Here is a 57,671-nt window from a genome sequence, read left to right on the forward strand (position 1 = left end):
TCCCTGAAAGAGATAGATCGAGTAGTTTCAGTTGAAGTGGAAAGTAGATAATTGTGATAAAAAAGAGTGAAGTGAATTCACTCTTTTTTATTTGGATTCTTAAGGAATGAAATTGATATAATGATGAGTAACAAGGAGGGAGAAATGATGGGAATACATATTAGAAGAGCAATAAAGGATGATATACAAGGTATAGCAAAGGTGCATGTTGATAGTTGGAAAACAACGTATAAAGGGATATTTGCTGACGAAATTCTAGATAATATAGCATATGAGAAACGAGAAAAACAATGGGAAGATATTTTTCAAAAAGAGGGTAATCATCAATTTAGATTTGTAGCAGAGAATTTAAATGGAGAAATAGTTGGATTCATCGATGGGGGAGTAGAAAGAACTGGTACATATAATTGTGATGGAGAATTATATGCAATCTACCTTTTACAAGAGTATCAAGGAATGAAAATAGGACAAAAGTTATTTCAAGCTTTATTATCGGATTGTATAAATAATGATATGCAATCACTTTTAGTTTGGGTTGTTACGAATAATCCTTCTAAAAAGTTTTATGAAAAATTCAACCCTGAAAAAATTGATACGAAATTTTTAGAGAGAGTAAGGGTAGAAGAAACAGCGTATTGTTGGAGAGATTTGAATTTGTTACAAAAACAAACAGCTATATAGATTGATGCATATAATAATATTATGTAAACATATCGTATAGAAAGGTATACCTCATTTGGTGTACCTTTTTATTAATCCATCAAAAGGTGGATTAATAAAAAATAGTAGGTAATTAGTTTGAAAGCAAGAATTTTTCTAGTGGACTTTTAACTAGATTAAAGAAAAGAAAGAAAAAAAGAAAAATTTAATTTGATAAAAAAATTCTGAAATATACTATTGAATTGAATATCATTATCAATTAGAATCATAGTTGATAACGATATTCAATTATCAATTGTAATATGAAATTCTCATAGCGTTAATATAAAGAGGAGGACCAACATGCAGCATGCGAAACAAATCGCAGAACATGCAACATTACAAAGCTTTTTAAACTGTTATTTAAGAGAAACAGGGAGTGGAGAATGGATTACAGAGGATGAAAGAATGAAGAGTATCTTCAGTAATACGTTGAATAGAGATACAGTCCCCACATATTTATGTTGTCGGCTATCGGCACAGAACGTTACTTTGTATGGAGAAGTTATATATAAATCATCAACAGATCGCCATTTGTTTGGAGAACAATTTTATTATCAAATTGGAGATAGTCATTCTGTTATTACAGCAGATTATGTTACAGTTATTACATTTTTAATAAAAGAGATGTCTATCAACTACGGAGAAGGAACGAATCCTGCGGAACTTATGCTTCGAGTCATCCGTAGTTGTCAAAATATTGAGGAATTTACAAAAGAGAGAATAGAAGATACATCCGCATTATACGGTTTTCATACAACTTTTATAGAAGCGGAGCAGTCTTTATTATTTGGGCATTTAACTCATCCTACACCAAAGAGTAGACAGGGGATATTGGATTGGAAAAGTGCAATGTATTCTCCAGAATTAAAAGGAGAATGTCAGCTTCATTATTTTCGGGCACATAAAAGTATAGTAAATGAAAAATCATTATTATCAGATTCTACAACAATGATTATAAAAGAAGAATTAAGTAATGATGAGATGGTTAGTAAGGAATTTATAGCGAAGTACTGTAAGGAAGATCAATATGCATTAATTCCAATTCATCCGCTTCAGGCAGAATGGCTCTTGCATCAAGCTTACGTACAAGATTGGATAGTTCAAGAATTGCTTGAGTATATTGGTCCTGTAGGTAAGTATTATATGGCAACATCATCACTAAGGACGCTATATCATCCCAATTCGAAGTATATGCTTAAGTTTTCATTTCCGGTGAAAGTAACGAATTCAATGCGTATTAATAAACTGAAAGAACTTGAGAGTGGTCTTGAAGGGAAGGAAATGTTAAATACGGCTATTGGTGAAGTACGAGAAAGATTTCCAGGATTTGATTTTATTTGTGATCCAGCCTTTATTACATTAAATTATGGAACACAAGAATCTGGATTTGAAGTGATTATTCGTGAGAATCCTTTTTATAGTGAACATGCAAACGACGCAACATTAATTGCTGGGCTAGTTCAAGACGCTATACCTGGGGAGCGTACGCGGTTATCGAATATTATTCATCGCCTAGCAGATTTAGAAAGTAAAAGCTGTGAAGAAGTAAGCTTAGAGTGGTTTAGACGATATATGAATATTTCTTTAAAGCCAATGGTATGGATGTATTTACAGTATGGTGTTGCATTAGAAGCTCATCAGCAAAATAGCGTTGTTCAGCTAAAAGATGGTTATCCGATCAAATATTATTTCCGTGATAATCAAGGATTTTATTTCTGTAACTCAATGAAAGAGATGCTTAATAATGAATTAGCTGGTATTGGAGAACGTACTGGAAATTTATATGACGACTATATTGTGGATGAGAGATTTCGTTACTACTTAATTTTCAATCATATGTTTGGCATCATTAATGGTTTTGGCACAGCAGGATTAATTAAGGAGGAAATTCTTCTCTCGGAATTAAGGTCTGTACTTGAATCATTTCTTCCATATAACCGGGAACCTTCTACATTTTTAAGAGAATTATTGGACGAAGATAAGTTAGCGTGTAAAGCAAATTTACTAACGAGATTTTTCGATGTCGATGAGTTAAGTAATCCATTGGAGCAAGCTATTTATGTGCAAGTACATAATCCACTCGTTAGAGAAGTGGCTGTTCGTTCATAAATAACGTTAAAATTTCACGTAATACAAATAATGGTATTTTGTCATAAGGTGGAGGGTTTTATGAGAGTGGACATGTATCATACGAAAGTATTGAAGGCGCTCGAATCAGAAGATTACATTTCAGTACGAAGAAGAGTGCTACGTCAATTAGTAGAATCGTTAATTTATGAGGGGATTATTACACCGGTTCGCATAGAAAAAGAAGAACAACTTCTTTTTCTAATACAAGGACTTGATGAAGAAGACAAAAGTGTCACGTACAAATGCTATGGCAGGGAACGGATGACATTTGGACGTATTTCGTTAGACTCATTAATAGTAAGAGTTCAAGATGAACAGCAAGAAATACAGTCTGTCTCGCAATTTCTAGAAGAAGTTTTTCGGGTTACTAGTGTAGAACAAGCTAAATTAGATTCTTTTATGCAAGAATTAGAACAAACAATATTTAAAGACACGATTGCACAATATGAAAGAAATAATAAGAGAGAATATACTCAAAAATCTTACGATGAGTTTGAAAGCCAATTAATAGATGGCCATCCATACCATCCTAGTTATAAAGCACGTGTTGGATTTCAATATCGTGACAATTTTCAATATGGTTATGAATTTATGCAGCCAATAAAACTCATATGGATTGCAGCACATAAGAATTATGCGACTGTAGGTTATGAGAATGAAGTGATGTATAACAACCTTTTAAAAGAGGAGATTGGCGATCGTAAATTAGAAGAGTTTATGGAACGAATTCGTAATAAGGGATGTAATCCAAAACAGTACGTGTTTATACCTGTTCACCCATGGCAGTGGGAGAATTTCATCATTTCAAATTATGCGGATCATATACAGGGTAAATTTATTATTTATTTAGGAACATCAGAGGACGATTATTGCGCGCAACAGTCAATGAGAACGTTAAGAAATATTACGAGTCCAAAGAAACCGTACGTTAAATTATCGATGAATTTACTCAACACTTCAACACTTCGTACGCTGAAACCATACTCTGTTGTGAGTGCACCAGTAATATCAAATTGGTTAAATGATGTTGTAAATAATGACGCCTATTTAATGGATGAAGCACGTTTAATCTTGTTAAGTGAGTTTTCAAGTGTAACGTATGACACGAATAAGAAAGCTATATATGGTTCATTAGGATGTATTTGGCGCGAAAGCGTTCATAAGTATTTAGATGCACAAGAGGATGCAATTCCTTTTAATGGTTTATACGCTAAAGAGAAAGATGGTACACCAATTATTGATGTGTGGTTGAATAAATATGGAATGAAGGATTGGCTACAATTACTTATTCAAAAAGCGATAATACCAGTTATACATCTTGTTGTAGAGCATGGCATCGCACTGGAATCACATGGACAAAATATGATTCTAGTCCATAAAGAAGGGGTGCCTGTTCGTATTGCGTTAAAGGATTTTCATGAAGGGCTTGAGTTTTATCGTCCATATTTGAAAGAAGTTGACAAATGTCCCGACTTTACTAAAATGCATAAAACATATGCGAATGGAAAAATGAATGATTTCTTTGAAATGGATGGCATTGAATGTTTGCAAGAGATGGTGTTAGATGCACTATTCCTGTTTAATTTAGGAGAATTAGCATTCGTACTTGCGGATGAATATGGATTGAAAGAAGAACATTTTTGGATGATGGTTGTTGAAGAAATTGAAGATCATTTAAGAATATATCCACATTTGAAAGGTAGATTTGAAAATATTCAATTATATGCACCTACATTCTATGCTGAACAATTAACGAAACGTCGATTATATATGGATGTGGAATCGCTTGTTCATGAAGTTCCAAATCCATTGTATAGAGTAAGAAAACTTATGAAACAAAAATCAATTGTTACAGGGGGAAATTATGCTAATCGTTAATAAACAAGAGTATAGCAAAAGTAATTTTAATTTGAGATTACAAGTTTATGAGGAAATGGAACAATTTCAAGAAGCAGAAGGAAATAGATTTGCACTTTGTCTGAAAGATCCATTCGATATTATTACGCTTGTGTTTTTCTTAAAAGAAAAGAAATCATCAGTATTACTTATACATGAAGATACGCCAAAAGAAACGGCTATTGAAATGGCAAAGCGTGCAAATTGTGTAGGAGTTTTATATGGAGAATATGGCGATTTTACAAAATTAGAAGTAGGGAACTTTTTACTAGAAGAGCCTTCTTTATTGCAATATAGTTCGGGAACTACGGGAGAACCGAAACTGATTCGTAGAGCATGGACGGAAGTTGATACAGAAATTACTGCCTATAATGAAGCTTTAAACTGTGAAGTAGATGAAGTGCCAATCGTTATGGCTCCTGTTTCACATTCATACGGACTAATATGTGGTACGTTATCAGCAATTACGAGGGGGAGCAAACCTGTAATCATTACGAACAAAAATCCTAAATTCGCATTAAATATAGTTCGCAATACAGAAAAACATATCATATATGCAGTACCACTTATGTTACACATTATGGGGAGTTTTCCATTAGGAACGTTCCAGTTTCATAAAATTATGACATCAGGATCGCCTTTGCCAGAAGCACTATTTTATAAACTAAAAGAAATGACAACATATATGATGCAGCAATACGGTTGTTCTGAAGCAGGTTGTATTAGTATATGTCATGATATGAAGAGCCATTTAGATTTAGGAAACCCTCTACCTCATGCGAGTATAAGCATAGGTTCAGATGAAAATGCACCGGAAGAAATCGTCGTGAAAATGAATGATAAGGAAATTTTCACGAAAGATTTAGGTTATAAATCTGAGCGTGGCATTCATTTTATGGGGCGTATGGACGATGTAATTAATGTTTCAGGATTAAAAGTCTTTCCTATAGAGGTAGAAGAAACGATGCTTCGATTGGAAGGTGTGCAAGAGGCAATTGTATATCGAGGGAAACATCCTGTGATGGGCGAAATAGTTAAAGCGAAAGTGATCTCTCATGTTGATCCAGTGAAAATAAGAGAATGGTGTATTCAGCACTTACCTTCTTATAAAGTTCCGTATGAAATTGAAAGTGTAAATGAAATTCCTAAAAATAAAACCGGAAAAGTAAGTAGAAAGTTACTAGAGATGGGAGAGGTTACAACATGAGACGGGAAGCGTTAAAGAATGCCGTGTTAAAAATTATGATAGAAAAAATGGAACTGAAAAATGTAACGCATTTAGAAGAAACGATGCGCTTAAATCAAGATTTATATATAGATTCGGTAATGATGTTACAGCTTATTGTATACATAGAAATGGATGTAAAGCTATGCGTTCCAGAGGATGAGGTAGATCCAAAGGCATTTCTTACTGTAGGATCTTTGCTTGATTTTATGGAGGAGTTAGAGCCGTTACAGGAAGTAAATGTGAATAACTAACCTTTAGGAAAGTGGATGAGAGTATGACTTCAATTAAAGTGCACTGTTTAGTGAGTTGTTTTTGTGAAATTATAAAAAGGCGTAGCGACATTGATTTTCGTCCATTTTATTTTGGACTATGGGATGGAGATTTTGATATAACAGAAGGCGGAATTATTTCATATCACTCTGAAAACATTAACCATGATCATTATTTACTTTGGTTTGAAAAATTGTACGGTATTAAAGTAAACGAATGGTATGATCATGCAAAAGATAAAGATAGCAATGTAGAAACGTTTTTAGAATTAGTAGAAAACAAGCCGGAAAATCGTTATGTCATTGTAATGGTTGATATGTCTCTATTACCAGAGAGGGAAAATAAATTTCATCAAAAACCGTTTCCACATTATTTAATGATATCAAAAACAGAGAAAGAAGAAGAGTGGTTCATGCTAGATCCTGATTTTCGTTGGGAAGGAAATATGGAAAGAGAAAAAGTACTTCACTCTATTCAAGATAACCCATTTGGTGGAGGTTATTTCATTGATATAGAAGGAATTGGGGAGCCAACGCAAGAAACAGTAGCTAGTTATTTCACAGAAACATTCAAAAAGAACGACAATGAACTGACTATGGAACTGAAAAATTTAATTGTAAAAATGGCAAATGAGGAAGAAGGATATGCGCTTTCTGGACTTGTAGCAGCAGTAAAACAAATACCAGTACTTGCAATTCGTAAATATAGTTATGAGCATGCCTTTGCATACTTCCGTGAAACGTTGCAATATTCGGAGCAAGAATTTGATTATTGGTGTGATCGGGTAGAGGATATTGTACAAGGATTTACAAATGTACAGTATCGTGCAATTAAAATGGCAATGACGAATAATAAAGGTATGCTAGTATCGATTATTGAAAAACTGGATGAAATGAATGCAATTGAACTGCAAATTAAGAAGGAATTAGAGAGACAGTTTCTATCATGGAAAGGTATGAAAACAAATCAATCTGTCGCAACTCTTTAATAAGCTAACTGAATTTAAGATAGGGGAGTTTAATGCTATGAAATATTCGCTATGTACCATTTCATTTCGTCATCAATTAATTTCATTTACTGATATTGTTCAATTTGCATATGAAAACGGTTTTGAAGGAATTGAATTATGGGGGACGCATGCACAAAATTTGTACATGCAAGAACGTGAAACGACAGAACGAGAATTGAATTTTCTAAAGGATAAAAACTTAGAAATTACGATGATAAGTGATTACTTAGATATATCATTATCAGCAGATTTTGAAAAAACGATAGAGAAAAGTGAACAACTTGTAGTACTAGCTAATTGGTTTAATACGAATAAAATTCGCACGTTTGCTGGGCAAAAAGGGAGCAAGGACTTCTCGGAACAAGAGAGAAAAGAGTATGTAAAGCGAATACGTAAGATTTGTGATGTATTTGCTCAGCACAATATGTATGTGCTGTTAGAAACACATCCCAATACACTAACGGACACATTGCCTTCTACTATAGAACTATTAGAAGAAGTAAACCATCCGAATTTAAAAATAAATCTTGATTTTCTTCATATATGGGAGTCTGGCGCAGATCCAATAGACAGTTTCCATCGATTAAAGCCGTGGACACTACATTACCATTTTAAGAATATATCTTCAGCGGATTATTTGCATGTGTTTGAACCTAATAATGTATATGCTGCAGCAGGAAGTCGTATTGGTATGGTTCCGTTATTTGAAGGTATTGTAAATTATGATGAGATTATTCAGGAAGTGAGAGGTACGGATCTTTTTGCTTCCTTAGAATGGTTTGGACATAATTCAAAAGAGATATTAAAAGAAGAAATGAAAGTATTAATAAATAGAAAATTAGAAGTAGTAAGTTCGTAATGTGAAATGATGTGAGAGTCTCGTTTTAGAGGCTCTTTTTTTATGGTAAAAAATAACCAAAAATTTCCATGTATTTTAATTTGAATTTAACACAATTTATATATAAATAAGGAGGTGATTGGTAATGGCTAGAAATCGTAATTCTAATCAATTAGCATCACATGGAGCACAAGCAGCTTTAGATCAAATGAAGTATGAAATTGCACAAGAGTTCGGTGTACAACTTGGAGCTGATACTTCTTCACGTGCAAACGGTTCTGTAGGCGGTGAAATCACAAAACGCCTAGTAGCGATGGCAGAACAACAGCTTGGTGGCGGATATACTCGCTAAATGTAGAAGGTTATAGGAGAAAGGAAGGATTCTTCCTTTCTTTTTTTTTTTTCAATTAATTGGTATGAATATATTGCGAACAGAATTCAAAGAATAAAAGTAATACTATATTTTACCCAATTTCTTTTGTTGTGAATGGGAAGTATTAAAGATGTAATAGCCCTGGTGGAATGAAAATTATGTTCCAGCAGGGCTATTATATGGTAAGAAATATATGATGAAAGGTTCCGAAATCAACATGTTAAAAAAAGAAAACTGTTGTTTAATTGCGCTTGCATCAGTTCCACTTGTCATGACATTAGGGAATTCAATGCTCATTCCAATCTTGCCGACAATTGAAAAGAAATTACATATTTCATCGTTTCAAGTATCCATGATTATTACAATTTACTCTATCGTAGCCATTTTACTTATACCGATTGTTGGTTATTTATCAGATAGATGGGGACGAAAGATGGTAATGGTTCCGAGTTTGCTGATTGCGGCTATAGGAGGAGCTATAACTGGTTGGGTATCTTGGAAAGTTGATAATCCCTACACTTGGATATTAATCGGTAGAGCGATTCAAGGTATTGGTGCTGCTGGGGCAATGCCGGTTGTTATACCGTGTGTTGGTGATTTATACAAAGACGAAAAACAAGTTAGTACAGGCCTGGGAATTATTGAGACATCCAATACATTTGGAAAAGTGCTGAGCCCTATTTTAGGATCTGCTCTTGCTGCCATTGTATGGTTCTTACCATTTTGGGCGATTCCAGTTTTATGTGTCATATCAATTGTTTTGTTGCTTGTTCTAGTAAAGGCAAAGAAACAAGAAGGAGAAGTACCACCACTTAAAGAGTTTATAAAATCTATTCTGTCTACGTTTCGAGAAAAAGGAAGATGGTTAATTGCCATTTTTGCATTAGGTGCAATTATTATGCTTATTTTATTCGGAATTCTCTTTTATTTGTCGACTATACTGGAATCAAAGTATGACATTCATGGTATATGGAAAGGGTGTGTGCTTGCTATCCCGTTACTTGTACTGTCACTTAGTTCATATATGGCCGGTAAAAAAATTGGAGATAATCAAAATGTTATGAAGAAGTGTATTTATATTGGTTTTTTAATGGCAGCTGCATCAGTCATCATTCCTTTATTTATAAAAGGGATTTATTTACTACTTCTTTGTCTCGTTATTATGGGGATAGGGATTGGTATGGCACTCCCATGTTTAGATGCCCTCATTACACAAGGAATTGAAAAGGAGCAAAGGGGAACGGTTACGTCATTTTATAGTTCAATGCGATTTATCGGTGTAGCAGCTGGACCACCTTTATATTCTTTTTTCATGAAAGGGGCGGACCATGAAGTGTTTTATTTGACAAGTATTTTCGCTGCCATTGGTGCTATCATAGCAATCATTTGGATTAAACCAGCAAAGGATGCAAAGACGGTAAAACAGAAACCAGAGCCTACTTCATAATTTGTAAGAGAATTGCATGATGTTTTGAGTAACATGCAATTCTCTTTCGTTCATTAAGAATAAATAACTTGTTTTAACATATAAAGCGCGACACCCCATATGATGAGACCAGAAAATTTATTTAATAATAAAATTGTCTTTCCGGTTGAGTCTAGTCTTTTTAGAAATTTCCCCGCTAACGCTAAGCTTATAAACCAAATCCAAGAAACGATAATAGTTGCAAGTGTGAAAGCCCATTTTTCACTTCCTATGTATTGAATAGAATTTGTTCCAATTACACCGATTGTGTCTAAAATAGCATGTGGATTTAATAACGAAACGGATGCTGCGAAAAGGATTTGCTTTTTTAAGGGCATACTTTTTTCTTGTTTTACATCGTTGGAAGGGTTACTTCTCCAAATAACAAAGCCCATGTATAGGAGAAAGAAAAATCCAATTATATATAACGAGTTAGTTAGCCAAGAAAAAGTAAGGAGTACAAGGGAGACACCTTGCACTGCAATCAATATGAGTAACGTATCACATATAGAGGCAGTTAATACTACAGGGGCTGCCCTCCAAATGTTTGGTTGGCTCGCACCTTGGTTAAAGACAAAAACATTTTGTACACCTAATGGAATGATAAGTCCAAATGCAAGAATGATACCATGAATAATTGCTTCACTCATCATATTACCTCCTATTTTAATTCATTATGATAGTGTATATTGTATAGAAGAAATGAAAATTTGTATCCATCCATATGGTTGGGGAGGTTACCAACCAAAAAGAATATAAGGTGATATAATGGAAAGATTCGTTTGGAAACCGAATATGTCTCTAGCGACTCCTCTGTATAAACAAATAGAAACGTATATAAAAGAAAGGATCGTTAATGGAGAATGGACCGTTGGAACGAAATTACCTTCACAAAGAGATTTGGCACATACATTTGGTGTGAATCGAAGCACAATTGTAATGGCTTTCGGTGAACTAGTTGCAAAGGGATACATAGAAGGGAATGGCAGGAAAGGAACAATTGTTGTAAATAATAATGAGAATGCTTCAACTTACGCACCCCCGCCTAATTGGCAGTCTTATGTAGAAACAGGACTTCATTATCCGAATCTCCCAGCTATTCAGGAGATTAATCAAGCTGAATTTTATCCACATGTAATTCGATTAGGAACAGGTGAGCTCGCGCCGAGTCTCTTACCTGAGAAAAAGATGAAAGAAATTATGAATAAGCTTTTAAAGTCAAATGTGACGCTTGGGTATGAAGAGCCGAAAGGAAATTTTTATTTAAGGGAAAAGATTTCCGAATACTTAAAGGGGCATGGTATATGTGTATCTCCTGACTCTATATTAATTGTTTCAGGAGCAATTCAAGCGCTGCAACTTATCTCTATGGGGCTTCTTCCAAAAGGGGCATCCATCTTATTAGAGAAACCATCCTATTTATACTCGCTTAATGTTTTTCAATCCGCAGGAATGCGTTTCATTGGAATACCAATGGATGAGAACGGTTTAAATACATCATATATTACAAAATATAAGAAGCAATTTAATGCATCTATTTTATATACAATCCCGTCTTTTCATAATCCAACGAACTTTAGTATGAATGCGAAGAAACGAATAGAAGTGATGGAAATATGTAATGAAATTGGATTACCTATTATAGAGGACGCAGTGTATCAAGACTTATGGTTTGATGCACCTTGTTCGAAACCTTTAAAAGCCTATGATAAAAATGGAATCGTACTACATATTGGAAGCATGTCCAAAGTAATTAGTCCAGGGTTAAGAATTGGATGGATTGTTGGACCTGAGCCAGTAATTCAAAGATTGTCAGACATAAAAATGCAAACAGATTATGGTTCAAGCACTATATCCCAGCAAATTGCAGCAGAGTGGTTTACAAATGGTCTATATGATGAGCATTTGCGCTTTGTAAGAAGTGAATTGAAAAAACGAAGAGATTTTATGTTACTAATGTTAGATAAATATCTTCGTGAAATAGCAACTTGGCATGAACCAACAGGGGGATTTTATATATGGGTACATATAAAAGTACCCATTTCATATCGCAGTTTATTTGATAAAACTCTGCAAGAAAAGGTTTTATTAAACCCAGGTACTTTATATGATAGAAGTGCAAATCAATTTTTGCGCCTATCGTATTCATACGCAACGTTAGAAGAAATTGAAATAGGTATAAAAAAACTTGCACAACTAATGAAAAAGTAAGAGGAGAAAGTAATGAAACAATATGTAATTTGCCAAATGATCAATGGAGAAAAATATTTAGCTGCTTATGCAGAGACGAAGCAAGAAGCGATTGAAAAAGCAGAACTGTTAGGATTAAGAACGGGAAATCGTTACATAGTTATTACTGCAGAGGAAGCCGAAGGGTTAACGTATCCTTAAACAATGTACGAGATTATATAATAATAAATAAGTCTAGTAATATAAGAAATTACTAGGCTTATTTATTATTAAGTTGTTAAACGTTCTCGTATTTATAAGCAAAGTAATAATATTATGAGTCAAGTTGACGAAAAAATCGATTTGTCTTTCGGTCTTGATTTCCTTTTCTATATTCATCGATATATTGCCTAAAGTTCCAAGCTTGTAAAAATTTATTAGCAGAGTTATAACCAGAATTGTAAAGCCATTCTTTTTCTTCCTTTGTCAGTTCAAAATTAGTACTTGTAATCGTTCCTGTTGGAATTGTAATCGTTCTTGCTTTTGATTCCTTATCTAAATGACGTAAATCATGAGCTTGCATCATTGTTTTAAATAGTCCTTTTAACATGGAAATAGGCTCGTTATAGTGAGCAGGATCAGCTTGAATCTCATCTTTTACAAAATGAAATCCGAAAGTCGGCCAGCGAGGAGCGGTAGGTGAATCGAAGATCCAAATTGGATAATTACTTAGAATTCCTCCATCAACCATATAACAAGGCTGTTTCCATTTTGGAGTTCTCCATTTTACCGGTTCAAAGAAGAAGGGGATTGTACTACTCATTCTTACCGCTTTAGCGATAGAGAAGCGATAATTTAAAAATCCGTAGTTTGGTAAGTCGTCAGGAAAGACAACCATTTTACCATTACTAATATCAGAGGCGATGATTTTGAGTTTGTTTAGATCCGGTAAATCAGTAAATAAATGAACACCTTTTTTTCGAAGTAATTCTTCAATCCATTCTTCTATAAATACATTAGAATATATACCTAGAGTAGTCCATGCACTGAGTCCCTTGCCGATAAAAGGAATTCTATCAATAAAAGTTCTTTTCGTAAATTTATTATAATCAATATCAGTTATAATCGTTTTTAACTCTGAACAAGAATATCCTGCCGCTAGGAGCGCTGCAATAATCGAACCAGCCGATGTACCAGCTACACGTTCCCATTCATAACCTTTTTCGGCTAACGCGCAAATTGCCCCGACATGCGCAATACCGCGCACACCGCCTCCTTCAAAAACACCATCAATCTTCATTAAACATACTTCCTTTCGAATGAAAGATTTAGAAATGGCAAAAAAGCACGTATTGTACGTGCTTTTTTACAATAGTTTTTTAGTTTACTAGCAGCCTACAAAGCCGCCCCAACAGCTAGCTCCGATGATGATTAGAAGGATAAATAAAACGATTAATAAAGCGAAACCTCCGTAACCACAACCGCCGCCACCGTATCCGTAACCACAGCAACTATATCCGTAACCCATGTGGAATTCCTCCTTATATTTAAAAATGAACGAGGGGAAAATGTACTGGAAGAACTAAAGAATTATCATGTTTGTAGGAACAATGTATAGTATGCTTTTTTAAACTTGTTCGCGTACGAAGGATAAGCCCGTTTTTGGGAGGCTTGTTGATTTTGTAAAGAATGAAGTATAATCTTTGTACTATGATATAAATAAGTATGTAAATGTAAGGAGAATTTATGAATAAAAAAATTGAAGTATTAATTGATAAATATGAACTAACACACTTGAAAGAAGAACTTATTAATACTGTATTTCCTTGTATAAAAGTTGTGCCAAAGCAGCAGGGAACTGTTGCGATAGGTAGTTCGAAAATGGGAGGAGTTCCTGATCTACCAGCTTTATTTGAATATCCAAAGCATAAAGGAAATCCACTACAATTTATCGCGCAATTTAACTTAAGTGATTTACAAAACGTTGGTATGGATCACAATCTTCCTAAGACGGGGATGCTGTATTTCTTTTGCATTGAAAATTATTTTGAAGAAAATGTGAATCTAACAGAAGCTGGGCGTGTACTTTATTATGATGTTCCTGTAGAGCAATTACGAAGAGAAAATGAAATACAAGCGAAATATAACCAGTGTGCAATTACTTTTGAACTGACATACAAATTACCAGAACTTTTCATTGAAGATGAGGCTGATTCAGATCGTTTCTTGCAATTACTTGAAGAGCTAATTCCAGATAACTACGATAACCATCAAATGTTTGGTGAGCCATTCTCTGTACAAGAAGAAGTGTTATATGAGACAGGAGAATATATGGGAGTAGACCCGCAGCAAATGACTCTTTTATTCCAAATTGATTCAGATCATAAAAATTGTAATATGGTTTGGGGAGAACTAGGGATGCTATATTTCTGTATTAATAATGAAGATTTGAAAAATCAACGTTTTGAAAATACATGCTGTGTATTACAAACATGCTAATGAAAAAAGGTTGTTCTTTTAAAAAGAACAACCTTTTTATGTGAATTAGTTAATATGCATAATCTCATATGACCTATACGAAAAAGTATTGTATACTCTGAAACTATACGATACTTTTTCGTATAGTTATAGAATATAAGGAGTGACAAGATGGGAAAGACAAGTAAGTATGTGACAGCTGCCGCACTTTGTTCAACTATAGTAATGGGAGGCTTACAAGCATCATCTGTATCTTATGCAGCTACAAATCCGACTACAGTGACAGCACAATCAGATGTAAAGTTATTAGATGATTTCAGAAAAGAATTAAAAAAACAGATTGATAATCGAGAAGAAAATATTACAATCACATATAAAACAAAAGATAGAAATGCTAGAAATATTATGGATCAATTGTATGGTGAGTTTAATAAAATTGTAGATGCTGATGAGTATGTAAAATATAATGTAGCGTCTACTAGATATTCTATTAAAGGAATGCCAGGGGACTATACGTTTACACTGCAAGTAAAATACCGTGAATCAAAAGAACAAACTCAATATGTAAAAGCTCAGGCGAAATCAATTGTTGGATCAATTGTAAAACCAGGGATGGATGAGCATGAGAAAGTAAAAGCTATTCACGATTACGTTGTTAAGCATGTGTCTTATGATACGTCTTATCAAGCGTATACAGCATATGAAGCATTAGCGAATCGTTCTGCCGTTTGCCAAGGATATACATTATTAACGTATGAGTTGTTAAAAGAGGCAGGTATTCAAAATCATATTGTAACAGGCACAGGAAATGGACAAGCTCACGCGTGGAATTTAGTGAACATTGAAAACAAATGGTATCACCTAGATACTACATTTGATGATCCAGTACCAGATAAAGCAGGGCGTGTAACTTACTCATATTTTAATATGTCTGACGAACAGTTAAGTAAAGATCATGAATGGGATCGTAGCAAATATCCAGCGGCAACTACAAGTTATTTTGGTGAATTAACAAATAAAATAAAAGCTGGTAGCTCAAAGACTGTCGTATATGAGCAGATGTTAAAAGAAACAAATTTACAATACTTATCTGCAGAATACGGAGCAGAAAATTATAATGAATTTAAGCAAAAATTGCAGCAACAGTTTGCAGCCAAACCAGAAAAAGTAGAAGTACGATATAAGCAGTCCATGGATGGGACGATGCAAGATATAAAGAAAGTATTAAATGAAATAAATTGGCCAAAAGGTGCAAAGCGTGTGTCTTATCAAGTAGCGCCTTATAGTGCATTGGCTGGTTATTCATTGGCGACAATTACATTTACGTATTAAGCAATGAGAAAGAGCATCTGTAAAAGATGCTCTTTTTATATTTGTTGATCACTTTAAAATATTGGGAATTATGTGATAAAATAAAAAGGAGAGGATGTGAATGCTGAATGAACTTGTTCGAAAGTAATATTTTCACATTGATATATACTTGTTTAGTAATCGGACTTATCGTTTTGTTTTTCATATCATTTACTTTGTTTATTAGAAGAGTATTACAAAGCAGCGTTGCAAAGAAACACCACGTGATTAATATGAACCAGAAGCTAGATCGAATCATTGAATTGCTTGAAAAAGATAAAAAATAGCGATAGAAGAAGTATGAAAAGGGGAAAGAGAATGGCGAATTATATAAAAGAATTACGTGAAAAAGTAGGACATGATTATGTTTTCTTAAACTTTGCCGGTGGTTGTGTATTTAATAAAGATGGAGAAGTATTACTGCAAAAAAGAGGAGACTTTAACGCTTGGGGATTTCCAGGTGGTGCAATGGAGATAGGAGAATCAGCTGCGGAAACTGCAATCCGGGAAATAAAAGAAGAAACCGGGTATGATGTAGAAATAAATGAGCTTATTGGAGTGTATACAAAATATTTTCAATCATATCCAAATGGAGACAAGGCCCAGTCAATTGTGATGTTCTTTTCATTCTCAATAGTTGGAGGTGACAAAAAAGTAGATGGTGATGAAACGTTGGATTTGAAGTTTTTCCCGTTAGACGACATGCCACCGTTATTTTGTAAACAACATGAAGATTGCTTGCAAGATTTATTGGAGAAAAGAGTAGGGGTATATCGTTAACATATAAAAAAGAAGCTAAATGAAGATTAGCTTCTTTTTTATGTTTTATTTATTTCCACCAATCATCAAACATTGACGCTGGTACTTGTCTTTTATGCTCACTCACTGTGTAACGTTTTTCAATTTTCTCTGCAACGTCAGCTGGAACTGCTTTACCTTCTAAATAATCATCTAATTGATCATAAGTAATACCTAACTCTGTTTCGTCAGCTTGACCTGGTTTTTCATCTAATAAATCAGCTGTTGGCATTTTTAAGTAAAGTCGCTCGTCTGCACCTAACTCTTGTAATAATGCACGTCCTTGGCGCTTCGTTAATCCCGTTAATGGTAATAAATCTGCACCACCATCTCCGAATTTTGTAAAGAACCCTGTTACAGCTTCTGCAGCGTGATCTGTTCCGATAACAAGTAACCCTTTTTGTCCACCAATTGCATATTGAGTAACCATACGGATACGTGCTTTCACGTTACCTTTATTGAAATCTGTTAATGACTCACCCAATAAGTTTTCATATTGATTTGAAAAAGCATCAACAGTTGAAGCAATATCAAATGCAACAGATTGATCTGCTTGAATGAATTGTAATGCTAATTGTGCATCATCTTCATCTTTTTGTACTTTATAAGGAAGACGCACGGCAATAAACGTTACATTACCACCTTCGTTACGAATTTCTTCAACTGCAAGTTGTGCTAAGCGTCCTGCTAATGTAGAGTCTTGGCCGCCGCTAATACCAAGTACAAATCCTTTTGCGCCTGTTTTTTTTACATAATCCTTTAAGAAATCAACTCGTTTACGAATTTCAACTTTTGGATCAATTACAGGCTGAACATGTAATGCTTTCATAATCTGTTCTTGTAATGTCATTATGTTTTCCTCCTATTCATATTAAAGCGGTAAATAAGTTTATATGTATAATGGTACATACTTCTATCCTTTATTATTTCGCAAAACTAACGAATATACAATAGGATGTGTGTATGAATATGAATGTAGTCATTATAAATAAAGTACTACGTATAAGCAATTTTTTTAAACCTTTCAAAAATGTAAGGTTTTTGTCATTTGAATCGATGGAAGGTATTTCCGCACTTTACTAATATAAAAACATAGATAGTAGAAGGGCGGAGAAGTAATATGAACATTAGAGAACTAGCATATCGGAATGTAACCCGAAATAGACGGACATACTCAGCCTATTTTTTGAGTAGTGCATTTGCAATTATGGCCTTTTTTGTGTATTCATTTTTTGCGTTTCATCCGGCATTAAGTGCAGGAGAATTAGGTCAGTACGTATTCGTAAGTATGTCTTTTGCACAGTCTATTATTTACTTATTTACATTATTCTTTATTTTATATTCGATGGGAATGTTTTTAAAAACGAGAAAGCGTGAACTAGGAATTTTAATGATGCTAGGTATGACGAAATATCAATTAAAGCGTCTTATCTTTTTTGAAAATATTATGATTGGAATAGGGGCAATTATTTTTGGTATTCTTTCAGGTATGTTATTTTCAGGGGTATTACTATTTGTCGCCCCGATGATATTAAAACTAGATATCTCCTTATCCTATTACATACCGATGAAAGCAATTGTTGTAACAAGTATTATGTTTTTCATATTATTTATGATCATATCATTGTTTAGTGCAGGAATGATTCGTAAAAATAAAATTATGAAGTTGTTTAGAGGATCAGCAGAGGCAAAACCGGAACCGAAAGCATCAATCATTTCTTCAATATTAGCAGTAGTATTGCTTAGTGCTGGCTATGTAGGAGCTCTTCTATCGCATGGCGCAATGGTATTTATTATGATGATTCCTGTTACAACGGTAGTTATTATTGGGACGTATTTGTTGTACAAGCAGCTGAGTGTCTTTATTATTCGATTATGTAAAAAAAGTAAACGTTTCTATTGGACACAGACTAATATTATTACGTTATCAGATTTAGCGTATCGCATGAGAGATAACGCAAGAATGTTCTTTATTGTAACCATTATTTCTACTGTAGCATTTTCCGCAATAGGGACATTAGTCGGCTTCGCATCCATGACGAAAGGGATAATGGAGAGACCAATTGCGTTTCATTACCATTCTAAGCAAGGGAATAGTAACGAATCACAACATATACAAATGATTGACAAAGGATTAAAGAAACATAATATAGCAGCTTCAAAAACTAATATTTCGACAAAGAAAACGGAGGAACAGTCGTTAAGAAGCGCCACTTTTATAAAAGAATCAGATTATAAGGAATATGCAAAGTTAACAGGAGAACCATTTAATACTGTAGCAAATAAAGAGGTTGTATTTTTGTCAGCTGATATACCAGGGCCAGCGATGAAAGAAAGAAAAGAAATTACTTTACCCAATATGAATGAAAGTTTAAAGGTGAAAAAAGTTACTTCATCTTCATTGGGGAAAATATTAAGAGGAAATGTTTATGTAATCTCTAATAATCAATATGATTCATTACAAGATGGATTTATAGAGACAAAAGATTATATGTATAAAACTGAAAGAACGAAAGATGAGATTGAAATTGGTAAAGAGCTTACTCATCAAATTAAACCGTATCAAGAACAGTCAACGTTTAGTGCGGAAGAGTACGAACAAAACCAAAGTTTACAAATTGCAGGACCGATTTTATTTGTAGGTTTCTTTATTGGTATAGTATTTTTCGTTTGCGCAGGAAGTTTCCTTTACTTCCGTTTATTCTCCGATTTGGAGGATGATGTTCGCTTGTTCGAAATGATTCGAAAAGTTGGATTGACGAGTAGGGAATTATCGAAGGTAGTTACAATTCGATTGGCGCTTTTATTCTTCGTTCCAATTGGTGTTGCAACATTACATGGGGCAGTAGCCTTAACGGCGTTAGGGCAAATGTTTGAGTACTCATTGTTTAAAGAAAATACAGTTGTATTAAGTATTTTCATAGGTATTCAAGTTGTATACTTCTTACTTATAAGATCCCGTTATGTAAAACAATTGAAAGAGAGATTACGTATGCATTAAATGTGTTTTTTTAACTCGAGTACAAAATTTTCTAAAAAGAGGCAAGTATTGCCAAAAAGTGATAAAATGGAAAAAGCGAGGTGAAAAAAATTAATAGAGAGAAAGGGGGGAGAAATATGAAAGCAACAGGAGTTATTCGAAAAGTAGACGAATTAGGACGAATTGTTATCCCTAAAGAATTACGCGATGTATTGGGAATACAAATCAAATCACCGCTTGAAATTTTTGTAGAAGCAGATAAAATCATTTTACAAAAATATCAACCTTACAATGCTTGCCAAATCACAGGTGATGTTTCAGAGCAGAACATATCATTAGCAAATGGAAATATTACTGTTGGGATAGAGGGAGCGGAATATTTAGTAAAAGAAATAGAAAAGTTTTTAAACAAGAGTGAGGTTTAGTCTTAATTTATATTATTTTTCAAATTACATATCATTCTTTTAAAAGACTGTAAGAGGACCATTAATTGGTCCTTTTATTTTGGTTATTAGTTGAATGACCCAGGCTGTTATTTCCTATAAATCATAGGGGAAATACAAAAGTAGTATAGAGTTAGTAAATGATGTTGAGAAATATTTGAAAAGAAGGAAAACAAAAAGAATAAAACGAATGTTACATTTACACGTATTCAAAAGTGGTCTGAAATGAAAATAATACATTTTCAGGAGGGATTACGATGAGTAGTACAGTGAATAAACAAAAAGGTATACAATTGATTCCATTTACCGTAAATAAGGTTGTAGAACAAGTAAATGAAATTCCACCAGGTGTACAACTGATTCACGCTCCGCAAGTATGGGGAAAGAGTGTGAAGGGGCAAGATGTAGTCGTTGCCGTATTAGATACAGGGTGTGATACTAATCATATAGATTTAAAAGATCGTATTATCGGGGGAAGAAATTTCACAAAAGATTATGAAGCTGATCCAAATGTGTATCTTGATAATAACGGACATGGTACTCATGTCGCGGGGACGATTGCAGCAACTGAAAATGGTGTCGGTGTATTAGGAGTTGCACCACTTGCTAAAATGTTAGTATTAAAAGTTTTAGCGGGAGATGGTTCTGGAAGTTACGAGCAAATTATTGAGGCAATTCATTATGCTGTAAATTGGAGAGGGCCGAATCAAGAGAAAGTGAGAATTATTTCAATGTCACTTGGTGGTCCGCAAGATGTTCCAGAATTACATGAAGCAATTCAAAATGCGGTAAAGCAGGATGTTCTCGTCGTATGTGCTGCTGGGAATAATGGAGATTGTAATGATAATACAGAGGAACTAGATTACCCAGGTGCTTACTCGGAAGTAATTGAAGTCGGCGCTGTCAATTTAGAACGGAAAATCACATGTTTTAGTAATTCAAATCAAGAAATTGATCTAGTAGCGCCAGGTGATGAAATATTATCTACGTATCCAGATGGGAAATATGCAGTGTTAAGTGGAACTTCCATGGCGACGCCGCATGTTGCTGGAGCGCTTGCCTTGCTCATTAAACAGTGTGAGCAAGAATACGGTCGAAAGTTATCAGAGCCGGAAATATATGCACAACTTATTAAAAGAACTGTACCTTTAGGGTATGAACGTACATCCGAAGGTAATGGATTATTAGATTTATTAAAAGAATAGAGAATACTAAAAAAACATTTCATATTCATATGAAATGTTTTTTTAGTATGGTTCTGTCGTATATAATACTTCCCTATTTAAAGAGTCTTATTTTTGTTGAATACTTTTTCTTTGTTTTATTTTTTGTGACAGGAATTTTGTTTGTATTAATGATGAGGCACTTACAAAACATATCTAGTGTAGCAAGAGGAACAGGAGCCGCGCTTGCAAATGCTTCTATGTATATTGGTCAAATGATTGGTGCGGCAATAGCAGGAATGTTATTTGCAGTATCTCACAATTTTATACATATAGGTAGTTTTACTACTTTACTATATATAGGAGCTTTATTTTTGTTTAGAAAAAGTGAAAAACTTACTGAAAGTAGTGAAACAGGAATTGCATCATAAAGCTTGTATAAATATTTCGCAAATCAGAATTAATAAGAGTGTGAATACATGAATGTGCTTTTAATTAAAGTAGTTACTAAAAGTATAGAAATAGTAGAAGAAATGTATTGTAACAAAGTTATGAGGAATCAAAAAATAAAAATCCCTATAAAGATAGGGATTTATATATCGGCATATAGTTCCTTGGAAAAGGATATACTTAGTTTAGCATATCGGACTACTTATATTTGTGAAATAGATGTGAAAGTAATGTGAAAAATGCCGAAGGAAAAAACTATTTAAATAGGGGGCAATTTAGATGGGGATATGGATTTTACATAAATGTTGTGTTATATTTCTACTTATCTGTTAATAATTACATATTTTAATTTTATTGGGGATAAAAGGGAGAGGTTTAAATGCAATGGTATTTGAAAGCTCTAAAGAATTATGGGAATTTTAGTGGTAGAGCTACGCGAAAAGAGTACTGGATTTTTAGTTTATCCAATATCGTAATTTTTTGGCTACTGTTATTTTTATCATCATTTTCAGAGGTGTTAGTTGCTATTATTGCGTTGCTATTTATGTTAGTAATGATTAAACCAAGTTTTTCGGTTGGTGCACGACGATTACATGATATTGGGAAAACGGGATGGTGGCAACTATTAAATTTTGTACCGTTTGGTAGCGTTGTTTTACTTGTATTTTTTATCATTGAAAGTGAAGAAAATGACAATCAATACGGACCAAATCCGCATTCAGATTTAAAAGAAGCGATTTAATAAACTTATTTAGTTTGTAGCATTACTAGTTCAATTATTTTATCTATTATTAAAATGGTTTGCGTGGGCTAATATTATTAGGTTGATCTTTAGGTCTAGATGACTTTTGAAACTGTAAAAATGGAAAGATAAAGGCAGAGAGAATATAGCATGGAAAGAAAAAAATTCTAAATAAAAAGCACTGTTTTAGCTAATGTAGCTAAAACAGTGCTTTTCTCTTTGATTGAACAGTTGCAGCATTTTCATCATGTATACCTGCATCTTTAATAATTCGTTGTTTTGCTTTATTTAATAGATGGTTTACTGCTTCACCAAAATAGTTAGCTTCGCTTTTTGTGCGGGCTTCTCGTAAACATTTATAGTTTTCTAGCAGTTCCTCTTTTTCGGAGTTTGTTAAGAAATCTTCTATTTTCTTTTTTGTCATACGAAACACCCTTTCTCCTGACAAACGACGCAATAGAAAATATTTATTTCTCATTATAACAATAATTTTAAAAGAAAGTATACACTAACGTCGCAATAATTTGTCAATTTCTTGAATCTTCTCATCAGCTTTCCCAATTTGCGTATTTTTAGCCTGTTCGCCACCAAGAGCTTGATGTAGTAAGAAAGTTTGACCGGAAATAGCAGTTACAATGGATACTTTTATAATTTCTTTTATTGCGGTGACATCGAATAAAACGAGCCCAAGAAGTGCGGCTAGGCTACCAGTAAAAATGTCAGTTAAAAATCCAAAATGAAAAAATGTTTTCAAACGGCGTGGAAGCAATAACTTACCTTGGTTATTGATTAGATGGGAAACGAAGCCGGTAATGCCACCAACGAGAACAGCGGTTAGCCATTGATACATTTCCATCGAATCCACTCCTTTTAGTGAATAAGATTCGATTATTTTATATTGATTCCTTTTAATATTTCATATAAGCATATTGAGAAAGTTTGTTTGGGTATATTTTGTATTCAATTTAATTATAACAGAAAATTTCGAAAGGTTTCAGTCTATTATATGAATCATTTTTACAATAATATGAATGCAGAAAGGGGTGCGTGATATGAAGATAGGTTATCGAATAAGAAGTGTAGATGGTTATACAAAAACTATAGGGGAATTAGTAAGCATGCTGGAGCATACGAGGGCTGTAACATTAGGCGAAGTAAAAAATTTATTAGTTGAGCAATTAGATTTAATTATGCAGAGCAGCGGAAATTCAATTGGCGCCTTATTAAAGCATATAGCAGCTATTGAAAAAGTTCATCAGCTTATTTCATTTCAAAATCGTGACTTTACAAAAGAAGAATTAGAAATATGGGAAGATGCACTGTATTTAGGGGAAGCAGGTAGAGCGATCCGTGGTCATGAAATACAGTATTATGTACAACTTCTACAAAGTGTTCGAGAAGAATCTCTGAAGTATTTAAGTGAACAAAGTGATGAGTGGCTCATGTCAGAAAGAAAGTGGCCTAACGGTGTAATATATAACCAGCACTATCTTTGGTATCATGTGCTAGAAGATGAAATTAGTCACCGAGGACAAATTAGAATGCTCAAAAGAAAGTTGTTTGAAAATTACGTTAAATAATGTAGCTTTTTATAGGAGAATTCCATATAATGAGAGTAATTAAAAGAAGAACGGGGTGATGTATTATGGCGAAAATAACTTATATGAATAATAAACCAAATACAAAGGTGGATGGAAAGGGCGAGACTATATAAGTGAGCGCACGATCCTTCCGCTTAGCTTACACTAGGGAGGATATCAATTTGAATCAAAATATTTTAGAATCGTTCGGCTGGGATTCTTTTTTTGAGGAACAAGCTGTTGAGAACTTTGAAGTAGGACGAATTTTACTCGAGCATAAGCATATATATCGAATTATTTGTAATGATGGTGAGTATATGGCAGAACTGTCTGGGAAGTTTCGGCATGAAGCAGTTACGAAAGGCGATTATCCAGCAGTTGGTGATTGGGTGTATATAAAGAAAATAGAAGATGAAAAGAAAGCGATTATTCATCGTATTTTCCAGCGAAGAAGCCCTTTCTCAAGACAAGAGGCTGGAACAAGAACAGAAGAACAGATTATAGCAGCAAATGTAGATTATTTATTTTTAGTGAATGCACTTAATCATGATTTTAATGTTAGAAGGATGGAACGTTATTTATTATTAGCGTATGAAAGTGGCGCTATGCCAGTTATTGTTTTAACAAAGAGTAGTATATGTAATGATATAGAACAAAAAATTGTAGAAACGGAAGCTATAGCAATTGGTGTTCCTATTTTTGTTGTTGATAGTTTAGAGCATACAGGTATTGATTCGTTGAAACAATTCGTTTCTTCAGGGAAAACAATTGCTTTAGTTGGGTCATCAGGGGTAGGAAAGTCAACTTTGTTAAATGCGCTAATAGGAATTGAGGTAGCAAAAACGGGAGATATACGTGAGGAGGATAGTAGGGGAAGGCATACGACAACGCATCGAGAGTTATTCCAATTGCCAAGTGGCGCTCTCGTAATTGATACTCCCGGTATGAGGGAATTGCAACTTTGGGAAGGAAGCGAAGCGATTCAAACAACATTCTCTGATATTGAAGAACTTGCGACAACATGCCGTTTCCGTGATTGTAAGCATGAGAATGAACCAGGGTGCGCGGTGTATAGTGCAATTGAAAACGGACTTATTACGATAAATCGTTTGAAAAGCTATAAAAAATTACAAAGAGAACTGGCGTATTTTATAAGAAAACAAGATGCAATCCTTGCCAGAGCAGAGCGTGATAAGTGGAAAAAGCTTTCTAAACAACATAAAAAAATGTAAAAACCAAAGGGGCACCCTTTGGTTTTTTCTATTTGTAAATTTTATAATAATATTATTTATATATATAGACAAAGGGAAGTTAATTGTTTAAACTTTACAAAGTATTCATCATAATAGGTTATGAAAATAATAATTAGGGATTGGGAAATATTCATAATTAACTCAATTTAACTTTTAAATTTGAAAATTAGGAGGTTCATAATGGGTAAACTATTAAATTTGTTTCGTGATATGAAAGTAGCAAAAAAGCTATTAATTTCATTCTTTGTAATTTTAATTGCGGCTGTGTCTATTATCGGAGGCATGTCTTATCAAACAGCCAAAAAGAATTTTGAATCGCAAATTAAGAGTAGTGCCAACGACAATATAAAAATACTGGATAATTTAATCAATCAAATGATTGATGCAAAATTTAATGATGTGAATAATTTTGCACGGGTGATTCAGGGGAATATGTATCAAGGAGATAATCAGGATGAATTAAGAAAAATGTTATCTCAATATATAAATTTAAATAAAGATATTGAACAAGTATATGTTGCCGGAAATGATAAAAAATTTGTACAAGAACCAAATATACAAATGGCAGCAGACTATGATCCAACAGAGCGTTCTTGGTATAAAGATGCGGTTGCAAAACAAGGTGGTATTGTTGTTACTGAGCCATATAAGGCAAAAGGAAATGGACATATTGTCGTAACAATCGCAAAACAAACAGAAGATAAAAATGGAGTTGTTGCGCTAGATTTAAGTTTAGATAATTTATTAAAAACATCAAAGTTAATTAATATTGGTAAAAAAGGATATGCCTTCATTTTAGATGGAAAGCAAAAAATAATTGCTCATCCACAAGAAAAATCAGGGGAAAAAGCGGCTGATTCTTGGGCAAAGAAAATTTATGAAGATAATCACGGTGCTTTTTCATATTCTTATGGCGGTAGTGAAAAGAATATGGTATTTGCTACAAATGTAAAAACAGGTTGGAAAATTGGTGGGACGATGTACTCAAGTGAAGTAATTGAAGCTGCTCAACCTGTATTTTATAATATGTTAATTGTTATGCTTATCTCATTAGTAGTAGGCGGGGCACTTATTTATTTTGTAACACTTTCAATTACGAAGCCTTTAAAGAGATTAGTTGTTACCTCTAAAGAAATAAGCGAAGGGGATTTAACGCAAACAATTGAAATTCATTCTAATGATGAAATCGGCCAACTTGCTAAAGGTTTTAATGAGATGACGAATTCGTTACGGACGTTAATTGGAAGAATTAACGATTCAGCTGGGCATGTTGCAGCGGCATCAGAAGAGTTAACTGCAAGTGTAAGGCAAGCAAGTGAAGCGACTGAGCAAATCACAATCGCAATGGATGAAATATCAAGTGGGGCAACGACGCAAACAACAAGCGTAGAAAATGGCGCTATGTTACTGTTTGATGTAACGGAAGGAATTCAACATGTAGCAAATAGTTCATCATCTATTAATACGGCTTCTGCACATACTCGTGAAAAAGCAGAAGATGGTGGGAAACTAGTAGGAAGAACAGTAAACCAGATGCAGTCTATTGCAGAATCGGTTTCACAATCAGATGCAGTTATACAATTACTAAATAATAAATCAAAACAAATTGGTGATATTTTAGAAGTAATTCAAAATATTGCAGATCAAACAAACCTTCTAGCTCTAAATGCGGCGATTGAAGCCGCAAGAGCCGGTGAGCATGGAAGAGGTTTCGCAATTGTTGCAGATGAAGTGCGTAAATTGGCAGAGCAGTCTAGCGTATCTTCTAGTGAAATTAGTAAATTAATATGTGAAATACAAGATGATATGGGTAAGACAGTCAAATCTATGAATCATGTAAATGAGGAAGTTCAATCTGGACTTGTTATCGCAAATGAAACGAAGCAAAACTTTGCTGAAATCTTACAATCTACAAATGAAATAGCTAATCAAATTAAGACGATGGTTGAAACGGCTAATGGAATGTCAAAAGGGGCAAATGAAGTATCTATTTCGGTAGGACAAATTGCAATGACAGCACAAAATAATGCGACAAGCACACAAAATGTTGCGGCTTCAGCTGAAGAACAGCTAGCTTCGATGGAGGAAATTGGATCTGCAGCAGGCACGTTATCTCAAATGGCTGAAGAGTTGCAAGGACTAATTGACAGATTTAAAGTCTAATAGAGAACAGACTATCCCCTAGTAGCATTATGCCAATAGAGGGTAGTCTGTTTTATTGTGTAAAATCAAATGGAGATGTAAACTTCCTTTATGACGTTTAAAATGGTATTTTGCATAATGTTTGTCGAAAAATAGAGGTATTTGTTAGCTTTGTGTATAATTATTAACGTATAGAATACAAATAAAAGGAGAGTATTATGGGAGTGTATTGGGGGACAAAAAGACATTCTTGGCTTAGTTACGTCTCATTTTGGCTAAGTATTTCATTTTTTATTGTTTTTCTAATTGAAGTGTTTATATTAAAAACACTTTCGAATAGCTCGGTGCAAATTGTTAAATATTTTTATTTTATATTTGTACCAGTAAATATTTTTCTTAGTTTAAAGTTACTATTTAAGAAGAATGAAAAGAAAGCGTTACCTATTTTTAGTTTCATTGTCTCATTATTATTTGCAATTTTAATAATCGTATTAGTTTTAGCAGCTATAGGGAAGGTCTTTTGAGGGGAGTGGTATAAGTCACTCTCCTTTTTTATTTGTGGTAGTCTTACTATATATAAAAGTGTGAATGCTGTGAGCTAATAAAAGCAGAGAGTAGACAATATTTGCATGGATTAAAGTCTGTCGTTATTTGAACTTGTAAGAGTGTATGGAGTAATGAGGTAATATACATAATAATGGAGATAGAATTAGTTATTTTATAAGTATGTATGAAGCAAATGAATACGGTAAGAACGTTGATATATGGTACAATAGCTATGGATAGTGATAGAGATAAAGGGTATATAAAATACTCATCGTTTTTTAGTAAGAGAGGGGTTATCTTATGCTATACGAGGATTTGGAGACATTATTTCAAACAGCTCCGAAAGAAGATAGAGGCGGATGGAAATATATAATCCAAGAACAAAATAATACATTTAAAATTGTTGATGAAATACTGAAAAATCAAATGAGTGTCGAATTATATTTTAATGAATACGATGAGGTGAAAATCACTTTATATAAAGATGGAATTCCCATTACGACTATGCAAAGAATTGCGATTTCAAAAGTTGAATTAGACGAAGATGAAGAAGGTATTCAATTTGTTTTAGAGCGCATGCCTAGTCGAATGATTCGGTTGCAGTTAAAGCCATATTTAGCATTAGAAATGGGACCGTACTGGGAAGTATGTGATGATTGTGAATGAGCATAAAAAAGCATCCAATAACATGGATGCTTTTTTATGTTTTTTGAAGTTGTTTAAACGCAATGATTGGCAGTATAACAATACTTACCCATCCGATGATAGGATATAGAATGTGAAGTAAGTCACTGTAACCGATGTAGCTAAAGCAATAACTAATTAGTAAAATGAAGAAAATAATATTGTTATTTTTCCACCCAGTAATAGATTGCATCTGTTTTGTCATTCCGAACACATTACCAACTAAAGTTGTGAAAACTTCACCGAAAATAATGAGAACGAAAAAGAAGTGAAAAGTTGCATTAAATCTTCTTATGACTTCAGCCATTGGGATGTTATATTGGTAAAATTGATCGACTGATAAGATTGCTAAATGGCTGCATAATAAAATTAAAGAAAGTCCAGCACCACCTAAAATCCCACCCCAAAAAATAGCTTTTCGGTCCTTTACTTCACTGGCTAATGGGACGAGAACACTTTGGGCGAGAGAAAGATTTAAGGCGACATATGTAATAGGGCTAGTAATCCATTTCATATTCCAGTTCTCTGCAGGAATAGTGTTATTAATGGAAGGTGTACCGTGAAAAAAGGTTGTAATAGCAAGTCCGATAATAAAAATCATCATAATAGGTACGACAAGTGTATTTACTTCAAAAACACCTTGTAATCCGCGGCTACTTATAATAAGACAAGCGATAACTGTAATAAGAATACCGAGTTGTCTTGGTAAGCGAAGTTGCTCTTCAAATACTGCACCAGCCCCTGATAACATAACGCTCGTTACGCCGAATAAAACGAGTAATAATAATGTGTTTACAACATTCCCAAATACATCCCCAAATAAATATTTGTTAAATTCTTGCGCTGAAAATGCCCCGATTTGTGATGAAAGTAACATCATCTTTGTGCCAAGCCAAATAAAAAAAAATCCACTTACACATATGCCAATTGTCCCGTATAATCCATTCACTGTGAAAAATTCAACAATTTCTCGTCCAGTAGCAAATCCAGCTCCAACGACAGTTCCGATATAAGTAGCGGCTACTTTCTTTGCTACTTGCCATTGTTGATTGTCCATGTTATCCCTCTTTCTACTATGATGAGCTTGATGTACTATTATGCATATGTATGAGCTTGGACAATTAGACGTATGAAGTGTTTGAAAAAATACATGAATTTAATGATATTAGGGAAGCATTAAAGGTGTTAAAACTTTGTTACATATAAGCCAATTGTTCGAAAGGAAAGGGAATGTATGGTAAAATGTAATTAGGTTATTAAAAGATAAACATTACAAAATGATAAGAGGAGTGATTGTATGAGTACGAAAACAAATGTTGTTGAAGTATTAAACAAGCAGGTAGCAAACTGGAATGTGTTATATGTTAAACTACATAATTATCACTGGTATGTGACAGGGCCACACTTCTTTACATTACATGAGAAATTTGAAGAGTTTTATAATGAGGCTGGAACGTATATTGATGAGTTAGCAGAACGTATTTTAGCTTTAGAAGGTAAACCATTAGCGACAATGAAAGAATATCTCGCAACATCTAGTGTCAGCGAAGGGACAAGCAAAGAATCTGCAGAAGAAATGGTGCAAACATTAGTGAATGATTATTCTGCACTTATTCAAGAATTAAAAGAAGGTATGGAAGTTGCAGGTGAAGCTGGTGATGAAACATCAGCTGACATGCTGTTAGCAATTCATACAACATTAGAACAGCATGTATGGATGCTAAGTGCATTCTTAAAATAACGATAAATATAATAGAAACCCATTGAAAAATTATTTCAATGGGTTTTTTTATGATTTTTCAGTTTTCTTTTATGCTATAATATAGTAAAAAGGAGGCGATGCGATGTTTCGCTTTTTCAGAACTGGAAAAGAAGAGCGGGAAATTACGAAAGATGAATTAGAACAAGCGATGGCTCAGTTTTTAGAAACGAATGCTAATATCGTTTATACAGTATTAGTAAATGAAGATTATACAGTAAATTATGATTTGTTAAAACCGTATTTACCTGCATTTCCAACAAATGATTTTCTCATAACGAAGGAAACGCTTGAGGTATTTGAACATACAGCAGAAAATTTAAGCCTAGTGAAAGAAATTGATGTCGTACAAAAAGCAGTAGACCAATACGTAACAGAAAAAGAAATGTTCCCAATTGTTGAAGGTAGCGAAGATCGCCTCATATGCGGAATGAAGCTAGGACCTTACTTAAATCGTAGCTTAAAAAGAGACTTATATATTTCAGAAAAACATTATTTAGTTTCAAGTAAACCAGATAGAAAAAAACAAAAGAGCGGGTAGATGTAATGAAAACAACAATACATATATTGTTGTCTTTTTTTGTTTGTTAAAATATTGATTTTTCAGTCTATTATTATTTATACTAAATGTATTGGACAGGGAAGAGTAACTATTAAGCATCATTTTGAGAATAAGGTATTGTTAGCGTGGGTTATACAAAGTGGTATAAAGATTCGCAAAAAATATTATAAAAGGTTTCGGGGGAATTGGTACATGAAAAATAGCATGACTTACATTCAATTATTAAATGAAACGTTACGTTGTTATGCAAATAAAGGAAGTTTTGAAGCGTACAATTATATAATGGAAAACGCTACAGGTGTAATAGGGAATGAGGCGCAAATATATAATTTTAAGTATGCACTCGCAAGTGCATCGGGACTTGAAAAAGAAGCATTACATTTAATGAGAGAGGCCATTATAGAAAAGGGATTCTGGTATGGAAATGAGTATTTAATTTCCGACGAAGATTTAAAATCACTACATAAATTTGAAGAATTTCATACAATGGTGCAATTATGTAAAGAAAGAGAAGAATTAGCACATAAAAAGGAAAGACCAGATGTGAAATATATATACAGCAAGAAAGAAGGAAATCTACTACTTACATTGCACGGTGACCAAGAAAATATTCAAATAGTAGAGCCATATTGGAAATCAGTTTTGACACAAGATTACACGTTAGCTTTACCACAGTCTTCACAAATTCAGTTTTCAGATGGATTTGTTTGGGATGATATAGAGAGAGGGAAAGAAGAATTAAAAGGGCATTACAATAAGTTTATAGAAAACCATACAGTAGAAAATGTAATCATTGGTGGTTTTTCTGCAGGGGCAAGAGTAGCTTTATATACGATTTTGCAAAAAGATATAGAGGTTGATGGTTTTGTTTTTATGGCACCATGGCTTCCCGAGATTGAAGAATGGGATGAGTTGCTAAGAGTGCTGCAGGATAAACATATAAAAGGATATATAGTATGCGGGGATCAAGATGAAGATTGTTTCGAATCCACGCAGCAATTTGTACAACTATTAAGAGAGAAGAATATAGAACATAAGTATAAAGTTGTGCCTGACTTAGATCATGATTATCCTATTAACTTTGAAGAGCTATTAAAAGAAGCTATTGAATATATAGGAAATGAAAACAATAAGTAGTAAGAAAAAGAGATGCATCATATGTGATGCATCTCTTTTTAGAATTATAAATTAAAAGCATTTGCTAATAAGCGATAAGACTTTAATTTATGTTCAAATTGATGAGTAATCGTGACAATCATAAATTCGTCAGTATTGTATGCTTTGCTTAAGTTTATTATTTTTTCTTTTACAGAAGACGGATCACCAACAATCATACGTTGACGATTTTCTTTTATACGGAATAAATCATAAGCGCTGTATGAATAATTTTGAGCAGTTTCAATAGAAGGTGTACCAGTAGTTCGTTTTCCTTGCTCTAATAATAAGATTGATAAATCTAAACTAGAAGCAATTTTTTCCGCTTCTTCATTTGTTTCTCCGCATATAACAAAGATGGCAACGATTGAATTAGGCTTATCTCCTAAAAATGAAGGCTGATATTGTTCTTGGTAAGCCCTCATAACTTCAGGGCCTCCGAAGCCGTTAATAAATTGTGCAAATGCGAAAGAAGCTCCGTTGTTTGCAGCAATTTTAGCGCTCTCTCCGCTAGAACCGAGCATCCACATTTCAGGAGACGTTGGGATAACTGGAGTGGCTTTTAAGTTTGCATAGTGATGGTTTTCTGGTACTTGATCATGTAAGTACATTGCAACGTCTGCAATTTGTTCTGGATATTGATCAAGTGAGACCATTTTCCCTTCTTGAAGTGCGCGAGTTGCTATTGGCATACCACCAGGAGCTCTACCAACACCGAGATCGATGCGGTTCGGATACAATGCTTCTAGAACACGGAAATTCTCAGCAACTTTATATGGGCTATAATGCGGTAACATAACACCACCTGAACCGACTCTAATACGGTCCGTTTTAGCGGCAATATGAGAAATAAGTATTTCTGGACTTGAACCAGCTAAGCTTACGGAATTATGATGTTCGGATACCCAAAAACGTGTGAATCCGAGTTTTTCAACTTCTTGTGCAAGCGTAACTGTATGTGAAAAAGCTTGGGCTGCTGTGCTACCATCTGAAATAGGTGATTGGTCTAATACACTTAACTTGATCATAGAATATACCTCTCAATCTTAATGTACATCCTATTATATATTTACTTATGAAAAATGCGTAGTGAAATGCTCAAAATGAAAAGCGGATAATCTTATTTCCGCTTTTAACGAGAAAATCCGCGTTCATAATGATTCATTTCGACTAGATTTAAAATATATTCATAGTTGTCAATTTCACGTTTTAGTTGTTCACGTTCTTTTTCAGATAGTGTCATATTGCTAAGTTTTTTACATAAGTTTTGTTTCTTTAATTCTAAATGCTTTTTTGTAGCGTGGTAATCATAAGTATGTTTCATTTTTTAGTCACTCCTTCGTTGCGGTTGTTATATTATACGAGGCATAAAGAAATATGAAATCTGTCTCTTATGTACTTTTAGTGAATATTCAAATTGCAATGGTGTTATGTTTATGGGGATTTATGAATAAAATGCACTAAACCACTAACGTCCATTTGATGAAGTAAGGGGTGGAATTGTGCAGAAAGATATAATGTATAACACTGAAATGGATGAAGCGTTAAAAGTTATAGATAAAGGATTGAATAAGACGACAAGCCCAAAACAGATTATTGTAGTGGGAGCTGGTATGGCTGGGTTAGTTTCAGCCTCTTTATTAAAGGCTGCAGGACATGATGTGAAAATTTTTGAAGCAAATAACCGGGTAGGTGGCCGTATAGAAACGGTTAGAATGGAAGATACCGGATTATATTTAGATGTTGGAGCAATGAGGATTCCATATTCGCATACATTAACGATGACATATATAAGAAAATTTGGGCTACAGGTGAGACCTTTTATTAATAGGAATGAGACGGATATTATATACGTAAATGGACGGAAAACGACGTTAAAACAATATGAAAAAGATCCAAGTATTCTAAGATATCCTGTGGAAATGAATGAAGTTGGAAAAACGTCAGAGGAATTATTATTGTTAGCGGTACAGCCCATTATAAATTTTATAAAAAAGAACCCAGAAAAAAATTGGGACGTTGTAGTAAAGGATTTTGGAAGATACTCTACGGGGCAATTTTTAAAGTATCATCCTTATCAGTATAATACTTACTTTTCGCCAGTAACAATTGAGATGATTGGTGTTCTATTAGATTTAGAAGGTTTTTTGGAACGATCGTTTGTAGAGACTTTACGCTTTCTATACATTATGCAAGAGGAGAGCGGATTTTGTGAAATTGTGGGCGGGAACGATAGATTGCCAAAGTCATTTTTACCGCAATTAGAAGAGAATATTATATATAATCAAAAATTAATGAAGCTACATCAACACGATAATGGTGTGACAGCTTTCTATCGGAACGAGGAAACTTTTGAATATAGTAGTATTACAGGAGATTTAGTTATTGTTACCATTCCGTTTTCGACAATGCGTTTTGTAGAAGTAGATCCGTTTGATTCTATATCTCATGAAAAATGGAAAGCAATTCGTGAATTACATTATATGCCTGCGACGAAAATAGGAATTCAATTTAAAAGCCGATTTTGGGAAGAACAAGGACAATTAGGCGGCAGAATTATAACAGATTTGCCAATTCGTTATGCCTATTATCCAAGTTATGGAATTGGGCAGAAAGGACCGGCTATGATGTTAGGTAGCTATACATGGTCTTATGACGCGTTGTTATGGGATGGTTTATCAAAAGGTGATCGTATTTATTACGCATTACACAACTTAGCAACAATATTAGGTGGTCAAGTGTATGATGAGTTCATATCTGGAATATCAAAAAGCTGGACATTGGATCCGTATGCGCTTGGAGGATTTGCACTTTTTCAAGCAGGTCAAGAATCTGAGTTGCAACCAGCGATTGTCAAACCAGAGGGGAGAATATTCTTCGCTGGAGATCATACAACGCTATATCACGGATGGATTCAAGGTGCGATTGAATCTGGAATTCGTGTAGCGGTGGAAGTGAATGAGTAAAAGGTTTTCAATTCAGAAAATTCTTTACTATATAACTTGAGATGGATATTATTATATATAAAAGAAATATAGGGAGTGTTTACAGTGAATCTGTTATTATTCGATTTTCCTTCTGAATTTTATACTGACAGGCTTTTTATTCGAATGCCGAAACCAGGAGATGGTAAAGTTGTATATGATGCAATTCAGGCTTCAATAGAAGAACTAAAACCTTGGATGGTGTTTGCACAAAAAGAGCAAACAGAGCAAGAAGTAGAAGAAAGTATTAGAAAATCACATATTCAATTTTTGCAACGTGAGGATTTAAGATTACTAGTATTTTCGAAAGAAACAGGTGAATTTATTGCTTCAGCCGGATTGCATCGTATTAATTGGGATATACCTCAATTTGAAATCGGATATTGGATTGATACAAGGTTTAGCGGAAAAGGCTATATGGTAGAGGCTGCGAAAGGTATAACGGATTACGCTTTTTCTGAATTGAAAGCAAACCGTGTAGAAATTCGTTGTGATTCTTTAAATAAGAAGAGTAGAGCGATACCTGAGAAATTAGGTTTTAAGTTAGAAGGTACGTTAGAAAGTGCGAGTGTTGCGGTAGATGGAAACGGATTAAGGGATATGTGTGTATTTGCCATGACTAGAAATACATATGAAAAAGAAGAGCTGTAAGAAAATAGCTCTTCTTTTTATGCATTATGGTACAGGATGTCCATTAGAGCTTTCGAAAATTGTAAACCATTGTTGACGGTCTAAGTTAACTTTTGTAGCAAGAGCGGCAGTTTTTACGCGATCTAATTTACCAGAGCCAACGATTGGCATCATATTAGCTGGATGAGCAAGTAACCAAGCATACATAACCGTATCGATATTAGAAACACCTAGCTCAGTAGCAACTTTTTGCACAGTTTCGCGTACACGTACAGCACGTTCTGATTGACCAGTAAAGATCTCACCACCAGCAAGAGGTGACCAAATCATTGGATTGATTCGTTTTTCTTGGCATAAGTCAATTGTTCCTTTTTCAAAATGCTCAAGCTGCAATGCAGAAACTTCAATTTGGTTCGTAATAAGTGGAAAATCTAAGTACGAATTTAACATATTAAATTGTGAAGGTAAGAAGTTAGATACACCGAAGTGACGAACTTTTCCTTCTTGTTTTAATTGTGAAAAGGCTTTTGCCACTTCATTTGGATCCATAAAAGGATCGGGACGATGAATAAGTAATACGTCAATATAATCTGTATGTAAATTTTTAAGTGATGCTTCTACACTTTGCATAATATGCTCTGTACTAGTATTGTAGTGAGCAACATATCGTTCTGGAAATTTCGGTGATGGGGGAGCGATTCCACACTTTGTAATAATTTGCATGTTTTCTCGTAAGGAAGGCTTTAATTGTAAAGCTTCGCCAAATAACCCTTCACACGTATATGCGCCGTAAATATCAGCGTGATCAAAAGTAGTAATTCCCATATCCATACAATCTTCAATGAAAGAAAGTAATTCTTGTTTTGTCATATTCCATTCTGCTAAACGCCAAAATCCTTGAATAATACGAGAAAATTCTAGCGTTTCAGCCATTTGAACTCGCTCCATTATAAGTACCCCCTTGATGAATAATAATGTTTTGAAAAGGCTTTCTTACTACATATTATTATATAGTTAATTAGGTGTACAGACAATAAATATGTTTTGCTACAAAAACGATTTTCTCTATATGTTATAATGTAGAAACATATAGCTATAAGGAGATGTACGAAATGATTCCAGTAACAATATTAACTGGTTTTCTTGGATCGGGGAAAACGACATTATTAAATCGTATTTTATCAGAAAATCACGGTAAGAAATTAGCGGTGATTGTAAATGAAATAGGGCAAATTGGCATTGATAATCAGTTGATTATGAATGTGGAAGAAGAAATTATGGAAATGACAAATGGCTGTTTATGCTGTACTGTACGTGAAGACTTACTTGTTGCTTTAAAACAGTTATTGGACGTAAAAGCAGAAGGGAAAATGGATTTTGATGGTTTAGTAATTGAAACGACTGGCCTTGCAAATCCAGGCCCGATTATTCAAACATTCTTTTTAGATCCAGTCATCCAATCTGCTTACCAAATTAACGGTGTTGTAACGGTGGTAGATAGTTATCATATACATAAACATTTTGAAAAAGGATTAGAAGCAAAAGAGCAAATTGCGTTTGCTGATGTTGTTTTAGTAAATAAATTAGATTTAATTGAAGAGAATGAGAAAGAAAATCTCTTGCATGAAATTCAAGGAATTAACCCGACTGCAAAGTTAATTGAGGCGACTAACTGTGAGGTAGATATACCATCTTTATTACAAATCCAAACGTTTAAAACGAAAGATACGTTGCAAATTTACCCTCATAAAGAACATAACCACTTAGAAGGTGTGAAATCATTTGTATTACGTGAAGAACGTCCGCTGGATTTACAAAAGCTTAATGAGTGGATGTCAGCTGTCGTGCAAGAGCTAGGGGAATATTTATATCGTTACAAAGGAATTTTATCGATAGACGGAGTAGATAAACGTATCGTTTTCCAAGGTGTACATACGTTATTTGCTGCTTCGTACGATAGAGAGTGGCAAGAGGGCGAAGAGCGAGTAAGTGAAGTAGTTTTTATCGGAAGAGATATTAATAAAGAGTGGTTCCAAGAACATTTCGAGGAGTGTGTGAAATAAGTCTGCGTAAATTGTAGGCTTATTTTTTATGAGTATTCTATTAGATTGCAAAACAGAATTAAATAAGGGAAAGAAACTAAAAATTGATGACTGTATAATAAAAAGCCTGTTTTCACAGGCTTGTATTTTCGTCTATTAGTAACTCCATTACAACACCTACAACTGGACCTTCATCATCAATATCCCCATTTAAGCGGAAACCAAATGATTCATACAGTCCCATTGCAAGTTTGTTGTCTGGATGTAAACTTAAGTAAATTATTTTACATTCAAATTTTTCTTGTAAGAATTGAATAAGTAAGCGAAGGAAACGTTTTGCGTATCCTTTTCCTTGATATTGTTGGTCAATCATAAAGCGATCGAGCCATACACTTTTATGTTTTACTGAATACCATCCATACATTGCGTATCCTACAAGTGTTTCGCTATCATATAAACCTACTGACGTTCCGTTTCCTTCATATAATGATTCTGCTAAAGAAAACGCGTTACTTTCAATAAATTGTTGCTGATCTTTTGCGACGTCTAAAGCAACTACTGAACGCCAATTTTTTGCTGTTACTTCACAAATGTGAAGATTCATAATTCCAACTCACCTTCTAAATTAATATAGCTTTCAAGCTAATATGGATAATTTTACTTGTTATTTTGGTCAAGTCAAGGATAAATACATAAAAAGGCAGCTGAATAACAGATTCAGCTGCCTAGAAAATATAATGGATTAGTTTGTTGCTTCTTTCAATGTATTTACGTTTTCTTCCATTAAAGTGAAGTAATCTTTATTATTTTTTGCATCATCTTCAGAAATAGTAGCTAAGTGATTTAAGCGTAAAACTTTTGTACCAGTTTCTTTTTGAATTACGGATGCTACTTTTGGAGTAGAGAACGTTTCGAATAAAATATATTTTAGATTATGTTCTTTTACTGTTTTTGTAATGTCAGCAAGCTGCTTTTGAGATGGTTCATCAGAAGCTGAAATTCCAGCGATAGGAATTTGTTTTAGGCCGTATCGTTGTTCCCAGTAACCATAGGCAGCATGAGAAACTAAAATTTCTTTCGTTTTTGCGTTCGCTACAGCTGCCTTAAATCCATCGTCTAAATCAGTAAATTTAGTTTGAAGTGCTGCAAAGTTTTTTTCGAATTCTTTTTTATGTTCAGGTTGTAATTCTACAAGTGCATTTTTAATTTTTTCTGCTTGTTTCATTGCTAGAGTAGGATCTAACCAAACATGTGGGTCTTTATCGTGATGATGTTCATCTTCTTTATGGCCATCTCCATGATCATGATGCTCTTCTTCAGTAGAAGCACGAAGCTCAATACCTTTAGATGCATTTACAATTTTAACATTTTCTTTTTGTAATGTTTTTTCCATTTTTTCAGCAAATGGTTCTAATTCAGCGCCGTTATAAACAAATAAATCGGCTTTTGCAACTTGTACTGTTTGTTTTTGACTTGGTTCAAATGTATGTGAATCTGCACCAGGTGGGTAAATTGCTTCAACATTTACATAGTCGCCACCAATTTTCTTTGCGAAATCAGCAAGTGGGAAAATCGTTGTATAAACTGTTAGCTTTCCATCTTTCTTGGCATTACTTTCTTTTTTATTTGAGCAGCCAGCGAAAATTAAGGTAAAAATAAGTAAGAATGAAAATATAGTCAATCTTTTAGGCATGAAGTTCTCCTCTTTTCTTTTTTACGGATATATTTTCCCCAATTATAGAAGAAAAATATCATTTTAATACAAAACGGAATAATTACGTTTTAGTTTGCGAACTTAGTATAATACATCTTTAATAAAGTTGCAATAAATAATAATCATTCCGATTTGTTTTTGTTATAAATTTGTCAAATATAGGTGTATTATTTTTGCAAATGCATGCATATGTGACAACGCTGTTTTCATATATTGAAAAGGAGGTAAAGAGGGGGATGAGCGCTTGGGTTACTTAATGGAAGCTATTTTATTAATATTAGCGGTAGTATTGCCATTATCTTTCGTATTAATTTTTTTAAGAAGATTAATAAGTAATTTAGGGGACGCTACAACAATAACGAAATTACAAGAGAGAGATGAGAAAAAAGAGTGAGTAAAGCACTATGCGTACGCATAGTGTTTTACTTGTGGTAAAATAAGAGCAGGAAACTCCTAAAGGTTGTATTTTACTGAAGGAGAGAAAAGTAAAATAAGAGGTATATGCATATATGAATAAGCGAACAGCGTTAATACTTGGTGCAAGTGGTTTAGTTGGACAAGAGATAACGCGTCTATTACTTGAATCAGATTACTACGATTCGGTTACTATTTTTGTAAGAGAGCCAATGCAATTGCAACATGAGAAGTTACAGCAGAAACAAGTTGATTTTTTGGTATTAGAGGAATATAAAGAGTTCTTTGCTGTGGATGATGTTTTTAGTTGCTTAGGAACAACAATAAAAAAAGCAAAAACAAAAGCAAATTTTAAAAAAGTAGATTATGAATATACGTTACGAGCTGCTTGTTTAGCTGAAAAACAAGGGGTACAAAATTTTCTTGTCGTGTCTTCTATGGGAGCGAATCCTAAATCATTTTTCTTTTATTCACAAGTGAAAGGGAAAATGGAAGAAGAATTGCAAAAGTTAGTGATCGGTGGTATTCACATTTTTAGACCATCATTATTAGTAGGAAATCGACAAGAATTTCGTTTCGGCGAACAAATGGCTGAAAAGTTATCTCGTATTATTCCTTTTATCTTTAAAGGGGCTTTCAAAAAGTATAAACCAATTTCAGCTAAAGATGTGGCGAAAGGGATGTATATAACCGCGCTGCGAGAAGAATCGGGTATCCATACTTATAATTCAAATGAAATTACAACGATAGAATAAATAAAACCGAGAAGAATGACTTCTCGGTTTTATTTATTCGTATGAATTTTCCCTGGCGCTCGCTCATATTGATACGGTTCTTCTAACTCAAAGCCAAGTTCATTGGCGGCTATTCGTGGAAAGTAAGGATTGCGAAGTAACTCACGTCCGATAAAAATTAAATCTGCTTCGTTATTGTTTAAAATTTGCTCTGCTTGTACTCCGGTCGTAATCAATCCAACTGCACCAGTTGCAATGTTAGCATGCTCTTTAATATGTTTAGCATATTGTACTTGATACCCAGGATAAACATCGATACGTGCAGGGACAACAGCTCCAGAGCTACAATCGATTAAATCTACTCCTTGTTCTTTCATCCATTTTGTATACTGAACATAATCTTGAACTGTTAACCCTTCAGGATGATAATCATTTGCTGAAATACGGACAAATAACGGTCCGTTCCAAACTTCATTTATCGAGTCAATGATTTCGCGTAAGAAACGATAGCGGTTTTCAGGTGAGCCGCCGTATTCATCCGTCCGTTTATTAGTAAGTGGTGATAGGAATTCATTGATAAGGTAACCGTGAGCGCCATGTATTTCAATAACATCAAATCCAGCTTGTTTTGATCGTACTGCAGCTTGCTGAAAAGCTAATACAGTATTTTTAATTTGGTGTTTGCTCATTTCTATTGGCATTTTCATTGTTTCATTAAATGGAATGGCTGAAGGAGCTAACGCATCTGTTTCTAATTCTGCTTTTCTTCCGGCGTGAGCGAGTTGAATGGCAGCTTTTGCGCCGTTATCATGTATAAAAGTAGTCGTTTTATGTAAGCCTTCAATTAGGTTGTCATCCCAAATACCTAAGTCTTTGTTAGAAATTCGTCCTTCAGCTAACACCGCAGTTGCTTCAACCATAACTAAACCTACTTGGCCAGCAGCGCGAGTTCCATAATGAATGAGATGAAAATTCGTAACGCTGCCATCCTCATTCCCCGATGAATACATACACATAGGCGACATAACGATACGATTTTTTAGTGTAACGTTCTTAATTGTATAAGGTGAAAAAAGCTTGGAATTCATCAAATAGCCTCCTTGATTGAATTTTCTTATATTTTACCATTCTCTTTTTTGTTTCTCTAATAAAACGCTTATACGAAAAATTTTGTATATTCGTGTTACAATGACTAATATGAACTGAATTGGAGGATGGCATATGTACCAGGCTTATTATGAAAGCGAAGTAGGTTTGCTTGAAATTACAGCGAATCAAGAAGGAATTACGTCTGTTATATTTGTTGATGAACGACAAGAAGAAAATAAAAATGAAATGATAGAACAATGTATAAATGAGTTAGATGAATATTTTAAAGGGAAAAGAAAAGAGTTTACGGTCCCGCTGTCTGCGGAGGGAACAGCATTTCAAAAAAATGTATGGGATGCACTTTATACTATTCCATACGGCGTAAGTGCTTCATATTTAGATATTGCAGAGAAAGTTGGAAATATAAAAGCTGTACGGGCAATAGGAGGGGCAAATAGTCGGAATCCAATTTCAATAATTGTTCCATGTCACCGTGTAATAGGAAAGAGTGGAAAGCTTGTTGGATATGCTGGTGGTTTATGGAGGAAAGAGTGGTTATTAAAACACGAAGGTATTTTGAAATGACGTATGGATGGGAAGAGGGATTGTTTTGAAATGTATAAATTGTGGGCAACCTTGCGAGGAGGAACAGTTAAATTGTGCAAGTTGTCAGCGAAACTTGGATAATGAACAAGAGGAAGGTAGCTCGTTAATAGATAAAGAACTGGAAGTATATGTAGGGAGACAATATCCGTATTACAAAAGGAAATGGAATCTTGAGAATAAGCGGATTGCTAGGTGGAGCTGGAATGGTTGGGCTGCTATTTTCAATATAGGCTGGCTAGGATATCGTAAGTATTATGTACCAGCTGCTTTATTTATGTTGTTATTAGTAGCGTGTGATGCATTTTCGTATTATATGGGATTTAATGTAGCGTTGCCAATCATTAATATGGTGCCTCTTACGTTTTTATTACTCATTTTTATTCTGTTTGGAATGGGGATTTTTGCAAATGGATTATACTATCAATTTGTGGAAAGACGTATATACCGAATAAAAGCAAGAGAAATAAAAGATAAATCAGTTGAAAACTATCTAATCAATGATAGCGGCGGAACGAGCAAAATGGGAGCGACAATTGTTACTATTTTAGCAGTTGCTAGCATATTTTTTAGCCATTTCTTTTTTCCGACTGATCGAGACGTTATTCAAAAGGTTCGTACAAGCTCGCTTTATGAATATCCTTTCTTTTCAATAGGTGAATCTTTCGAAAATTATTTTCAAAATTCAGGTTGGATATATTATCGTGGAACGGAAGGGTTAGAATTAGTAGAATTCCAAGGGTATAACACCGGAACGCCAAGACAAAAGGTGAAGATTCAATTTGTTGTCGATTATAAATTAGGTGAAGTGGAACCATACTCACTTATGGTTAATGGTGAATCTAAAACTGAAGAAGAGTTTTTGAAGCTGATGGAAGAAATATTTAAAGTTCAAAATCCATTTGATATAGAGGATGGATTACAAGTAAATGCTATTCAAGAAAGCGGCTGGAAAGAAATTTCCGATCGCTTTTTTCTATGTTTGTTAAAATAAATATTTAAAATAATCAGAATCTTTTGTATAATGAAATATATTATATAGGATTTAACTTATACATATAGATTGGGGGAAGGAAGAATGAAGAGAAAGACAACAACAATTGCTGCACTTGCGTTAACGACGAGTGTATTGGTTGCAGGATGTGGGAATGGTGAGAAGGCTTCGACAACGAAGAAAGAATCGAATAAGGGAATGGCCGATAAACAAGTTTTAAATTTGCTAGAAACAGCTGAAATTCCTTCAATGGATACATCTAAATCAACAGATTCTGTATCTTTCCGTGTATTTGTAAATGCAATGGAAGGTTTATATCGTCTAGATAAAGATAATAAACCAACACCAGGTATGGCAAAAGATGTGAAGATTAGTGAAGATAAAAAGACATATACATTTGAATTACGTGATGCGAAATGGTCAAATGGTGATCCAGTTCGAGCACAAGATTTTGTATATGCATGGCAACGTACATTAGATAAAGCATTAGCGGCAGAATATGCATTCATTTTATTTGATGTGAAAAATGCACAGAAAGTAAATAAAGGTGAATTACCAGCAGATCAATTGGGTGTTAAAGCGAAGGATGATAAAACGTTGGTAGTAGAATTAGAGCAACCAGCACCTTATTTTCTTGAGCTTACGTCGTTCCCTACATTTTTCCCATTAAATGAAAAATATGTGAAAGAGCAAGGAGATAAATACGGATTAGAAGCAGATAAATTATTATATAATGGACCATTTACAATGAGTCAATGGAAACATGAACAAAATTATCAGTTGAAGAAAAATCCTAATTATTGGGATAAAGATACTGTAAAATTAGACGAAATTAATGTAAGTATTGTGAAGGAAACAAGCACGGGAGTAAATTTATATGATAGTGATCAAGCAGATCGAGTTATTTTAACTTCTGAATTTGTTGATAAATATAAAAAGAATAAGCCAGATGAATTTAAAACGAAGTTAGATCCACGCATATATTTCTTACGTTTTAACCAAAAAAATGCAACATTTAAAAACCAAAAAGTACGTGAAGCGATTGATTTAGCATACGATAAAAAAGGAATTGCTGATGTCATTCTAAATGACGGTTCATTGCCAGCATATTTCTTAGTACCTGAAAAATTCACGACAGGTCCGGATGGAAAAGATTTCCGCTCTGTAAATAAAAACTTCCGTGATAGTAAAGATAATGCAGAGAAAGCAAAAAAATTATGGGAAGAAGCGAAGAAAGAGCTTGGTCAAGATACAATTACGGTTGAATTACTAAACGATGATAACGGTAGCCGTAAAAAAGTGGGCGACTTTATTAAGGAAGAACTAGAGAAAAACTTGCCTGGTATTAAAGTGAATTTGAAACAGCAACCATACAAGCAGAAGCTAGATTTAGAAAAGAAATTCCAATATGAATTCTCATTATCTGCATGGAGTCCTGATTATCCGGATCCAATGACTTATATTGATATGTTTGTTACTGGAAGCTCATTTAATGAAATGGATTATTCTAATCCGAAGTATGATGATTTAGTAGCGAAATCAAAAGGAGAGCTATTAAAAGATGATAAAGCACGCTGGAATGCACTTGCGGAAGCTGAAAAAATCTTAATTGGTCAAGACGCAGCAATTTCTCCTACGTACCAACAAAGTACAGCTTATTTAGAGAAGCCGTTTGTAAAAGGCATTGCTAACCATACGTTTGGCGGGGACTTCAGTTATAAATGGGCATATATTACAAAAAAATAGTATAATAAAAGATGAGTGAATTTTCGCTCATCTTTTATTTGTATAAGGAGGAATTATAGTTGTTAAGGGGAATCAATCATATTTGTTTTTCGGTATCTAATTTAGAAAACTCTATTATGTTTTATGAAAAAGTATTAGAAGGAGAATTATTAGTTAAAGGAAGGGAATTGGCTTATTTTAACATATGTGGAGTATGGATAGCGCTTAATGAAGAGACGCATATTCCGAGAAATGAGATTCATCAATCTTATACGCACATTGCATTTTCTGTTGAACAAGAAGACTTTAAATCTCTAATACAGCGATTAGAAGAAAATGATGTTCATATTTTACAAGGAAGAGAACGTGATGTAAGAGATTGCGAATCTATATACTTTGTTGATCCTGACGGTCATAAATTTGAATTTCACTCAGGGACACTGCAAGACCGTTTAAATTATTATAGAGATGAGAAACCTCATATGACATTTTATTAGGGAGGGATAGTATTTGCATGCACTTGTAATTGGTGGAACAGGAATGCTAAAGAAAGTTTCTATGTGGCTTTGTGAGAAAGGATTTTATGTTTCTATTATCGGGCGAGATGAAGTGAAATTAGAAAATGTTAAGCGAATGAGTTCTGCACTAGAAAATATTACATGCCTTTCGTTAGATTATCATAATGATGAAGATGTAAAGCTAGCTATTAAAAGTACAATTAAGAAAAATGGCCCAATCACATTAGTTGTTGCATGGGTACACACAAGTGCAAAGCATGTACTATCAAATATTTGTAAAGAACTAGATTTGTCGTCTAAAACATATAGTTTATTTCATATTTTAGGTAGTAAAGCATCACGTATGCCTGCACAAAAAATAGGGAGTACGCGATGTATTTATCATAGAATTATTTTATGTTTTATTTTAGAAGATACATATGGAAGATGGCTTACTCATGAAGAGATAGCTGATGGAGTTATAAAAGGGATTGAAAGTAAACGAGCGGAGTGGATTGTAGGGAGAGTTGAACCGTGGGAATTACGACCAACATGGTGAGGGGGAGTAAGAAATGAAAACAACTATATATGTAACAAGGCATGGTGAAACAGAGTGGAATGTAGCGAAGCGAATGCAGGGACGGAAAAATTCTGCTTTAACTGAAAATGGTATAGTTCAGGCGAAACAATTAGGGAATCGAATGAAAGATTTACCAATCCATGCGATCTATAGTAGTCCGAGCGAAAGAACACTTCATACGGCAGAGTTAATAAAAGGGGAACGTGATATACCCATTATAGCGGATGAGCATTTCTATGAAATTAACATGGGTATATGGGAAGGACAAACAATCACGGATATAGAAAAGCAATTTCCAGAAGAAGTACATCTGTTTTGGAATGAGCCACATCTTTTTCAGTCAACATCAGGCGAAAATTTTGAGGCCGTTTATGAAAGAGTAATTGAAGGGATGCAGCTTCTTTTAGAGAAGCATAAAGGACAAAACATATTGATTGTTTCTCATGCGGCAGCAGCAAAATTACTTATAGGGTATTTCGCGGGAATGGAAATAGAAAATGTGTGGGATGATCCATTTATGCATAGTGCCAGTTTGAGCATAATAGAATTTGAAGAGGGTATTGGTAAAGTGAAACAATTTGCAGATATAAGTCACTTTCAATAAATGTAAAAAAGGCCGCAAAACGGCCTTTTTTGGGTGGTATAAAAACTAGCAGTTACGTTTTTTATACCAGAAGTGATCGAATTTCTTATTTTTGCAAGATGGGAATTTATGTCCGCCTTTGCAATCATTCCATTTGTGTCCGCTATCGTGACAGTCTTTACCATGATCACATGAATCATCGCAAGAGTGACCGTGTCTGTTAGGGAAGAATTCGCATTTTTTACAGAAACTTCGTTTTGTCCAGAAAAATTTCTTTTCAAAGCGTATGCATTTTGTAATGAATGTACAATGTTTTCTGCGAGTACGTTTTGTAACTAATACGCATTCTTTTCTACGCGTTACTTTCGTAACGAACGTCCATTTTTGAACACGTACACGTGTACATTTCGTAACAAATGTCCATTTTTTTACGTGCGTACATTTTGTAACGAACGTACAATGTTTCACGCGAGTACATCTTGTTCTTGGACATTTACCCCCAGTTGTACATTTACATCCAGTTGTACAATGATGATGAGTGAATTTATCATCATCGCATTCAAAAGTACTTGGATCTTGGTGTAAGAAATCCTCCATCCCAGCACTTTTGATTTCTTCGACAGCTTTTCTAATATCACGTTTCATAGAAATCCTCCTTATCATGTATTAAAGTGAAAAGGTATTCTTTTTCCTTAACATGATATGTATGTAGGCATCTTTCTGAACAGGACAAGAGTGTAATTTTATATAAATAGATGATTGCGGATGTATGGACAAGAAAAGGCGCATACATTGAAGGAAGAGAACTGAGAAGGGATGAGAAAACATGCTGCCTTCATATGATTTTTTTGTTCATCCAATGTACTTAGTGGAATTGAAAAAGGACATTTGGTCAGATAGTCCAGTGCCAGCGAAATTAACTTATGGAAAAAAGAAGTATGATATTGATATCGTATACCGAGGAGCTCATATTCGCGAATTTGAGAAAAAGTCTTATCATGTTATGTTTTATAAGCCTAAAAAATTTCAAGGTGCGAAAGAGTTTCATTTGAATTCGGAGTTTATGGATCCGTCTCTCATACGAAATAAATTATCTTTAGATTTTTTTCATGATATTGGTGTACTTTCGCCAAAATCACAACATGTATTTATAAAAATTAATGGTCAAATTCAAGGTGTGTACTTACAGTTAGAATCGGTTGATGAAAATTTTTTAAAAAATAGAGGATTACCGAGTGGTTCTATTTATTATGCGATAGATGATGATGCGAATTTTTCATTAATGAGTGAACGAGATAAAGATGTTAAGACAGAGCTCTTTGCGGGTTATGAATTTAAATATTCGAATAAAAATAGTGAAGAACAACTGAGTGAATTTGTATTTCAAGCGAATACTTTGACGAGGGAAGCCTATGAAAAAGAAATTGGGAAGTTTCTACATGTAGATAAATATTTACGATGGTTAGCAGGAGTTATTTTTACGCAAAACTTTGATGGTTTCGTTCATAACTATGCACTATATCATAACGATGAAACAAATTTATTTGAAGTTATACCGTGGGATTATGATGCGACTTGGGGGCGAGATGTACAAGGGAGACCACTTAATCATGAATATATTCGCATTCAAGGGTATAATACGTTAAGTGCAAGATTGCTAGACATACCTGTATTTAGAAAGCAGTATCGAAGTATTTTGGAAGAAATATTAGAAAATCAATTCACAGTTTCGTTTATGAGGCCGAAAGTAGAAGGGTTGTGTGAATTGATTCGCCCATATTTACTACAAGATCCATACATGAAAGAAAAATTAGAAACATTTGATCAAGAGGCTGATATGATTTATGAATATATAAATAAAAGAAGAAAGTATATACAAGACCACTTACATGAATTGGATTAATTTTGAAAGAGATTGAAACGTTATCAATCTCTTTTTTTTGTATAATAAAGATGTATCAATAAAAATGAAGTAATATATTTGATAGAGAATGGGGATGCGGATATATGACGATTAAATGGATTGATTGGGTAAAACAAATACAATCTATAGCTCAAGCGGGTTTAACGTATTCTAAGGATGTGTATGATATTGAGCGTTTCCAGCAATTACGAGATATTTCTATTTCAATGATGTCACATTATACGAAAACAGATTGGGAAGTCGTAGAGAAATTATTTGCAAGTGAGACAGGCTATCAAACACCTAAAGTTGATATAAGAGCGGTTGTTTTTCAAAATGAAAAGTTATTATTTGTGAAAGAAAAAAGCGATGGGAAATGGGCATTGCCAGGTGGATGGGCTGATGTCGGTTATACGCCAACCGAAGTTGCAGCAAAAGAAGTTTTCGAAGAGACAGGTTATGAGGTAGATCATTTTAAGTTACTAGCTATATTTGATAAAGAAAAACATCAACCATCTCCATCGGCGACGCATGTATATAAGATTTTCATTGGATGCGAGATTATTGGTGGAGAAAAGAAAACTAGCATTGAAACAGAAGAGGTGGAGTTTTTTGGTGAAAATGAATTGCCTAATTTATCAATTGCTAGAAATACAGAAAACCAAATTAAAGAGATGTTTGCCTACATGAAAGACCCGCAGAAAGAGAAATTAATAGATTAATCCTGCTTGAATTGTACATATTGTTAAAATGAAGATATTGGCAGATTGCAGCCTTTATGTAATAATGGGATGGTATGTGAAGAAAAAAGGAGATAAAAAAGAACATGTTAGCAAACATAATAGATCAGTTATTGCAATTTTTTGCAAGCTTAGGTTACTTTGGAGTAGCTCTTGCTTTAATGATTGAAGTAATCCCGAGTGAAATTGTACTTTCGTATGCTGGCTTTTTAGTAGCGAATGGTAAAATTAGTTTTGTGGGTGCAGTTATCGCCGGAACGATTGGTGGTACTTTAGCGCAAATCTTTTTATACTGGCTTGGATACTACGGAGGGCGTCCGGTTGTAGAGAAATATGGGAAATATCTACTTATTAATAAACATCATTTAGACATAGCGGAAGGTTGGTTTAAGCGTTATGGAGCAGGCGTAATATTTTCTGCGCGCTTTATCCCAGTAGTACGTCATGCGATCTCTATTCCAGCAGGGCTAGCTAAGATGCCATTAAAACTATTTACACTTTATACGGTTGTAGCGATCATTCCATGGTCAATTCTATTTATATACTTAGGTGAAAAACTTGGTGGGAATTGGCGACAAATTAAAGAGTATGCATCTGATTACACACATTACATAATTATAGGAGCTGTTCTTTTTATTGCTCTATACTTTGGTTTAAAGTATTTCAAAAAGAAAAAAGCAGCGCGTTAAAGTCAATGATTTTTCATTGGCTTTTTTTGTTTGTTTCGGTTCTAAAGAAAAGGAGTTGTCCATAATGTGTAATAATAAAGCGTAGCGGAGGAATGTGATGAAAGGGTCACCGTTTATACGTGGAACGATATTTTTAACGATGGCAACGATGATATCAAAAATGTTAGGGTTTATATATGTTATACCATTTACAGCGATGGTCGGTACGAGTGGTTACGTTCTATACACATATGCATATCGTCCTTATACCATCATGCTCAGTATAGCAACAATGGGATTACCGCTAGCTGTTTCAAAGATGGTATCAAAATATGATCAACTGAATGATTATCATACGGTTAAGAGAGTGTTGAAAAGTGGAATCGTGTTTATGTTTATAATGGGAGTCATTTCGTGTTTTACGTTATATATGCTAGCTCCGCATTTAGCTAAACTTGTCATCGATGGGAATGATCAAACGGGGAATAGTGTAGGAGCGGTTACTATTAATATTCGAATTGTAAGTTTTGCGTTAATACTTGTGCCAGTAATGAGTTTATTAAGGGGCTTCTTTCAAGGATTCCAATCGATGGGGCCTTCTGCATTAAGTGTAGTTGTAGAGCAATTTTTTCGGGTTTTAACCATTTTAATAGGAAGCTTTGTCGTTTTATATGTTTTAAAAGCTTCTGTTTCGCTAGCGGTTGGTATTTCAACGTTCGGTGCATTTATGGGAGCTGTAGGTGGATTAACTGTTTTAAGTGCGTATTATATAAGAAGGAGAAGGCACTTAAAGAAAAAAGAGATGGAAAGTATACCACAAACAACGAAATCTTTTTTCTCATTGTATAAGGAGCTCTTTACATATTCTATTCCTTTTGTTGTGGTGGGCTTAGCAATTCCGTTGTATCAGACGATTGATACATTTACAATTAATAAACTACTTATACAAATAGGGTATATGCAAGGAGAAGCGGAAAAAATTAATGCGATAATTGGTCTTGTTCAAATGGTTGTGCTTATCCCGGTATCCGTTGCGACAGCTTTTAGTATGTCTCTCGTACCAGAGATGACGAAAGCTTACACAGCAGGAAATACGAAGCTATTGTACAAACATTTTACGAGAACAAATGTATTAGTAGTAGCAATTACGGTACCGGCGGCAATTGGAATGATGGTGTTAGCCAAACCTGTATATACTCTTTTATTCGGTGCTGGAAATGATCCAGAGATGGGGAGAATCATTTTACAGTATTATGCTCCTGCTTGCATACTATTTTCTCTTTTTACAGTAACGGCTGCTATGCTACAAGGAATCAATCAACAGCAGAAGACGGTGCTAGGACTAGTGATTGGAATTATTGTGAAGATAGTTTTAAATATTGTATTGCTTCCGTATTTCGATTATGTAAGTTTTATCATTTCAACATACGCGGGCTATACGATTTCAGTCGGGTTTAACTTGTGGATGCTTTCTAAATATGTTATAAAGGCAACATAAGCTTTTAAGGCAGAGAGCACTCTGTCTTTTTCTATGTTTATCCCGCTTTAACGGGCAGTGAGACCCTCACCGCACAATTCAGCGAAAGAAAAGAAGTTTGGTTGGGGGCGGATAACCCGTAAAAGCCCGATTTGTAAGGGCTAATAATTGGTGAGGATGAAGCCCCCCACTGATTAAAGTTTCACTTTATAATATTTTTCTTATAAAAACGTTTTCAAAATAATTTTTCTATTGAAATTTAAACGTATGTTTCATATGCTGAGAATGGCGGTTTAAAAACTGTGATTTAAGAGAGGTAGATTCCTACATGTAAAAAGAATCGGGGTGATAGTATGTTAAATATATATTTAACAGACCGAAACGGAAAACTACAAGAGATTGAGGAAATGCAAAAGGGGTGCTGGATTAATGTACTTCATCCAACAGAAGAAGAAATTCAATATCTAGTACAAACTTTAAATGTAGACTTAGATTTCATTAAAGACCCTTTGGATGATGAAGAACGCTCTCGTATTGAAAAGGAAGACAATAATACTTTAATTATCGTGGATATTCCGACAGTTAGACATGACGAAGAAGGAAATTCGATTTATGACACGATTCCAATAGGTATGATTGTGATGCCGGATTGTTTTGTTACAATCTGCTTAGAAGAGAATCCAATTTTTGAACGTTTTATTAATCAACGTATTAAAGAATTTTATACGTTTAAGAAGACGCGCTTTGCACTTCAGCTCTTATATACGATTTCTACTTATTATTTAAGATACTTAAAGCAAATAAATCGAAAAACAATTGATTTAGAGCATCAATTAAATCAGTCAATGAAAAATAAAGAGATTTTCACATTGTTAGGCCTTGAGAAAAGTTTAGTATACTTTACAACGTCATTAAAGGCTAATAAAATTGTAATTCAAAAGTTAATGCGTAATAGTACATTTTTAAAAATGTATGAAGACGATCAAGATTTATTAGAAGATGTATTAATTGAAAATAAACAGGCTATTGAAATGGCGGAAATATATAGTCACATTTTAAGTGGAATGATGAATACTTTTAGCTCCGTTATATCAAATAATTTAAATAGTGTTATGAAACTGTTAACGTCAATTACGATCATTTTATCTTTACCGACGATGGTTTCTAGTTTCTTTGGAATGAACGTAAAGGTTCCGTTTGAAGGGGAAGCCCACGGTTTTGTAATTGTACTCATCATATGTGTAACACTATCTTTCACGTTAGCTTTTGTTTTTTGGAAGAAACGTTACTTTTAACGATAAGAAAGCTGCTCTAGCATAGTTATATAACTACGCTAGAGCAGCTTTTTTGCTATGAAATCTCAAATTTTGAATAGAATATAACTTGTACAATGTAATGTATATAAAGGGTATGTATGCCATATAAACCTTGTTCAATTAATGAAATGGGGTTAAAATTACATATTGTTAATGAAAAGTTGGGGGAAATACATCATGGAATTGTTTCAATTACCGAAAGCATTCCTGCAAATGAATACAATTTTTATCTCCATATTGATCGAAGCACTTCCTTTCGTGCTCATTGGTGTATTTATTTCAGGATTCATTCAAATGTTCGTGACAGAAGATATGGTGGCAAAATGGATGCCGAAGAACCGATTTCTGTCTGTTTTATTAGCTACTTTTTTAGGTATGTTGTTTCCAGGTTGTGAATGTGGAATTGTTCCGATTGTAAGACGATTAATTGGAAAAGGCGTTCCACCATACGCAGGGATTGCATTTATGTTAACTGGACCTATTATTAATCCAGTTGTATTATTTGCTACTTATGTTGCCTTTGGGAGTAGTATGCACATGGTATGGTATCGTTCTATTGTAGCGATTATCGTAGCCATTATCGTTGGAATTATATTATCCTTTATGTTTAAAGAACATCAATTAAGAGATGATCACTTCCCAGAAGTGAATAATAAGCGTCCACTGCGTAAAAAAATGTGGGATGTATGTACACACGCTGTTGAGGAATTCTTCTCAATGGGAAAATATTTAGTACTAGGTGCGTTAATTGCAGCAGCGGTACAAACGTTTGTACAAACTTCAACACTTCTTGCTATTGGACAAGGTCCGTTTTCTTCATCAGCTGTTATGATGGGACTTGCTTATATATTATCACTTTGTTCAGAGGCAGATGCATTTATCGCTTCTTCGTTCCAAAGTACGTTTTCAACAGCTTCACTTGTCGCGTTCCTCGTTTACGGACCGATGGTGGATATTAAAAATATGTTTATGATGCTTGCGACATTTAAAACTAAATTTGTAATTGTTGTTATAGTTACAGTTACTCTTGTTGTTTATGCAAGCTCACTACTCATTTATGCGATGGGGTGGTAGGTTATGTTTCGAGCATATATATTATTAGGTTTTACAATATTAATTGCGCAGCTTCATATTTCCGGTAACATTACGAAGTATATCAATATGAAGTATGCCTATTTATCAACAACAGCAGCAATTATTTTAGGTTTCTTAACGATTATACAAATTATCGTCGTTTTCCAAAAAGAGCACCAAAAGGAAAAAGAGAAAAATGATTGCAGTTGTGACCATAGCCATTGCGGGCATGATCATTCAAAAGATGAGAATACATGGTGGAAAAAAGCATTTTCGTACTCCTTGTTTTGTTTTCCAATTATCTCAGGGTTATTTTTCCCAATTGCGACGTTAGATTCGGATATTGTTAAAGCGAAAGGATTTCACTTTCCTGTTGCACAAGCAGAAAGTAAGGATCCATTTATGACAAGACAATTTCTAAGACCTGATACGAGCATTTATTACGGGAAAGAAGGATACCGTGGTGTAATGGAAAAAGGGAAGAAAGAGTTTGTTACGAAAGACAATATTAATTTGAAAGATGAAGACTTCCTAAAGGGTATGGAAACAATTTATAATTATCCTGGCGAGTTTACTGGGAAAAAATTATCTTTTAAAGGGTTTGTTTTTAGGGATGATTCTTCTAAAAAAGAACAATACTTCTTATTCCGTTTCGGTATTATACATTGCGTAGCAGATTCTGGTGTGTATGGTATGTTAGTGAAAAAGCCAGAAGGCGTAGAGTGGAATAATGATGACTGGATTCAAGTAGAAGGAGAGATAACTACTGAGTTTTATCAGCCGTTTCATGCGAATATTCCTGTATTAGAAGTAACAAAATGGAATAAAGTTGAACAGCCGAAAGAACAATATGTATTTAGAGGAGCCGATTGATAAAATCGGTTCTTTTTTGTGGACTAAAAGTTCTGAATGTTGTTAATATTAAACGTGTAGTTCATTTAGTATAGTGATTATTGAAATATTAGGGATAAATCATTAAAGGGGTGATAACAATGACAGAAGTAAAGGGGAAAACAGCCAATGAGTCAAGGGTGTTCAAAACGAGCCGAGTATTCCCAACAGATTTAAATGATCATAACACGCTATTTGGTGGGAAGATATTAGCGGAGATGGATATGGTTGCTTCTATTTCAGCATCCAGACATTCGAGAAAGGAATGTGTCACAGCATCTATGGACTGGGTCGATTTCTTACATCCTGTTCGTTCTTCAGATTGTGTTAGTTATGAATCTTTCGTAATTTGGACGGGAAGAACTTCGATGGAAGTGTTTGTGAAGGTAGTAGCTGAAGATTTAATTTCAGGTGAGAAGCGTATAGCGGCAACGTCATTCGTTACTTTTGTGGCACTTAGTAAGGAAAATAATCCAGTTCCAGTACCGCGTGTTATCCCTGAAACAGAAGAAGAGAAAGAATTACATCGTATTGCTGTGTTACGTGCAGAACAGCGTCATATACGTAAGGCAGAGAGTAAGAAAGTAGCCACATTGTTAACCTTTTGAGATGAATATTTAGCCATTTAAGTTACTATAGCAGTCGGAAATGGTTTTAAAATGAAAAGCGGACACCTAAAAATAGGTGTCCGCTTTTATAGTTTTTTCATCCACATATCATATGACAGTAGCTACTTAGCAGAAGCAAGCAGCACCGACGATGATTAAGAGGATAAATAATACGACTAATAGCGCAAATCCATTACCATGTGCGAAGCCCATTGTTATTTCCTCCTTTTATTTTAAGATACAACATACAATATGCAAATGAGCTATTGTTTGATATGGACATATATCATGCAATGACATATTTTCTTGAATGATAATGTAATAAAAAAGGGAAGATATAGAAATAACAGTAAGTGGAGAAAGGAATTTATCCATGAAGCACTTTTTCGCTATAATCCTTTGTTTAATAGGTGTATTCATTTGGATGAACATCGATGTGGAAATGGGGAAGGAAATGGCTAGTGAATATGAATTAGGACAAGTTCGATTAGGTGAATTTCAATTATATACGAACGGTGAAGAGTTATATAGAAAATTATTTGAGGATATAAACGATGCAGAAAAGTATATATATATCCATTTTTATATTGTAGGAAAAGATGAAATAAGCCAAGAGTTTTTACAGTTATTAGAGAAAAAAGCATCTAGCGGAGTAGAAGTGAAATTGTCAGTCGATCGGATAGGTGGATATAAGCTGAAGAAAAAGGTAATTAGCCGATTAAAGGAAAACGGTGTGAAGTTTACATTTAGTAAAAAACCGAAACTGAAAAATGTGTTCTATTCTTTGCATCAACGGAATCATAGACGTATTGTTACGATAGATGGAAAGGTATCATACGTCGGTGGTTTTAATATCGGAAAGGAGTACCTTGGACAAAATCCAAAGTTTGGGCCATGGCGTGATTATCACGTGCGCATCCATGGTGAGGGTGCAGCGGATATGGAAAGAAAGTTCGCCGAAGATTGGAAAGAAGATACAGGAGAAAAAATGCCTATACATGAAAGTATACCTACATTAGGGAATGTGAAATATCAATATTTATTTTCAAATGGAAAAGGCTTATGGGAAAAGTATGGGGCACTTTTAAAAAAGGCTAAAAAGTCTTTAATTATCGCTACACCATATTTTGTACCAAGTAAAGAAATGGTGAAAGAGTTAAAAGCTGCATTAAATCGTGGTGTTAATGTGAAAATTCTCGTGCCATTTAAAAGTGATGCCATATTGTTAAAACAAGCTGCCTATCCATATTTGAAAGATATGTTACATGCTGGAGCGGAGATTTATCAATATCGAAATGGATTTTTTCATGGGAAAGTAACAATTATTGATGGAGAAATTGTTGATATTGGGACAGCGAATTTTGATAATAGAAGTTTTTATTTAAATTGTGAGTCTAACTGTATCATATATGATAAAACAGTTGTTGATGAAGTATGGAGTCGATTACAGGTAGACTTTCATAAATCAAAACGATTTTCTGAAGAAGATTTTGAGAAAATTAGTAGATGGGATTGGTTTTTAGCGAGAATAGCGAATGTTTTAGCATCATATTTATAGTATATGGACAAAAGAGAAGGGAGGCGCTTTAATGGACTGTATGAAAGAATTAATGAAATATAGTTATATGCTAATATACAAGGTTGGAGAGTATGCTGGAAAGGTCAGAGACGAAGAATTAAAAAATCTATTACAGCACCATTTACCATATATGTTACAAGCATATAATGAACAAGTAAATTTTCAAGAAGGAGAGAATGTGCAGCATATAACCTGTGAAACAATGGAGTTTGATTTGCATGAAATGGGAAAGGAAACAGTTAGTAAATATACAGGGGATATTCATATTGCAACCAGTTATATTGCGCATTTGAAACGATTAGCTTTAAAGTTTGCTCAAGTTGCAGTGGAAGTTGCTAACCCAGAGTTTCGCTCATTTTTGGAAAATTGTTTCCTGAAAATGAACCGTTACGCTTATAGTGTGTGGCAATATGTTATGAAGAAGGAATATAAGATTACACATCTATATGAAAATGAAAAATTTGCATGAGAAACTAAGGCGAAATGGTATGCGCCTTAGTTTTTTTACGTCCATTGAGAGAAAAAACTAGTTTTATTGTGTATCGATTGGAAATGAAATATATAAATTAAAATTAGGTTTTGTTATCGGAAAATTTACAAAAATTTACCGTATATTTACTGTTTTTCAATCTCTCCTTTAAAAATAGAGAGTAATATGAGG

Annotated in this window: 65 protein-coding genes and 1 pseudogene (1 of these 66 running past the window's edge); 51 read left to right on the top strand and 15 right to left on the bottom strand. The window is 34.1% G+C overall.

The window, feature by feature from the left end; translation table 11 throughout:
* The 10 genes from GD442_RS09315 to bcbE all read left to right on the top strand — a co-directional run.
* On the top strand, positions 1–51 hold the end of the coding sequence (locus GD442_RS09315; RefSeq protein WP_000119510.1) for an MgtC/SapB family protein. 630 nt of this gene lie to the left of the window's left edge; the window shows 51 of its 681 coding nt (coding positions 631–681); its start codon lies beyond the left edge, outside the window; its stop codon occupies positions 49–51.
* A gap of 93 nt (positions 52–144) precedes the next feature.
* The gene (locus tag GD442_RS09320; protein WP_033666136.1) at positions 145–681 is read left to right on the top strand and encodes a GNAT family N-acetyltransferase; all 537 of its coding nucleotides are present in this window, start codon (positions 145–147) and stop codon (positions 679–681) included.
* Positions 682–1,002: 321 nt separating this feature from the next.
* On the top strand, positions 1,003–2,811 hold the full coding sequence (locus GD442_RS09325) for an IucA/IucC family protein (protein ID WP_001163344.1): 1,809 nt from the start codon (positions 1,003–1,005) through the stop codon (positions 2,809–2,811).
* Between the two features lie 60 nt (positions 2,812–2,871).
* Positions 2,872–4,710, top strand: coding sequence for an IucA/IucC family protein (locus GD442_RS09330; RefSeq protein ID WP_001261830.1), 1,839 nt, complete (start codon positions 2,872–2,874; stop codon positions 4,708–4,710).
* The gene (locus GD442_RS09335; protein WP_000909585.1) at positions 4,697–5,935 is read left to right on the top strand and encodes an AMP-binding protein; all 1,239 of its coding nucleotides are present in this window, start codon (positions 4,697–4,699) and stop codon (positions 5,933–5,935) included. The genes GD442_RS09330 and GD442_RS09335 overlap by 14 nt, the downstream gene beginning before the upstream one ends.
* A complete protein-coding gene (gene asbD / locus GD442_RS09340) occupies positions 5,932–6,207 on the top strand; it encodes a petrobactin biosynthesis protein AsbD (protein WP_001250560.1) in 276 nt (91 codons plus the stop codon). The genes GD442_RS09335 and asbD overlap by 4 nt, the downstream gene beginning before the upstream one ends.
* A gap of 23 nt (positions 6,208–6,230) precedes the next feature.
* Positions 6,231–7,214, top strand: a complete 984-nt coding sequence (locus GD442_RS09345) for a DUF6005 family protein (RefSeq protein WP_000200705.1) — start codon at positions 6,231–6,233, stop codon at positions 7,212–7,214.
* 37 nt (positions 7,215–7,251) lie between these two features.
* The gene (locus GD442_RS09350) at positions 7,252–8,094 is read left to right on the top strand and encodes a sugar phosphate isomerase/epimerase family protein (protein WP_000877681.1); all 843 of its coding nucleotides are present in this window, start codon (positions 7,252–7,254) and stop codon (positions 8,092–8,094) included.
* Positions 8,095–8,218: 124 nt separating this feature from the next.
* A complete protein-coding gene (locus tag GD442_RS09355; protein ID WP_000113545.1) occupies positions 8,219–8,425 on the top strand; it encodes an alpha/beta-type small acid-soluble spore protein in 207 nt (68 codons plus the stop codon).
* A gap of 238 nt (positions 8,426–8,663) precedes the next feature.
* Complete coding sequence (bcbE, locus tag GD442_RS09360; RefSeq protein ID WP_159365241.1) at positions 8,664–9,893, top strand: bacillibactin exporter BcbE; 1,230 nt, start codon at positions 8,664–8,666, stop codon at positions 9,891–9,893.
* 53 nt (positions 9,894–9,946) lie between these two features.
* Here bcbE and GD442_RS09365 read toward each other — a convergent pair whose 3' ends face one another.
* The gene (locus tag GD442_RS09365; RefSeq protein WP_001287303.1) at positions 9,947–10,561 is read right to left on the bottom strand and encodes a LysE/ArgO family amino acid transporter; all 615 of its coding nucleotides are present in this window, start codon (positions 10,559–10,561) and stop codon (positions 9,947–9,949) included.
* 118 nt (positions 10,562–10,679) lie between these two features.
* Between GD442_RS09365 and GD442_RS09370 the strand changes: the two genes are divergently transcribed.
* On the top strand, positions 10,680–12,122 hold the full coding sequence (locus tag GD442_RS09370; RefSeq protein ID WP_000439421.1) for an aminotransferase-like domain-containing protein: 1,443 nt from the start codon (positions 10,680–10,682) through the stop codon (positions 12,120–12,122).
* 12 nt (positions 12,123–12,134) lie between these two features.
* Positions 12,135–12,302: a DUF3933 family protein gene (locus tag GD442_RS09375; protein WP_000816389.1), complete on the top strand. Its 168-nt coding sequence runs from the start codon at positions 12,135–12,137 to the stop codon at positions 12,300–12,302.
* A gap of 112 nt (positions 12,303–12,414) precedes the next feature.
* Here the strand turns inward: GD442_RS09375 and GD442_RS09380 are convergent, their stop codons facing one another.
* On the bottom strand, positions 12,415–13,380 hold the full coding sequence (locus tag GD442_RS09380) for a patatin-like phospholipase family protein (protein WP_000686808.1): 966 nt from the start codon (positions 13,378–13,380) through the stop codon (positions 12,415–12,417).
* An 87-nt stretch (positions 13,381–13,467) separates the two neighbouring features.
* Positions 13,468–13,608: a YjcZ family sporulation protein gene (locus GD442_RS09385; protein WP_000540419.1), complete on the bottom strand. Its 141-nt coding sequence runs from the start codon at positions 13,606–13,608 to the stop codon at positions 13,468–13,470.
* Positions 13,609–13,826: 218 nt separating this feature from the next.
* Between GD442_RS09385 and GD442_RS09390 the strand changes: the two genes are divergently transcribed.
* The 4 genes from GD442_RS09390 (at position 13,827) to GD442_RS09405 (ending at position 16,688) form a co-directional block, all read left to right on the top strand.
* Positions 13,827–14,579, top strand: coding sequence for a YwqG family protein (locus GD442_RS09390; RefSeq protein WP_001034843.1), 753 nt, complete (start codon positions 13,827–13,829; stop codon positions 14,577–14,579).
* A 150-nt stretch (positions 14,580–14,729) separates the two neighbouring features.
* The gene (locus tag GD442_RS09395) at positions 14,730–15,890 is read left to right on the top strand and encodes a transglutaminase domain-containing protein (RefSeq protein WP_000520865.1); all 1,161 of its coding nucleotides are present in this window, start codon (positions 14,730–14,732) and stop codon (positions 15,888–15,890) included.
* Positions 15,891–15,997: 107 nt separating this feature from the next.
* Positions 15,998–16,195 carry a DUF4083 domain-containing protein gene (locus GD442_RS09400; protein ID WP_001048104.1) on the top strand — a complete coding sequence of 66 codons (198 nt, stop codon included), beginning with the start codon at positions 15,998–16,000 and terminating at the stop codon, positions 16,193–16,195.
* Positions 16,196–16,226: 31 nt separating this feature from the next.
* Positions 16,227–16,688, top strand: coding sequence for an NUDIX hydrolase (locus GD442_RS09405; RefSeq protein WP_000024992.1), 462 nt, complete (start codon positions 16,227–16,229; stop codon positions 16,686–16,688).
* Positions 16,689–16,737: 49 nt separating this feature from the next.
* On the opposite strand, the gene nadE is transcribed toward GD442_RS09405, so the two are convergent.
* Entirely contained in the window at positions 16,738–17,556 is an 819-nt protein-coding gene (gene nadE, locus GD442_RS09410) for an ammonia-dependent NAD(+) synthetase (protein WP_000174904.1), read from the bottom strand.
* A 270-nt stretch (positions 17,557–17,826) separates the two neighbouring features.
* Between nadE and GD442_RS09415 the strand changes: the two genes are divergently transcribed.
* The 6 genes and pseudogenes from GD442_RS09415 (at position 17,827) to GD442_RS09440 (ending at position 22,484) form a co-directional block, all read left to right on the top strand.
* Positions 17,827–19,707, top strand: coding sequence for an FtsX-like permease family protein (locus tag GD442_RS09415; RefSeq protein WP_001026005.1), 1,881 nt, complete (start codon positions 17,827–17,829; stop codon positions 19,705–19,707).
* 116 nt (positions 19,708–19,823) lie between these two features.
* Positions 19,824–20,111, top strand: a complete 288-nt coding sequence (locus GD442_RS09420; protein ID WP_000648324.1) for an AbrB/MazE/SpoVT family DNA-binding domain-containing protein — start codon at positions 19,824–19,826, stop codon at positions 20,109–20,111.
* 275 nt (positions 20,112–20,386) lie between these two features.
* Entirely contained in the window at positions 20,387–21,334 is a 948-nt protein-coding gene (locus tag GD442_RS09425) for a serine protease (RefSeq protein ID WP_000099762.1), read from the top strand.
* A gap of 41 nt (positions 21,335–21,375) precedes the next feature.
* A pseudogene (locus GD442_RS09430) lies at positions 21,376–21,723 on the top strand (MFS transporter); the annotation flags it as partial.
* A gap of 48 nt (positions 21,724–21,771) precedes the next feature.
* Positions 21,772–21,978: a hypothetical protein gene (locus GD442_RS28365; protein WP_001101741.1), complete on the top strand. Its 207-nt coding sequence runs from the start codon at positions 21,772–21,774 to the stop codon at positions 21,976–21,978.
* 143 nt (positions 21,979–22,121) lie between these two features.
* Positions 22,122–22,484, top strand: a complete 363-nt coding sequence (locus GD442_RS09440; RefSeq protein ID WP_159365081.1) for a DUF805 domain-containing protein — start codon at positions 22,122–22,124, stop codon at positions 22,482–22,484.
* Between the two features lie 199 nt (positions 22,485–22,683).
* On the opposite strand, the gene GD442_RS09445 is transcribed toward GD442_RS09440, so the two are convergent.
* Together GD442_RS09445 and GD442_RS09450 are read right to left on the bottom strand one after the other, a co-directional pair.
* Entirely contained in the window at positions 22,684–22,908 is a 225-nt protein-coding gene (locus GD442_RS09445; protein ID WP_000162602.1) for a hypothetical protein, read from the bottom strand.
* Between the two features lie 84 nt (positions 22,909–22,992).
* A complete protein-coding gene (locus tag GD442_RS09450) occupies positions 22,993–23,340 on the bottom strand; it encodes a DUF4257 domain-containing protein (protein WP_000426317.1) in 348 nt (115 codons plus the stop codon).
* Between the two features lie 196 nt (positions 23,341–23,536).
* Here GD442_RS09450 and GD442_RS09455 point away from each other — a divergent pair, with 196 nt between their 5' ends.
* The 5 genes from GD442_RS09455 to GD442_RS09475 all read left to right on the top strand — a co-directional run bounded on the left by GD442_RS09455 (position 23,537) and on the right by GD442_RS09475 (position 28,671).
* A complete protein-coding gene (locus tag GD442_RS09455) occupies positions 23,537–24,064 on the top strand; it encodes a DinB family protein (protein WP_000690662.1) in 528 nt (175 codons plus the stop codon).
* 182 nt (positions 24,065–24,246) lie between these two features.
* On the top strand, positions 24,247–25,296 hold the full coding sequence (gene rsgA, locus GD442_RS09460) for a ribosome small subunit-dependent GTPase A (protein ID WP_159365082.1): 1,050 nt from the start codon (positions 24,247–24,249) through the stop codon (positions 25,294–25,296).
* 201 nt (positions 25,297–25,497) lie between these two features.
* Entirely contained in the window at positions 25,498–27,480 is a 1,983-nt protein-coding gene (locus tag GD442_RS09465; RefSeq protein WP_000517284.1) for a HAMP domain-containing methyl-accepting chemotaxis protein, read from the top strand.
* Positions 27,481–27,677: 197 nt separating this feature from the next.
* Positions 27,678–27,983 carry a hypothetical protein gene (locus GD442_RS09470; RefSeq protein WP_000539569.1) on the top strand — a complete coding sequence of 102 codons (306 nt, stop codon included), beginning with the start codon at positions 27,678–27,680 and terminating at the stop codon, positions 27,981–27,983.
* A gap of 322 nt (positions 27,984–28,305) precedes the next feature.
* Positions 28,306–28,671: a DUF3979 family protein gene (locus GD442_RS09475; RefSeq protein ID WP_000965068.1), complete on the top strand. Its 366-nt coding sequence runs from the start codon at positions 28,306–28,308 to the stop codon at positions 28,669–28,671.
* 34 nt (positions 28,672–28,705) lie between these two features.
* On the opposite strand, the gene GD442_RS09480 is transcribed toward GD442_RS09475, so the two are convergent.
* Positions 28,706–29,746: a YkvI family membrane protein gene (locus GD442_RS09480; protein ID WP_000370204.1), complete on the bottom strand. Its 1,041-nt coding sequence runs from the start codon at positions 29,744–29,746 to the stop codon at positions 28,706–28,708.
* Positions 29,747–29,986: 240 nt separating this feature from the next.
* On the opposite strand from GD442_RS09480, the gene GD442_RS09485 reads away from it, so the two are divergent.
* The 3 genes from GD442_RS09485 to GD442_RS09495 all read left to right on the top strand — a co-directional run bounded on the left by GD442_RS09485 (position 29,987) and on the right by GD442_RS09495 (position 32,147).
* Positions 29,987–30,430: a Dps family protein gene (locus tag GD442_RS09485; RefSeq protein WP_000105199.1), complete on the top strand. Its 444-nt coding sequence runs from the start codon at positions 29,987–29,989 to the stop codon at positions 30,428–30,430.
* 103 nt (positions 30,431–30,533) lie between these two features.
* On the top strand, positions 30,534–30,989 hold the full coding sequence (locus GD442_RS09490; protein WP_000488210.1) for a DUF3939 domain-containing protein: 456 nt from the start codon (positions 30,534–30,536) through the stop codon (positions 30,987–30,989).
* Between the two features lie 213 nt (positions 30,990–31,202).
* Positions 31,203–32,147, top strand: a complete 945-nt coding sequence (locus GD442_RS09495) for an alpha/beta hydrolase (RefSeq protein WP_000798317.1) — start codon at positions 31,203–31,205, stop codon at positions 32,145–32,147.
* Between the two features lie 44 nt (positions 32,148–32,191).
* Here GD442_RS09495 and GD442_RS09500 read toward each other — a convergent pair whose 3' ends face one another.
* Complete coding sequence (locus tag GD442_RS09500; protein WP_000594045.1) at positions 32,192–33,193, bottom strand: LLM class flavin-dependent oxidoreductase; 1,002 nt, start codon at positions 33,191–33,193, stop codon at positions 32,192–32,194.
* Positions 33,194–33,297: 104 nt separating this feature from the next.
* Positions 33,298–33,489 (bottom strand): DUF3896 domain-containing protein, encoded by a 192-nt coding sequence (locus GD442_RS09505; RefSeq protein ID WP_000683368.1) that lies wholly within the window; start codon positions 33,487–33,489, stop codon positions 33,298–33,300.
* A 178-nt stretch (positions 33,490–33,667) separates the two neighbouring features.
* Here GD442_RS09505 and GD442_RS09510 point away from each other — a divergent pair, with 178 nt between their 5' ends.
* Both GD442_RS09510 and GD442_RS09515 read left to right on the top strand, forming a co-directional pair.
* On the top strand, positions 33,668–35,131 hold the full coding sequence (locus tag GD442_RS09510; protein ID WP_001168130.1) for a flavin monoamine oxidase family protein: 1,464 nt from the start codon (positions 33,668–33,670) through the stop codon (positions 35,129–35,131).
* Between the two features lie 84 nt (positions 35,132–35,215).
* Entirely contained in the window at positions 35,216–35,800 is a 585-nt protein-coding gene (locus tag GD442_RS09515) for a GNAT family N-acetyltransferase (protein WP_001050716.1), read from the top strand.
* Between the two features lie 24 nt (positions 35,801–35,824).
* Here the strand turns inward: GD442_RS09515 and GD442_RS09520 are convergent, their stop codons facing one another.
* Positions 35,825–36,727 carry an aldo/keto reductase gene (locus GD442_RS09520; RefSeq protein ID WP_000442783.1) on the bottom strand — a complete coding sequence of 301 codons (903 nt, stop codon included), beginning with the start codon at positions 36,725–36,727 and terminating at the stop codon, positions 35,825–35,827.
* Positions 36,728–36,891: 164 nt separating this feature from the next.
* Here GD442_RS09520 and GD442_RS09525 point away from each other — a divergent pair, with 164 nt between their 5' ends.
* The gene (locus GD442_RS09525) at positions 36,892–37,842 is read left to right on the top strand and encodes a CobW family GTP-binding protein (RefSeq protein WP_000613422.1); all 951 of its coding nucleotides are present in this window, start codon (positions 36,892–36,894) and stop codon (positions 37,840–37,842) included.
* Between the two features lie 112 nt (positions 37,843–37,954).
* Here GD442_RS09525 and GD442_RS09530 read toward each other — a convergent pair whose 3' ends face one another.
* Positions 37,955–38,425, bottom strand: coding sequence for a GNAT family N-acetyltransferase (locus GD442_RS09530; RefSeq protein WP_001048682.1), 471 nt, complete (start codon positions 38,423–38,425; stop codon positions 37,955–37,957).
* A 138-nt stretch (positions 38,426–38,563) separates the two neighbouring features.
* Complete coding sequence (locus GD442_RS09535; RefSeq protein WP_001126148.1) at positions 38,564–39,514, bottom strand: metal ABC transporter substrate-binding protein; 951 nt, start codon at positions 39,512–39,514, stop codon at positions 38,564–38,566.
* Positions 39,515–39,779: 265 nt separating this feature from the next.
* On the opposite strand from GD442_RS09535, the gene GD442_RS27695 reads away from it, so the two are divergent.
* A complete protein-coding gene (locus tag GD442_RS27695; protein ID WP_000540932.1) occupies positions 39,780–39,929 on the top strand; it encodes a hypothetical protein in 150 nt (49 codons plus the stop codon).
* 115 nt (positions 39,930–40,044) lie between these two features.
* Entirely contained in the window at positions 40,045–40,704 is a 660-nt protein-coding gene (locus tag GD442_RS09540) for an oxidoreductase (RefSeq protein WP_001042733.1), read from the top strand.
* Between the two features lie 29 nt (positions 40,705–40,733).
* Here the strand turns inward: GD442_RS09540 and namA are convergent, their stop codons facing one another.
* Entirely contained in the window at positions 40,734–41,771 is a 1,038-nt protein-coding gene (gene namA / locus GD442_RS09545; protein ID WP_001086181.1) for an NADPH dehydrogenase NamA, read from the bottom strand.
* A 133-nt stretch (positions 41,772–41,904) separates the two neighbouring features.
* Here namA and GD442_RS09550 point away from each other — a divergent pair, with 133 nt between their 5' ends.
* From GD442_RS09550 to GD442_RS09575, 6 genes are all read left to right on the top strand, one after another.
* Positions 41,905–42,357: a methylated-DNA--[protein]-cysteine S-methyltransferase gene (locus tag GD442_RS09550; RefSeq protein ID WP_000283912.1), complete on the top strand. Its 453-nt coding sequence runs from the start codon at positions 41,905–41,907 to the stop codon at positions 42,355–42,357.
* Between the two features lie 7 nt (positions 42,358–42,364).
* Positions 42,365–43,369 carry a DUF2628 domain-containing protein gene (locus GD442_RS09555; protein WP_002041009.1) on the top strand — a complete coding sequence of 335 codons (1,005 nt, stop codon included), beginning with the start codon at positions 42,365–42,367 and terminating at the stop codon, positions 43,367–43,369.
* A gap of 84 nt (positions 43,370–43,453) precedes the next feature.
* Positions 43,454–45,115, top strand: coding sequence for a peptide ABC transporter substrate-binding protein (locus GD442_RS09560; protein WP_000824276.1), 1,662 nt, complete (start codon positions 43,454–43,456; stop codon positions 45,113–45,115).
* A 59-nt stretch (positions 45,116–45,174) separates the two neighbouring features.
* Positions 45,175–45,591: a FosBx1 family fosfomycin resistance bacillithiol transferase gene (fosB, locus tag GD442_RS09565; RefSeq protein ID WP_000943762.1), complete on the top strand. Its 417-nt coding sequence runs from the start codon at positions 45,175–45,177 to the stop codon at positions 45,589–45,591.
* Between the two features lie 13 nt (positions 45,592–45,604).
* A complete protein-coding gene (locus tag GD442_RS09570; RefSeq protein ID WP_000543111.1) occupies positions 45,605–46,150 on the top strand; it encodes a short-chain dehydrogenase in 546 nt (181 codons plus the stop codon).
* 13 nt (positions 46,151–46,163) lie between these two features.
* The gene (locus GD442_RS09575) at positions 46,164–46,775 is read left to right on the top strand and encodes a phosphoserine phosphatase 1 (protein WP_000858834.1); all 612 of its coding nucleotides are present in this window, start codon (positions 46,164–46,166) and stop codon (positions 46,773–46,775) included.
* A gap of 45 nt (positions 46,776–46,820) precedes the next feature.
* Here the strand turns inward: GD442_RS09575 and exsB are convergent, their stop codons facing one another.
* The gene (exsB, locus tag GD442_RS09580) at positions 46,821–47,399 is read right to left on the bottom strand and encodes an exosporium protein ExsB (RefSeq protein ID WP_000817498.1); all 579 of its coding nucleotides are present in this window, start codon (positions 47,397–47,399) and stop codon (positions 46,821–46,823) included.
* 181 nt (positions 47,400–47,580) lie between these two features.
* Between exsB and cotH the strand changes: the two genes are divergently transcribed.
* The 8 genes from cotH to GD442_RS09620 all read left to right on the top strand — a co-directional run bounded on the left by cotH (position 47,581) and on the right by GD442_RS09620 (position 55,431).
* A complete protein-coding gene (cotH, locus tag GD442_RS09585; protein ID WP_000938001.1) occupies positions 47,581–48,657 on the top strand; it encodes a spore coat protein CotH in 1,077 nt (358 codons plus the stop codon).
* Positions 48,658–48,761: 104 nt separating this feature from the next.
* Complete coding sequence (locus GD442_RS09590; RefSeq protein WP_000153585.1) at positions 48,762–49,379, top strand: NUDIX hydrolase N-terminal domain-containing protein; 618 nt, start codon at positions 48,762–48,764, stop codon at positions 49,377–49,379.
* A 104-nt stretch (positions 49,380–49,483) separates the two neighbouring features.
* The gene (uptA, locus tag GD442_RS09595; protein WP_000880691.1) at positions 49,484–50,086 is read left to right on the top strand and encodes an undecaprenyl phosphate transporter UptA; all 603 of its coding nucleotides are present in this window, start codon (positions 49,484–49,486) and stop codon (positions 50,084–50,086) included.
* Between the two features lie 97 nt (positions 50,087–50,183).
* Positions 50,184–51,563 carry a putative polysaccharide biosynthesis protein gene (locus GD442_RS09600; RefSeq protein ID WP_000678840.1) on the top strand — a complete coding sequence of 460 codons (1,380 nt, stop codon included), beginning with the start codon at positions 50,184–50,186 and terminating at the stop codon, positions 51,561–51,563.
* A gap of 332 nt (positions 51,564–51,895) precedes the next feature.
* Positions 51,896–52,837, top strand: coding sequence for a magnesium transporter CorA family protein (locus GD442_RS09605; RefSeq protein ID WP_000932389.1), 942 nt, complete (start codon positions 51,896–51,898; stop codon positions 52,835–52,837).
* Between the two features lie 198 nt (positions 52,838–53,035).
* Positions 53,036–53,932 (top strand): permease, encoded by an 897-nt coding sequence (locus GD442_RS09610; RefSeq protein ID WP_000418716.1) that lies wholly within the window; start codon positions 53,036–53,038, stop codon positions 53,930–53,932.
* Positions 53,933–53,935: 3 nt separating this feature from the next.
* Entirely contained in the window at positions 53,936–54,805 is an 870-nt protein-coding gene (locus tag GD442_RS09615) for a TIGR03943 family putative permease subunit (protein WP_000488043.1), read from the top strand.
* Positions 54,806–54,924: 119 nt separating this feature from the next.
* Positions 54,925–55,431, top strand: coding sequence for an acyl-CoA thioesterase (locus tag GD442_RS09620; RefSeq protein WP_000141164.1), 507 nt, complete (start codon positions 54,925–54,927; stop codon positions 55,429–55,431).
* Positions 55,432–55,557: 126 nt separating this feature from the next.
* Here the strand turns inward: GD442_RS09620 and GD442_RS09625 are convergent, their stop codons facing one another.
* Positions 55,558–55,644 (bottom strand): YjcZ family sporulation protein, encoded by an 87-nt coding sequence (locus GD442_RS09625; protein ID WP_000505094.1) that lies wholly within the window; start codon positions 55,642–55,644, stop codon positions 55,558–55,560.
* Positions 55,645–55,804: 160 nt separating this feature from the next.
* Here GD442_RS09625 and cls point away from each other — a divergent pair, with 160 nt between their 5' ends.
* On the top strand, positions 55,805–56,989 hold the full coding sequence (gene cls / locus GD442_RS09630; protein ID WP_002023919.1) for a cardiolipin synthase: 1,185 nt from the start codon (positions 55,805–55,807) through the stop codon (positions 56,987–56,989).
* A gap of 31 nt (positions 56,990–57,020) precedes the next feature.
* Complete coding sequence (locus tag GD442_RS09635; protein ID WP_000340527.1) at positions 57,021–57,479, top strand: spore coat protein; 459 nt, start codon at positions 57,021–57,023, stop codon at positions 57,477–57,479.
* The last annotated feature ends 192 nt before the right edge of the window (positions 57,480–57,671 follow it).

This window comes from Bacillus sp. A260 (assembly GCF_009861435.1).
Classification (GTDB): Bacteria; Bacillota; Bacilli; order Bacillales; family Bacillaceae_G; genus Bacillus_A; species Bacillus_A cereus.

Coding starts and splice junctions, on each gene's coding strand:
- GD442_RS09450 (WP_000426317.1), bottom strand. CDS start 23,340: ATGGAAATGTATCAATGGCTAACCGCTGTTCTCGTTGGTGGCATTACC.
- GD442_RS09425 (WP_000099762.1), top strand. CDS start 20,387: ATGAGTAGTACAGTGAATAAACAAAAAGGTATACAATTGATTCCATTT.
- GD442_RS09440 (WP_159365081.1), top strand. CDS start 22,122: ATGCAATGGTATTTGAAAGCTCTAAAGAATTATGGGAATTTTAGTGGT.
- GD442_RS09465 (WP_000517284.1), top strand. CDS start 25,498: ATGGGTAAACTATTAAATTTGTTTCGTGATATGAAAGTAGCAAAAAAG.
- GD442_RS09615 (WP_000488043.1), top strand. CDS start 53,936: ATGTTTCGAGCATATATATTATTAGGTTTTACAATATTAATTGCGCAG.
- namA (WP_001086181.1), bottom strand. CDS start 41,771: ATGAATTCCAAGCTTTTTTCACCTTATACAATTAAGAACGTTACACTA.
- GD442_RS09335 (WP_000909585.1), top strand. CDS start 4,697: ATGCTAATCGTTAATAAACAAGAGTATAGCAAAAGTAATTTTAATTTG.
- GD442_RS09625 (WP_000505094.1), bottom strand. CDS start 55,644: ATGGGCTTCGCACATGGTAATGGATTTGCGCTATTAGTCGTATTATTT.
- GD442_RS09345 (WP_000200705.1), top strand. CDS start 6,231: ATGACTTCAATTAAAGTGCACTGTTTAGTGAGTTGTTTTTGTGAAATT.
- GD442_RS09495 (WP_000798317.1), top strand. CDS start 31,203: ATGAAAAATAGCATGACTTACATTCAATTATTAAATGAAACGTTACGT.
- GD442_RS09415 (WP_001026005.1), top strand. CDS start 17,827: ATGAACATTAGAGAACTAGCATATCGGAATGTAACCCGAAATAGACGG.
- GD442_RS09520 (WP_000442783.1), bottom strand. CDS start 36,727: ATGGAGCGAGTTCAAATGGCTGAAACGCTAGAATTTTCTCGTATTATT.
- GD442_RS09350 (WP_000877681.1), top strand. CDS start 7,252: ATGAAATATTCGCTATGTACCATTTCATTTCGTCATCAATTAATTTCA.
- GD442_RS09575 (WP_000858834.1), top strand. CDS start 46,164: ATGAAAACAACTATATATGTAACAAGGCATGGTGAAACAGAGTGGAAT.
- exsB (WP_000817498.1), bottom strand. CDS start 47,399: ATGAAACGTGATATTAGAAAAGCTGTCGAAGAAATCAAAAGTGCTGGG.
- GD442_RS09320 (WP_033666136.1), top strand. CDS start 145: ATGATGGGAATACATATTAGAAGAGCAATAAAGGATGATATACAAGGT.
- GD442_RS09525 (WP_000613422.1), top strand. CDS start 36,892: ATGATTCCAGTAACAATATTAACTGGTTTTCTTGGATCGGGGAAAACG.
- asbD (WP_001250560.1), top strand. CDS start 5,932: ATGAGACGGGAAGCGTTAAAGAATGCCGTGTTAAAAATTATGATAGAA.
- GD442_RS09480 (WP_000370204.1), bottom strand. CDS start 29,746: ATGGACAATCAACAATGGCAAGTAGCAAAGAAAGTAGCCGCTACTTAT.
- GD442_RS09355 (WP_000113545.1), top strand. CDS start 8,219: ATGGCTAGAAATCGTAATTCTAATCAATTAGCATCACATGGAGCACAA.
- cls (WP_002023919.1), top strand. CDS start 55,805: ATGAAGCACTTTTTCGCTATAATCCTTTGTTTAATAGGTGTATTCATT.
- GD442_RS28365 (WP_001101741.1), top strand. CDS start 21,772: ATGAATGTGCTTTTAATTAAAGTAGTTACTAAAAGTATAGAAATAGTA.
- GD442_RS09470 (WP_000539569.1), top strand. CDS start 27,678: ATGGGAGTGTATTGGGGGACAAAAAGACATTCTTGGCTTAGTTACGTC.
- GD442_RS09605 (WP_000932389.1), top strand. CDS start 51,896: ATGTTAAATATATATTTAACAGACCGAAACGGAAAACTACAAGAGATT.
- GD442_RS09445 (WP_000162602.1), bottom strand. CDS start 22,908: ATGACAAAAAAGAAAATAGAAGATTTCTTAACAAACTCCGAAAAAGAG.
- GD442_RS09540 (WP_001042733.1), top strand. CDS start 40,045: ATGAATAAGCGAACAGCGTTAATACTTGGTGCAAGTGGTTTAGTTGGA.
- GD442_RS09325 (WP_001163344.1), top strand. CDS start 1,003: ATGCAGCATGCGAAACAAATCGCAGAACATGCAACATTACAAAGCTTT.
- GD442_RS09600 (WP_000678840.1), top strand. CDS start 50,184: ATGAAAGGGTCACCGTTTATACGTGGAACGATATTTTTAACGATGGCA.
- uptA (WP_000880691.1), top strand. CDS start 49,484: ATGTTAGCAAACATAATAGATCAGTTATTGCAATTTTTTGCAAGCTTA.
- GD442_RS09635 (WP_000340527.1), top strand. CDS start 57,021: ATGGACTGTATGAAAGAATTAATGAAATATAGTTATATGCTAATATAC.
- GD442_RS09535 (WP_001126148.1), bottom strand. CDS start 39,514: ATGCCTAAAAGATTGACTATATTTTCATTCTTACTTATTTTTACCTTA.
- cotH (WP_000938001.1), top strand. CDS start 47,581: ATGCTGCCTTCATATGATTTTTTTGTTCATCCAATGTACTTAGTGGAA.
- GD442_RS09380 (WP_000686808.1), bottom strand. CDS start 13,380: ATGAAGATTGATGGTGTTTTTGAAGGAGGCGGTGTGCGCGGTATTGCG.
- GD442_RS09395 (WP_000520865.1), top strand. CDS start 14,730: ATGGGAAAGACAAGTAAGTATGTGACAGCTGCCGCACTTTGTTCAACT.
- GD442_RS09400 (WP_001048104.1), top strand. CDS start 15,998: ATGAACTTGTTCGAAAGTAATATTTTCACATTGATATATACTTGTTTA.
- GD442_RS09330 (WP_001261830.1), top strand. CDS start 2,872: ATGAGAGTGGACATGTATCATACGAAAGTATTGAAGGCGCTCGAATCA.
- GD442_RS09590 (WP_000153585.1), top strand. CDS start 48,762: ATGACGATTAAATGGATTGATTGGGTAAAACAAATACAATCTATAGCT.
- GD442_RS09370 (WP_000439421.1), top strand. CDS start 10,680: ATGGAAAGATTCGTTTGGAAACCGAATATGTCTCTAGCGACTCCTCTG.
- GD442_RS09530 (WP_001048682.1), bottom strand. CDS start 38,425: ATGAATCTTCACATTTGTGAAGTAACAGCAAAAAATTGGCGTTCAGTA.
- nadE (WP_000174904.1), bottom strand. CDS start 17,556: ATGACATTACAAGAACAGATTATGAAAGCATTACATGTTCAGCCTGTA.
- GD442_RS09365 (WP_001287303.1), bottom strand. CDS start 10,561: ATGAGTGAAGCAATTATTCATGGTATCATTCTTGCATTTGGACTTATC.
- GD442_RS09505 (WP_000683368.1), bottom strand. CDS start 33,489: ATGAAACATACTTATGATTACCACGCTACAAAAAAGCATTTAGAATTA.
- GD442_RS09490 (WP_000488210.1), top strand. CDS start 30,534: ATGTTTCGCTTTTTCAGAACTGGAAAAGAAGAGCGGGAAATTACGAAA.
- GD442_RS09550 (WP_000283912.1), top strand. CDS start 41,905: ATGTACCAGGCTTATTATGAAAGCGAAGTAGGTTTGCTTGAAATTACA.
- GD442_RS09385 (WP_000540419.1), bottom strand. CDS start 13,608: ATGGGTTACGGATATAGTTGCTGTGGTTACGGATACGGTGGCGGCGGT.
- GD442_RS09560 (WP_000824276.1), top strand. CDS start 43,454: ATGAAGAGAAAGACAACAACAATTGCTGCACTTGCGTTAACGACGAGT.
- bcbE (WP_159365241.1), top strand. CDS start 8,664: ATGTTAAAAAAAGAAAACTGTTGTTTAATTGCGCTTGCATCAGTTCCA.
- GD442_RS09375 (WP_000816389.1), top strand. CDS start 12,135: ATGAAACAATATGTAATTTGCCAAATGATCAATGGAGAAAAATATTTA.
- GD442_RS09555 (WP_002041009.1), top strand. CDS start 42,365: ATGGGAAGAGGGATTGTTTTGAAATGTATAAATTGTGGGCAACCTTGC.
- GD442_RS09475 (WP_000965068.1), top strand. CDS start 28,306: ATGCTATACGAGGATTTGGAGACATTATTTCAAACAGCTCCGAAAGAA.
- GD442_RS09390 (WP_001034843.1), top strand. CDS start 13,827: ATGAATAAAAAAATTGAAGTATTAATTGATAAATATGAACTAACACAC.
- GD442_RS09405 (WP_000024992.1), top strand. CDS start 16,227: ATGGCGAATTATATAAAAGAATTACGTGAAAAAGTAGGACATGATTAT.
- GD442_RS09500 (WP_000594045.1), bottom strand. CDS start 33,193: ATGATCAAGTTAAGTGTATTAGACCAATCACCTATTTCAGATGGTAGC.
- GD442_RS09455 (WP_000690662.1), top strand. CDS start 23,537: ATGAAGATAGGTTATCGAATAAGAAGTGTAGATGGTTATACAAAAACT.
- GD442_RS09420 (WP_000648324.1), top strand. CDS start 19,824: ATGAAAGCAACAGGAGTTATTCGAAAAGTAGACGAATTAGGACGAATT.
- GD442_RS09620 (WP_000141164.1), top strand. CDS start 54,925: ATGACAGAAGTAAAGGGGAAAACAGCCAATGAGTCAAGGGTGTTCAAA.
- GD442_RS09485 (WP_000105199.1), top strand. CDS start 29,987: ATGAGTACGAAAACAAATGTTGTTGAAGTATTAAACAAGCAGGTAGCA.
- GD442_RS09610 (WP_000418716.1), top strand. CDS start 53,036: ATGGAATTGTTTCAATTACCGAAAGCATTCCTGCAAATGAATACAATT.